Below are 46,660 nucleotides of genomic sequence, written 5' to 3'. Positions count from 1 at the left end.
GGGGTCCCGGCATCCGGGGTCAGACGTCAGCAGGAGGACTTGTAGACCGCGTCCTTGCCGTCGCCGTTGATGTTGTCCTTGGTGAGGATGGTGAAGCCGGTCTGGATCTTGGCTTCGGTGGATTCGCCCTTCAGCGCGGCGATGGCCTGCTTGACGCCGTCGGAGCCGATGGTTCCGGGCTCCTGGGCGACGAGGGCCTGGACGGTGCCGGCTTCGAGGGCCTTGACCTGGGCGGGACCGGCGTCGAAACCGACGATGGTGACGGCGCCCTGCTTGCCGGCCTGCTGGACCCCGGTGGCGGAGCCTTCGGCGGCGAAGAGGTTGGCGGCGAAGATGCCGACGATGTCGGGGTCCTTCTGCAGCGCGGCGGTCACGATCTCGGCAGCCGTGGAGGGCTCGTTGTGGGAGTACTGCACGCCCACGGAGCTGAACTTGCTGTCCTTCTTGACGGCGTCTTCGAAGCCCTGGGCGCGGGCGTCGGTGGTGGACACACCGGGGTCGGTGGAGACGACGAGGACCTTGCCGCCGCCCGGGTTGGCCTTCTGGATGGCCTCGAACGCGGCCGCTCCACCACCCTGGTTGTCGCTCGATACCTGTGCGACGGCGCCGGAGGGGTCCTCGAGCGTCGTGTCGACGAGGACGACCTTGATCCCGGCGGCTTCGGCTGCGGCGATCGGCGCCTGCATGGCGGAGACGTCGGTGGGGGCGATGAGCAGCGCGTCGGGCTTGGAGGCGACGACGGCGTCGACGATGGGCTTCTGCAGGGTGGGGTCGAACTTCTCCGGGCCCTGGGTGGTGACGGTGGCGCCTTCGGTTTTGGCTTCGGCTTCGATGCCGCACTGCATGGAGATGTAGAACTCGTCTCCTGCGACGCCCTGCACGAACGCGATCTTGTACCCGCCGTCGGAGCCGCCGGACGCGCCGCCCGAGGCGGCCCCGCCGGAACAGCCCGCGAGGGTCAGAGTCGCCGCCATGCCGAAGACCGTGAGCACGGTCGCCTTCTTGTTCCACTTCATTGTGATCACCGTTTCTTGGTTCGGGTTGTGTGTTTCGGGTGTGGGTGGGGAAAGGACGCCGCCGCGGCTCAGCCGCGCCGACCTCCGCTGAGGAACTTGCGCCAGAGGCCCTGCGAGTTGCCGCGCGTGGCGGCGGTGCGGCGCACCTGGTCGACGTACACCGCCGTGATCAGCACCGCGCCCACGGCGACCTGCTGCCAGAACGGCTGCACGCCCGTGATGACGAAGCCGTTCTGCAGCACCGCCGGGATGAACAGACCGACGACGGTGCCCATGATCGTGCCGACCCCGCCGAAGAGCGACGTGCCACCGATGACCACCGCGGCGATGACGTTGAGGTTGGTCTGCGACTGGCCGGCGATCGCCGTCGTCGAGAACTGCGAGAGAGACAGGATGCCGCCGAGTCCGGCCAGAGCACCGGAGATCGTGTAGATCTTGATCAGCTGCGCGTCGACCTTGACGCCGACGCGGCGGGCGGCGATCTCGCTCGATCCGACCGCCAGCGTGTAGAGACCGAAGCGCGTGTAGTGCAGCACGATCGCGCCGATCGCGACGACCACGAGGGCGATGACGCTGATGATCGGGACGCTGCCGAAGACGTTGCCGTAGCCGATCGAGACAGTCAGCACGGTGGGGACGTCGCGGATGTCGACGCCGCCGGTGAGGATCTGCGCGAGCCCGAGAGCCATGCCGAGCGATCCCAGGGTGACGATGAGCGGCGGGATCTTCGCCTTGGCGATGAGGAAGCCGTTCAGCAGTCCCCAGCACACGCCGCTGAGGATCGCGACCAGGATGCCGACGACGGCGACGCCCCAGCCCTCTCCGCCGAGCGCCCGCATGACGATGGCTGCGACCACTCCCGAGAACACCAGGACCGACCCGACCGACAGGTCGATACCGGCGGTGATGATGACGTAGGTCATGCCCACCGCGAGGACCGCGAGGATCGAGGCGTTCTGGATGATGAGGCGGAAGTTGGTCCACTGCGCGAACGAGTCGGGCGCGATGATGCTGAAGACGATGATGATCGCCAGCAGGACGAGGAGGATCTGGAAGGCCTGCGTGCGGAGGATGCGGCGGACCGGGTTGACCTTCTGGTTGTCGTCGAACGTGCCGATCGCGACGGTCTCGGTGGGAGGGGTGCTGGTGCTCACTTCTGGTCGTCCTTCGTGACGGCGCCGGTCATGAGCCCGACGAGTTCTTCCATGGAGGTGTCCGCGGCCTGGATGTTGGCCACGCGGGTGCCCAGGCGCAGCACCTGGATGCGGTCGGAGACGTCGATGACGTGGGGCATCGAGTGCGAGATGAAGACCACGGCGATGCCCTTGTCGCGCACCCGGCGGATCGTCTCGAGCACGTTCTTCGTCTGACGCACGCCGAGGGCGGCGGTGGGCTCGTCGAGGAAGACGACGCGCGAGGCCCAGTGCACTGCCCGGGCGATCGCGATCGCCTGGCGCTGACCGCCCGACATCTCGCCGACGGGAGAGGTGAGGCTGCGCACCGTCGCACCGAGCTCGTCGAACGCGGCCCGCGACGCCTTCGCCATGTCCTTCGTCTTCATGAAGCCGAGGGCCCCGGCGAGGCCCGGGCGGCGGATCTCGCGGCCGAGGTACATGTTCTGCACCGGGTCGAGGTGCGGGGCCAGTGCCAGATCCTGGTAGACCGTCTCGATGCCGAGCGCGGAGGCGACCTGCGGGTTCGACATGTCGATCGGCTGCCCGTCGAAGCGGATCTCGCCCTCGTCGACCGCGAGGTTTCCCGACAGCGCCTTCACGAGCGTGGACTTGCCGGCGCCGTTGTCGCCGATCAGTGCGGTGACCTCGCCGGGGTAGACCTCGAAGTCGACGTTGTTGAGGGCGCGGACGGATCCGAACTGGCGCGAGAGACCCCGCGCCTGCAGCACAGGCGTGGCTGTGGTGGTGCTCATGAGGAGGCTCCTTCGTGGTGTCCGGCGTTCCGAGGGGGAGCGTCGGTGACGGTGATGACGAGATCGGCGCGGTCGCGGCCCCGCTCGACGATGACGGCGTTGGCTTCGTCGACATCGCGGACCCAGGCGACGGCCTCGTCGTGAGGGTGACCGTGCGAGAGGCGGCGCGCGACGAGACGGTCGTGGCGTTCTTGGGCGTCGACGTCGAGGAACCAGATCTCGTCGAGACGGGATGCCACGGCATCCCACCCGAAATCGTCGTGCAGCAGGTAGTTGCCTTCGGTGATGACCAGGGGGACGTCGGCGGGGACGAGAACCGCGGAGCCGATCGATTCCTCGAGGTCGCGGTCGAAGCGCGGAGCGTAGACGGCGTGCCCGCCGCGGATGCGGTCGAGTAGAGCCACATAGCCGTCCACGTCGAAGGTGTCGGGTGCGCCTTTGCGCTCGCGACGCCCCAGGCGCATGAGCTCTTCGTTCGCGAGGTGGAAGCCGTCCATGCCGACGAGGATCGCGTCGGCGCCGAGGGCCGCGAGGAGGGCGTCGCTGACGGTGGACTTTCCCGCCCCGGGCGTGCCCGCGATACCCAGCACGCGGCGATCGCCGGCCGCGACGAGGGTGCGTGCGCGGTCGACGAGAGCGTCGAGGTGCACGACCACGGCGGGGGTGGTCTCGTCGGGTTCCGAGGTGTGGGTCACAGCGGTGTGGTCCTTCCGGGCGGCGCCGCACATCGGAGTGCTGCGTCGGTGAAGCGGTGTCGGTGGGGGCCCACCGGGTCGAGCTTTCGGTTACGGTAAGCCCATCATGACACCGGTGTCAACGTCCGTGATCAATTCGTCATGACACCGAAGTCATCCGCGTGATTCTGTGGTTATCATGGGCCGCGACGACATCGAGGTCGTCCCCGCCCCGTGAAACCCGAAAGAGTCCCGCCCATGAGTGAATTCACCGACCGCATCGTCCTCGTCACCGGAGCCGGCGGCGGGATCGGTGGTGCGACGGTCCGCCACCTCGTCGCCGCCGGAGCGACCGTGCTCGCGGCGGGACGCACGGCTGACAGCGTCGCCGCGATCGTCGAGGAGACCGGCGCCGAGCCCGTCGTCTTCGACCTCGAGTCGGAGGACGAGATCCGCACCGCGATCGAGGGTCGCGACCTCTACGGCGTCGTGAACTGCGGCGGCTGGGGAGGCGAGATCGCCACCCCGATGGAGACCGACATCGATGTCTTCGACAAGGTCATGAGCATCAACGCGCGCGGCTCGCTGCTGGTCACGAAGTACGCCTCGCGCGAGATGATCCGCGTCGGCAAGGGCGGCGCGATCGTCAACGTCTCGAGCCAGGCCAGTCTCGTCGCCCTCACCGGGCACATCTCGTACGGCTCGTCCAAGGCCGCGCTCGACAACATCACGCGCGTGTCGGCCCTCGAGCTCGGCGGGTACGGCATCCGGGTCAACAGCGTCAACCCGACCGTCGTGATGACGCCGATGTCGGCGTGGTACTGGGGACGCCCCGACATCGAGGGCCCCTTCCTCGAGGCGATGCCCCTGCACAAGTGGGCGACCGAAGACGACATCGCGGCCCCGATCGTGTTCCTCCTGAGCGACGGTGCGGGCATGATCTCCGGCGTCTCGCTCCCGATCGACGGAGGCTACTCCAGCCGCTGATCCGGGTGCCGCGGGGCGGGTCGGCGTACCGGACTACCTCCCGAGCGCCCGCTCCACGAAGGCGTTCCGGAAGACGCCCCGCGGGTCCGCCTCGCGGGCCGCGGCGACGAAGTCCGCGGCCCGGGGGAGGGCCGCGCGGACGGCCGCACCCGGCATGGTGAATGCCTTGCCCCAGTGCGGTCGCACGTCGAACGGCGCCAGTGCGGCCTCGATGTGCGGCAGCACCGCGAGCACGCCCTCGGTGTCGTTGCGCCAGGTGAAGTGGATCGCGAGGACGTCGTGCTGGTACGCGGGGCTCAGCCACAGGTCGTCGCCGGCGACGGTGCGCAATTCGGTCACCAACAGCTGCGCGTCGAACGCGGGGGCGATTGCCCGCACCGCGGCGAGGGCGTCGCGCGCGGCGGCGAACGGCACGAAGTACTCCGACTGGATCTCGTCGCCGTCGCTCGGGAGCGCATCGGCGCGGAAGTGCGGGAGTCGCGTGTGCCAGGGACCGACGGATCCGCGCGGGGTCGTGTTGTCGACCGTGCGGATACGCCCGAGGTGGATGTCGTCGCCGACCGGCCGACCGCCGAGATCCTCCACCCATTCCGGCGCGCCGGCATCGCTCTTGGCCCACACCAGGTCGTGCGCCGGGTCGCCCCAGGTCGTGAAGACGCTGACGCTGCGGGAACCGCCGAACACCCGCTCCGGGTCGCCCGCGATGTCGTCCCACGCGACACCGGTGTACGCCTGCTGGGTCACCTCGTAGGTCGGCTCGGTCTGCAATTCGACCGCGGTGACGACGCCCAAGGCGCCGATGCTCAGGGCGGCCGCCGGGAACCACTCGTGGCCCTGATCGATGCGGTGGGGGCGGCCGGTGGCATCCAGGATCTCCACCGCCCGCACCGCGCTCGACAGGTTGCCGTTGCGGATCCCCGAGCCGTGAGTGCCCGTGGCGGTGGCGCCCGCGACGGAGATGTGCGGGAGGGATCCGAGGTTGTGCAGCGCCCGGCCCTGCGCCTCGATCACCGGGGCGAGCTGCGCGAAGGTCACGAGCCCCTCGACCCGCACGCGATCGCCGACGAGGTCGATGCGCGTCGGCATGCGCTCGAGCGACACGAGAGCCGCATCGGCGTCGGCGATGTCGTTGAACGTGTGCCGGGTCGCCTGGACGCGGAGCGAATCGGCGGATGCCACGACCTCGGCGAGCTCGTCGAGGTCGGCGGGCAGCAGCACCTCGGTGGCACGGTAGTGGTGGTTTCCCGACCAGGTGGTGCCGGCCGGTCGTGTCTCGGTCATGGTTCTCCTCGCGTCGACGTGTCCATCCTGCCCCGGACCGCCGACATCGGGGCGCGACGGGATGTTCTCCCGCCCCCGCGCATGGGTGAATGCCGGACGCTCAGCGCCCCGGGAACAGGGCGGCTTCGAACACCGCTTCCGCGGCCCCCACGAGCAGGCGGTCCCCGCCCAGCTCGGCGACGGCGAGCCGCAGCCCCTCGGCGCACGCCGGGACGGTCTGCGCGCGCACCGCGGCGTCGAGACCGGCGAGGTCGCGCCCGGCCAGGACGGCCAGGAACCCGCCGAGCACGACGACGGCGGGGTTCAGCACGTTCGCGGCGTTCGCCAGCGCGGTCGCGAGGATCCGTCGCTGGCGGTCGACCTCGGCGCGCGCCACGGGATCGGACGCGGATGCCAAGGCGGCGGCCAGGGCCGCATCGTCGCCGCCGTCGAGCTCCACCGCCGCGAGAAGGTGCGCGCGACTGACTTCGTCTTCGAGGACGCCCTCCGCCGCGCGCCGGTCGGTCGCGTCGACGATGCCCGGCCGATTCTGCCCGAACTCTCCGGCGTAGCCGCCCGCGCCGCCCAGGGGCGTCCCGCCGACGATCACCGCCCCGCCGATCCCGCTTGCGCCGCCGTTGAGGTAGACGACATCGTGCGCGCCGCGCGCGGCGCCGAAGAGGTACTCGGCGAGGGCGCCGAGGGCTGCGTCGTTGGCGACGTGGGCGGTCAGGCCCGTGGCATCCGTCACCAGATCCGCGAGGGGAGCGTCGGTCCAGCCGAGGTGCGGGGCCTCGCGGACGAGACCGTCCGAAGCGCGTACCGGGCCGGGCACGGCGAGGCCGACGCCGACGATCTGCGCCGCGGCGAGGGGGCCGCGCCTCCACGTCTCGACGGTCTCGGCGATCAGCGCGGCGGTGCGCTCGGGGGTCAGCAGGGTCCGCTGGTCCACGCGCTCCCGGGCCAGGATCGTCCCGTCGAGAGCGATGGCGCCGATGTCGAGGGCGTCGACCTCGGGGTTCGCGGCGATGGCCACGACGCGCGGGTCGGGGACGACGATCGGGGAGGGGCGGCCGACGCGGCCCTGGGCATCGGATGCCCGCTCGACCACGAGCCCCGCGCGCTGCAGCTCGGCGACGAGATCGGCGATGGTGGAGCGGTTCAGCCCCGTCGCCTCGGTGAGGGCGGCGCGCGAGCGCGGGCCCTCGCGATGCACCGTGCGCAGCACGAGCGACAGGTTGGCACGGCGCATGCCGTCGCCGCGGGTGCCCGCTGTGGCCATTCGTCCACTGTGCCACGAGCCGCACCATCTCTCGCGCGGTGCAGACGGACCGGAATTCCCACCCGAGGCAAATCGAGCGGTGCCAGGATGGATCCATGGACCTCTCCGGCATCCCGATCACGACCATCCGCGGTGAAGAGACGACCTTCGGCGACCTGACCGCCGGCAAGGCGGCGCTCGTCGTGAACGTCGCTTCGCGGTGCGGCCTCGCGCCGCAGTACGAAGCGCTCGAGGCGCTGCACAAGAAGTACGCCGACCGCGGGTTCACGGTCATCGGCTTCCCCAGCAACCAGTTCCTGCAAGAGCTCAGCGACGAGGACAAGATCGCCGAGTACTGCTCCGCCACGTGGGGTGTGACCTTCCCGATGTCGGAGAAGGTCAAGATCAACGGCCGAGGCGCCCACCCGCTCTACAAGGAGCTCACGACGACCCCGGACGCCGAGGGCAAGACCGGCCGCATCTCGTGGAACTTCGAGAAGTTCGTCGTCTCGCCCGACGGTCGCGTGACGCGTTTCAGCCCGCGGACGCTCCCCGACGCTCCCGAGGTCGTCGCCGCGATCGAGCACGCGCTGCCGCGCTGATCGAGCCGGTCCGCGTCGGTATCCTGACGCCATGATCGATGCCGTCGTCCTCGTCTCCGGCGGAGCCGCCGTCACGCCCTACACCGACACCGCGCACGCCGCCGCGTCGGGGCTGGCGGCGGGCAACACGATGACCGCGCTGCGTGCGCACGTCCTCGATCGCGGCATCCGCGTCTTCACCGCTCCCGCCCGTATCGGTGTCGGAGAGGTGCGGCAGGATGCCGGGTGGCAGGGGTTCGGAGACGTCCCCGTCGTGCTGCCGGCCGAGGTGACGATCAACGCGGTCGGCCGCGTCGACGACGCGGGCGTCGCGCTCGCCGGGTTCCTTCGGCACCTCGCCGCGAACGACGGCGTCGGTCGCGTCGCCCTCGTCGGTCACTCGATGGGCGGGCTGTTCTCGCGCGCGGCGATCCGCGAGCTCGGCGACGACGGCCCCCGCGTCGCGCACCTCGTGACGCTCGGGACCCCGTGGGACGGTTCGGTGCTGGGAGATCTCCTCGACGACGAGATCACCGAGGACGACGCGCACGGCGACCCGGCGACGCTGCAGATCTTCGCCGAGGCGCGTCCCTATGCCGACGCGAACTCGCAGGGTGCCGCAGACGAGGTGTCGCGCCGGTTCCTGCGGGGCTGGAACGAACGGCAGGCCGGCGTGCTCGACGGCATTCCGGTGACAGCGATCGGGGCGGGCTACTTCGCGGCCGCCGACGAACCGCGGCAGCTGTGGCCGCACGACGGACTCGTCTCGCTCACGAGCGGTCGGGCCGACGAGGTGCCCGCCGCGGTGCTCCCCGAGGTGGTGCGGCACTCGTTCCCCGACCACGTGCACAGCATCTTCTTCGCCGAGGCTTTCGGCTTGCCGTGGGAGCGCGCACTGACGTGGGACCCCGCGGTGTTCGCGCGCATCGACGACGCGCTGGGAATCTGAGCAGAGCGCTGGACGCCGCGGCATCCGGGGTATATGTTGTGAAAACCAACAAACCCGCCGTGCGTCACCGCGCACTCGTGCGTCTCCATGCGAAGGAGCAGGAATGCCCACCCCCACCCGCGATGACAAGTTCTCGTTCGGACTCTGGACCGTCGGATACAACGGCACCGACCCCTTCGGCGGTCCCACCCGCAAGCCGCTCGACGTCGTGCACGTCGTCGAGAAGCTCGCCGAGCTCGGCGCCTACGGCCTGACGTTCCACGACGACGACCTCTTCGCGTTCGGCTCGACCGACGCCGAGCGTCAGACCCAGATCGACCGCCTCAAGGGCGCGATGGAGGCCACCGGCATCGTGACGCCGATGGTCACGACCAACCTCTTCTCGGCCCCCGTCTTCAAGGACGGGGGCTTCACCTCGAACGACCGCCAGGTGCGCCGCTTCGCCCTGCGCAAGGTGCTGCGCAACCTCGACCTCGCCGCCGAGCTCGGCGCGAAGACGTTCGTCATGTGGGGCGGCCGCGAGGGCGCCGAGTACGACTCCGCGAAAGACATCCGTCAGGCGCTCGAGCGCTACCGCGAGGCCGTCAACCTGCTCGGGGACTACGTCACCGACAAGGGCTACGACATCCGCTTCGCGATCGAGCCCAAGCCCAACGAGCCCCGCGGCGACATCCTGCTGCCGACGCTCGGCCACGCGATCGCGTTCATCGACTCGCTCGAGCGCCCCGAGCTCGTGGGCCTGAACCCCGAGGTCGGCCACGAGCAGATGGCGGGCCTGAACTTCGCCGCCGGCATCGCCCAGGCGCTGTACCACGGCAAGCTCTTCCACATCGACCTCAACGGTCAGCGCGGCATCAAGTACGACCAGGACCTCGTCTTCGGCCACGGCGACCTGCACAACGCGTTCGCGCTGGTCGACCTGCTCGAGAACGGCGGCCCCGGCGGGGTGCCCGCGTACGACGGCCCCCGCCACTTCGACTACAAGCCCTCGCGCACCGAGGACGAGACCGGCGTCTGGGACTCCGTCTCGGCCAACATGAACACCTACCTGCTGCTCAAGGAGCGCGCCGCGGCCTTCCGCGCCGACCCCGAGGTGCAGGAGGCGCTCGAGGCCGCCAAGGTCGCCGAGCTCGCGCAGCCGACCCTGAACGAGGGCGAGTCGTACGACGACCTCCTCGCCGACCGCTCGGCGTACGAGGACTTCGACGTCGACGCCTACCTCGGTGGCAAGGGCTTCGGCTTCGTCCGTCTGCAGCAGCTCGCCACCGAGCACCTGCTCGGCGCACGCTGAGCTTCGCAGGGGCCCGGATGCCGCGGCATCCGGGCCCCTCCGCTCGGCGCCTCGTCGGTCGCGGCGCGGTTCCGGGTCGGGCCCGCATCCCCTTGAGTGTCCAAGAAACGCCGCGAGGGCGTGCGCCGCCACGGCGTTTCTTGGACACTCGACGGAGGGCGCCCGGGGGGGGTCAGTCGACGGGCTCCAGCACGAACAGCTCGATGCGCCGCTCGGTCTTCTTCTGGTACTCGTCGTAGTCGGGCCAGACGGCCGCGGCGCGCGCCCACCACGCCTCGCGCTCGGCGCCTTCGGCCTGGTGCGCGTCGTACTCCTTCTTCACGTCGCCGTCCTGCAGGGCGACGCGGGGGTTCTTGACGAGGTTGTAGAACCACGCGGGATGCTCGGGAGCGCCACCCTTGGATGCCACGACCGCGTACTTCCCGTCGTGCTCGACGCGCATGAGGGCGGTCTTGCGGAGCCCACCGGTTTTGGCGCCGACGGTGGTGAGGACGATGATGGGTACGCCCCGCAGCTCGGCGGATTCCTGGCCTCCCGAGGCCTCGAACGTCTCGGCCTGCTGGCGGGCCCATTCGCTGGTGCTGGGCAGATACTCTCCTGAGAGCGACATGTCGTCCACGATACGTCGGCGTCTTCCCCTCCGGTCCTCCCCCTCCCCTGTTTCTTGGAGCCTTCATGAGCGCTTCTGCTCCCGAGACCACGGCCGCCCCCGCACCGAAGAACGGCCTCGACCGCTTCTTCGAGATCACCGCCCGCGGCTCGACCGTCGGTGCCGAGATCCGCGGCGGTGTGGTCACGTTCGTGACGATGGCGTACATCGTCATCCTGAACCCGATCATCCTGTCGGGAACCCCCGACGTCGCGGGAAACGCCCTCGGCTTCCCGCAGGTCGCCGCCGTGACCGCGCTGACGGCCGGCGTCATGACGATGCTGTTCGGCCTTGTCACCCGCCTCCCCTTCGCGTTCGCCGCGGGCCTCGGCATCAACTCGTTCCTCGCCGTCGGCATCGTCGGCGAGGTGACATGGCCCGAAGCCATGGGGCTCGTCGTCATCAACGGACTCATCATCGTGCTGCTCGCCGTGACCGGCCTCCGGCGCATGATCTTCGAGGCCGTGCCGCTCGCCCTCAAGACAGCGATCACCGTCGGCATCGGCCTCTTCATCGCCTTCATCGGCTTCGTCGACAGCGGCCTCGTCACCTCGACCGGGCTGAACTCTCCCCCGGTCGGCCTCGGAGTCGGCGGCTCGATCGCCACGATCCCGACCGCCCTGTTCGTGCTCACGCTCGTCATCACCGCGGTGCTTCTGGTGCGCAAGGTCAAGGCCGCGCTGCTGATCGGCCTGCTCTCGGGCACGGTCATCGCCGTGATCGTCGAGGCGGTTGCGGGCCTGGGCGCCAAGGCCGACGGCAACGCCGGCGGCTGGGGCCTCAGCGTGCCGAAGCTGCCCGCCCAGTGGGTGAGCCTCCCCGACCTGTCGCTCGTCGGCCAGGTCGACCTCGTCGGCTCGTTCGGCCGGATCGGCGTGCTCGCCGCCCTCATGCTCGTCTTCACGCTCGTGTTCACGAACTTCTTCGACGCGATGGGCACGATGACCGGTCTCTCGCGCGAAGCGGGCCTCGCCGCCCCCGACGGCACGTTCCCGCGCCTGCGCTCGGCGCTGGTCATCGAGGGCATCGGCGCCGTGGCGGGTGGGGCGACCTCCTCGTCGTCGAACACCGTGTTCATCGAGTCGGGCTCCGGCATCGGCGAGGGCGCCCGCACGGGCCTTGCGAACGTCGTCACGGGCGGTCTGTTCCTGCTCGCGATGTTCTTCACGCCGCTGACCAGCATCGTTCCGACCGAGATCGCCGCCGCGGCGCTGGTGATCGTCGGCGCGCTGATGATGGGCCAGATCCGCCACGTCGACCTGAGCGACCTGTCGGTGCTCATCCCGGTCTTCCTGACCGTGACCGTGATGCCCCTGACCTACTCGATCGCCAACGGCATCGGCGCGGGCTTCGTCAGCTGGGTCCTCATCCAGGCGCTCTCCGGCCGCGCCCGCCGGGTGAGCCCCCTGCTGTGGATCGTCGCCGCCGGCTTCGTCATCTTCTTCGCCCGCGGCCCGGTGGAGGCGCTGCTGGGCTGAGCCTGGCGCGTGACAGGGGCCCGGATGCCACGGCATCCGGGCCCCGTGTTCGTCACCGCCGCCGGGACGGGCCGGGGCCGCCGCGGCGCGGGCCGCCCGCGGCGGCGCGGGCCGCGCGCGGCGGCCGGGCGACGGGCGCGCCGGGGCGGCCTCGCCACCGAAACCGCATTCCCTCACCGAGACCGCACCCGTTGGACGCCTATCCCCTACGGCCTCGGCAAACGCATGCGGTCTGGCCGTGAGCGGCACGGCACGGGGCGCGGCGCGGGCCCGGGCGCGGGGGCCGGGCCGGGCGCGGCACCGGGCCGCGCGCGGCGGCCGGGCGCGCGGGGCCAGGCACCGCGCGGCGCGGCCCCGACGCCGAAACCGCACCCGTTCGCCCAGACCGCACCCGTTGGACGCCGATCCCCTACGGCCTCGGCAAACGCATGCGTTCTCGTGGCGCGGGGCCAGGCCGGGCGCGGCGCGGGACCGGGCGCGGCGCGGGGCCAGGCCGGGCGCGGCGCCGGGCAGGCCGGGCGCGGGACCGGGCGCGGCGCGGGGCCGGGCGCGGCACGGGGCCCGCGCCGGCCCCCGGCGGCCGACGGACGCCCGGCACGCCCCCGCACACGCGAAAGGGCCCGGATGCCATGGCATCCGGGCCCTTCAGAAGCGAAACGTCAGAGCGCTTCGATGATCTCGCGCATCAGCGACGCGGTCTCGGACGGCGTCTTGCCGACCTTGACGCCGGCGGCCTCGAGGGCCTCCTTCTTCGCCTGGGCGGTACCGGCCGAGCCGGAGACGATGGCGCCGGCGTGGCCCATGGTCTTGCCCTCGGGGGCGGTGAAGCCGGCGACGTAGCCGACGACGGGCTTGGTGACATTCTCGGCGATGTAGGCGGCGGCGCGCTCTTCGGCGTCTCCACCGATCTCACCGATCATGACGATGGCCTTGGTCTCGGGGTCGGCCTCGAACGCCGCGAGGGCGTCGATGTGCGTGGTGCCGATGACCGGGTCGCCGCCGATGCCGATGGCGGTCGAGAAGCCGAGGTCGCGCAGCTCGAACATCATCTGGTACGTCAGGGTGCCCGACTTCGACACGAGGCCGATCGGACCCTTGCCGGTGATGTTCGCGGGGGTGATGCCCACGAGCGCCTCGCCGGGCGTGATGATGCCGGGGCAGTTCGGGCCGATGATGCGGGTCTTCTCGCCCTTCGACTTCGCGTACGCCCACGCCTCGGCGGTGTCACCGACGGGCACGCCCTCGGTGATCACGACGAGGAGGGGGATCTCGGCGTCGATGGCCTCGACCATCGCGTCCTTCGTGAAGGCCGGGGGCACGAACGCGATCGACACGTCGGCGCCGGTCTCGCGCATGGCCTCTTCGACCGAGGCGAAGACGGGGAGCTCCACGTCGTTGCCCGACGCGTCCTTGTGCGAGACGGTGGTGCCGGCCTTGCGGGCGTTCACGCCGCCGACGACCTGGGTACCGGCCTTGAGCATGAGGGCGGTGTGCTTGGTGCCCTCGCCGCCGGTGATGCCCTGGACGATGACCTTGGAGTCCTTGTTGAGGTAGATCGACATTTCTCTGTCCCTATCCCTTACGCGTTGGCCAGTTCGGCGGCCTTGTCGGCGCCCTCGTCCATACCGGCGGCGAGGGTGACGAGCGGGTGGTTGGCGGCGGCGAGGATCTCACGACCCTCTTCGACCTGGTTGCCGTCGAGGCGCACGACGAGCGGCTTGGTCGCGGTGTCGCCGAGGATCTCGAGGGCCTTCACGATGCCCTCGGCCACGGCGACGCACGAGGTGATGCCACCGAAGACGTTGACGAAGACGCTCTTGACCTGCTCGTCGCCGAGGATGACGTCGAGGCCGGCGGCCATGACGGTCGCCGAGGCGCCGCCACCGATGTCGAGGAAGTTCGCGGGCTTGACGCCACCGTGCTTCTCGCCGGCGTACGCGACGACGTCGAGGGTCGACATGACCAGACCCGCGCCGTTACCGATGATGCCGACCTGGCCGTCGAGCTTGACGTAGTTGAGGTCGTGCTGCTTGGCCTTGGCCTCGAGCGGGTCGGCCGCGTCCTTGTCTTCCAGCGCCTCGTGGTCGGGGTGGCGGAAGCCGGCGTTCTCGTCGAGCGAGACCTTGCCGTCGAGGGCGATGATGTCGCCGTCCTCGCTCTGGATGAGGGGGTTCACCTCGACGAGGGTGGCGTCCTCGCCCTTGTAGACGTTGTAGAGCTTGACGAAGACGTCGGCGACCTTGGGCGCGAGCTCCTCGTCGAACTTGGCGGCGCGAGCGATCTCGAGCGCCTTCTCGGGGGTGATGCCCTCGATCGGGTCGACCTCGATGCGGGCGAGCGCGTCGGGACGCTCGACGGCGAGCTCCTCGATCTCCATGCCGCCCTCGACACTCGAGAGCGACAGGTAGGAGCGGTTCGAGCGGTCGAGCAGCACCGAGAAGTAGAACTCCTTGGCGATGCGGGCGCCGGCGGCGACCATGACGCGCTTGACGACGTGGCCCTTGATGTCGAGGCCGAGGATGGCCTGCGCCGCCTCGAATGCCTCGTCGGGGTTCTTCGCGACCTTCACACCGCCGGCCTTGCCGCGGCCTCCGGTCTTGACCTGAGCCTTGACGACGACGACGCCACCGAGCTTCTCCGCGGCCGCCTTCGCCTCCTCAGGGGTGTCGGCGATGATGCCGGCGAGCACCGGCACCTCGTACTTTTCGAACAGATCACGTGCCTGGTACTCGTAGAGATCCACGGACAATCCTTCGCTGGGCGATCGGTGGTGGGAGGAGGCGAAACTCTCTCGATATCAAGAGATCTGCGCCAATCGTCCACCCTACCGGACGGGGGTGAGAACGCCCGACGGTTGCCCCTTCAATGGGAGGGGTTCCGGATGCCGAGCCCTCGCGGTTTCATCCCCGTCCGCCCGCCGCAGGCGTGTTGGTCGGCTGACAGCCCCGCCCAGTGATCTGAGATCCTCCGCGCGGAGAGGGAACGCGGACCAGACCACACGAACGCGGGAGGGGCGGAGCTCGAGGGTCGGATACGTCGGCACACATCGACGAACGAGTCGTCGGGCAACGCCAGAAAGGCGAGGCAACGTGAAGGTGCGCGACCTCGCCGCGACGCTCGGGGTGAGCGATCGGATGATTGACATCAACGAGACGTTCGAGGCTTCGCTCCGGCGGACGGTCTCGTCGACCTGATCGCACACCGCGGGGAGGTTTCCGCTCCCGTGTGAGCGCGCAGCGCCGCACTTCGCGAAGCCGCGCTCGACAGCTTTGCGCGGGCGCGGAGCTGGGCGACCGGCCGCTGAGCGTCTCCCCGTGCACGTTGCGGGGGCCTCTCCCTTCCTGTCCGGATCGGCATCCGGCCGGAGGTTATGCTGCTCGGCGTTCCGCAGCGATCCACGGCGATTCAGGCGGAGTACCGATCCGGCCGGTGTGACCGGCGTTCGATCGAGGAGGCTGCGCACATGCTCCGACCGGAACGTCTCCCGGGGGTCGACGAATGAGGACGCCGGCACCGCCGGCTCGGGGCGCTCTGCTCCAGCCCACGCGAAACGGTCACCACGTGATCTGGCCCGCCGTCGTCACGGGGTTGGCGCTCATCGCGCTGGGACTCGTCCTCCGCGTCGCCCCGATCGACGCGCCCGTGGTCGAAGCCCTCAACGCTTCTCACACGGGCGCGTGGGGGCGAACGGCGAATGTCATCTACCTCTCTCTGGAACCCGTCCCGTCCGCTCTCCTGACGCTCGTGATCCTCGCCTCGATCGCGGTGGTCCGTCGGTCTCTGCGCACAGGGGTCGTCTTCGGAGGGGTCGTCGCGCTCACCTGGCTCCCCACCGAAGTCATCAAGCTCGTGGTGGACAGACCACGACCGGACGCCCTGGCCCTCGCCCACCCGTTCTCGCCGGCTCCGGTGGACGCGTCTTTCCCCAGCGGGCACACCACATTCGTGGCCACCCTCGCGATCGCCTTCTGGTTCCTCCTGCGCGGCACCCGATGGGCAGCTCTCCCCCTCATCGCGGGTACCGCAGCCACCGTCACCATCGGACTCGCCGTCGTCAGCGACGGAGTGCACTACCCCACCGACGTCGCCGCGTCCATCCTGTGGGCGCTTGCCATGGCCCCCGTCGCCCGGTGGGTCATGGTCGACCTCGTCCCCGCAGGGTTGTTTCGAATCGCGCGATCGCACGATCGGCCCCGCAGGCGCTGACGCCGGCCAACTGGTCGAGATCGGTGCCGCCGCCGCTGGACGTGCGGGTTCGCTGCGTCCCGATCGGCAACGGCCCGCGGTGCGGGGCGAGGCTCCCGCGCGGCAACGAACGCGAGATCACCGCCCCGGCTCACGAGCATCGGGCTGAGGCCGCCCATCCGGGGGCATCCACGTCGACGGGGGAAGGGCGTGTTCTTCGCTGCCGACCGGGCCTCCGTTCAGGGGAACCGGGGTACCCGGCATACAGAGCGAGGGGACGGCCGCCTCTGTGAAAGGCGACCGCGGTCGTGACCGCCTTCGTCGACGCCGGAGGAACGTGCACCAACCCCGTCGACTCCCGCCTGTCGCTTGCCACCTCGTCGATCGACTGCCTCGGCCCGAACGGGGCGATGCAGACGATCGCTGTCTTCGCCACGCCTGCCGAGGCGGAGTCCTGGTTCGCGGCGCAGAAGGCCGTGAAGGTCACCGGGTCGACGAGCTACCTCCTCGGCGAGAACTGGGCCATGGTCGGCGAAGGAACGAGCATGAACAGCGCTCAGAAGCTCGGCGTGCGCGACCAGTCCCTGGTCTCGCCCTGACATCCGCGGTGTCGGCGCGTGATCGTCGCGCGCCGACACCGCCGTCTCAGATCCACCCCCGCTCCCGCGCATGGATCGTCGCCTGCTGCCGACTCGCGAGCCCGAGCTTCCCCAGCACCGACGACACGTGGTTGCGCACCGTCCCCGCCGACAGGTGCAGCACCGAGGCGATCTCCGCCACCGTCTCCCCCCGCGCCCCGGCCCGCAGCACGTCGAGCTCCCGATCGGTGAGGGGGCTGCGTTCGTCGCTCAGCGCGTCGGCGGCGATCTCGGGGTCGACGTAGCGTCGCCCGGCGGCGACCTCGCGGATGACCGCGGCCACGTCATCCGCGGGCCGCGATTTCGGCAGGAAGCCGTCGACACCCGCCCCGAGCGCACGCCGCAGGACGCCGGGGCGCGCGTGACGCGTGACGATCACGCAGCGCGAGGGGACGCGGCGGAGGATCCGCCCGGCCGTGTCGACGCCGTCGAGCCCGGGCATCTCGAGGTCGAGCAGGCAGACGTCGGGGCGCAGCCGCTCGGCTTCGGCGATGGCGCTCTCTCCGTCGCGGCACTCCCCGACGACCTCGAGATCGGGTTCGAGGCGCAGGAGCGCGGCGAGCGCCGTGCGGATCATGTCTTCGTCGTCGGCGATGAGCACACGGATCATGCAGGCACCTCCTCGGGCACGCGAACGGTGACGCGGAACAGATCGCCCGCGTGGGCGGCATCCACCGTTCCGCCGACGGTGCGGACGCGCTCGGCGATCCCCGAGAGACCCGCCCCGTCCCCGACCGGAGACGCCGCGGCGCGCGCGTCGTTCTCGACGACCAGCACCCACGATCCCTGGTGCCGACCGAGGGAGAGGGATGCCGACACCCCACCGCCGTGCTTGAGCACATTCGTCGTCGACTCGCGGATCACCGGCCCCAGCACGTCCGCCGGAGCGCGACCGGCCTCGGTGTCGACCAGGAGCTCGACGGTGACGCCTGCGGCGCGCAGCAGATCGGCGGCGTTGGCGAGTTCGTCGGGGAGGGGCACCCCACGGAACCGCGCCGCGAGGTCCCGGGTGCCGCGCCGTGCGTCGTCGACGCTGGCCCGCGCCGCACGCACCTGCTCCACGGCGGCCTCCGGGTCGCGTCCCATCATCTTCTCGGCGAGCTCCAGCTGCAGCGCGATGACCTGGAGGTGGTGTCCCTGCAGGTCGTGGAGATCGCTCGCCAGGCGCAGGCGCTCTTGAGCGGCGGCGAGGCGGCCCTCGGCGCGACGGGCGCGGTCGAGCTCGCGGACGATGTCCCACCACCACAGCGACGTCGCCGTCAGCGGCGGCAGCATCGCGATGAAGATCCCCATGCCGAGCACCTGGGCGACGTATCCCTCGGGATTCAGTCGCGTGGCCTCGATCACCCATCCCGCGGCGACCACGAGGGTCAGCATCACCACGAGACGGAGCCGGACCCCGGCCCGCCACCGCACGAGACACAGCGCCTGCGCCGCAAGCACCACTCCGAGAAGCAGCGACCCCGCGGCAGCACCGGCGAGCGCGGCCGACGCCACGCCGGCGAGTACGAGGGGCCACACGGGCCGCACCGGTGTGTCGATCTCATCGAGCGGCTCGCGCCGGTAGCGCACGAGCAGGAGGATCGCGGATGCCACCGACCCGGCCGCTCCGACCAGGTACAGCACCGTGGTCGCCGCGGGCTCGTTCAGAACCAGCACGAGCGTCCAGATGACCAGGCCGAAGACCTGCAGCATCATGATCGAGACGACGGTGTACCACCACGTCACGCGTACGTCGCGGGCGTACGCCGCGGCGGGGGATGTGCTCACCCCGGCCACTGTACGGCCGTGACATTCGTCATGGGTCCGGCCCGACATCCTCCGGGTTCGCCATGACACGGCGACACTGCCGCCGACGGGCCGCTCTCGCTGGGATGGAATCACCGCGGAAGAGCCGCGGTCCTCATCCCCCCGGAGCAGCCATGTCGAACCCCGTCTCTGACCTCGTCCTCGGTTTCCAGAACCTCGTCGCCGGGGTCCCCGATCTCGTCCAGCCCCTCGTCGTCGCCCTGGCGGGCGCGGTGCCCTTCATCGAGGGAGAGGGCGCGGCCGCGATCGGCATCATCGGCGGCATTCCCCCCGTCTTTGCGGCTCTGGCTGGAGCGGTCGGGAACCTCATCTGCGTGGCGATCGTCGTGCTGGCGACCTCGCGCGTCCGCACCGCCGTGACCACACATCGCGGAGGCGCCGAGAAGCCGGTCACGGCCCGGCGCGAGAAGTTCGAGCGCGCCTACCACCGGTACGGGACGCCGGGCGTGAGCCTGCTCGGACCGCTGCTGCTGCCCACGCAGTTCACGGCCGCGGCCCTCACGTCCACCGGTGTTCCCCCGATGCGCGTGCTCGCGTGGCAGGCGGCGGCGATCGTCCTGTGGACGACGGTGATCACGCTCCTCATCACGGGTGTCATCGGCGCGGTGGCGTGACCGGCCGCGGGCTCTCAGCCGACGCAGGGCGAGGTCTGAGCGTCCTCGCGGCGACACGCGTTGTCGCCGCGGGGCCCGCGCTTCTTGAATGGAAAGCCCCGCCTATCGAAACAGAATGGTGCCCCATGCCCCCGCAGACATCGACCGTCACCGTGACCCTCGGAGAGCCGATCTACGCGCAGGCGTTGTTCTACACCGCGATGTTCTCCGGCAAACCGTTCGCCGAAGCGTTGCTGGTCTATCGGCGGGGCGGGACGTACACGATCCTCTCCCCGGGCGAAGATCACCACGGATGCTGGGTCTCGGCCACCGCACCGCTGGATCCGCCGCGCCGCGTGAGCTTCATGTCCCTGCCGTCGGCGGACTGGGACGACGACATCGCCGCCCACACCCTGACGTTCGCCCCCGACACCGGGGCGTTCACCCAGGAGCTGCGCCTGCCCGGCGAGTCGGTTCCCCGCGCGCAGCACGGCTTCGCCGTCGCCGTCCCCTCCCCCGAGACGATCGACCCGACGAGGGGGTGGGCGGCGCTGCGCGAGCAGCACCGTGACACGTTCGAGCAGTTGCGGGCGCTGGCCTTCCCCGAGGGAGCCTGAGCGCCGGTCACCGCGCGGGGAGCCCGAGCCGCGCCTCACCGATGCTCGGCCAGGCCGGGCCTCAGCGCCAGAAACCGCGATGCGCCTCCGCCGCCTCCTCCTCGAGGTGCGGCCCCGAGACCTCGATCGCGCGGGTACCGTGCGCGAAGACCTCGCGAGAGGGAAGGTCGAGCGCAGTGCCGTCGTCCTCCGGCCCGGCGAGGGCGATGAGTCCGGTCCCGGACAGCGCGTAGACCACACGGCCGATCCCCGCCCAGAAGATCGCGCCACAGCACATCGCACAGGGTTCGCACGAGGTGTAGAGAGTGGATGCCGGCAACTCGGCGGCATCCAGGTCCCTCCACACGCGACGCACGAGGTTCGTCTCGGCGTGGCCGGTGACGTCGCGCTCGGCGAGCACGGTGTTCTCGGCCTCGATGACCCGCCCCTCGGCGGTCACGAGGAGCGCGCCGAACGGGTGGTTGCCGTGCTCGCGGGCGAGCTGCGACAGCTCGATCGCACGGTGGAGGTGGGCGAAGTCGGTCGCGGGGAGGGCGTCGGTCATGGAGTCGATGATGGCGGGTCACGGCTCACGGCGGGAAGACCGGCTTCCGCGTGCGCCGACGCGAGGAATCGCCACGAGAGGACGGAATTGCGCCGCGAGGACGTTAGTCTCGACGCATGACGTGCACGCGCCCCACCTTCGCCGAAATCACGGAATGGGTCGCGGATTACGAGAAGACCGACCATGTCGCCCACGCGACCGTGCACGTCCTCCCCCAGGAAGACCCCGAGCACCTCGAGTCGGGAATCGTCGCCGTCCACCTGAATCACGGCCCCGCGTCGATCTATCTGAACGTCGACTGCGATCGGAAATGGACCGCCGCCCTCACGGAACGGTCGGGCGAATTCCCCCTCTCGGGCGGGCATCTCATCGCTCTCGGTGAAGAACTGCTGACGACCGGCCGCCTCTGCGAGTACCTGCAGTCGCGGACGGACTGACGCCGCCGCGGATATCACCGAGCCCCGCACGCATCTCGCTCTCAGCCCGCGGCAAGCACGGCCGCCATCCCCTCCCGCAGGTCGCGCACGAAGGCATCCGGCATCTCCAGCGCCGGGAAGTGGCCCCCGGACTCGGGCGCTCGCCATCGCACGATACGGCGGAAGCGCTCCTCGGCCCACGGCCGGGGATGCTTCTCGATGTCATGCGGGTAGGTGGTGAGAGCCGCGGGCACCGTCACGCAGAGATCGGGGTCGAGGGACTGGTGGCTCTCGAAGTAGATGCGCGACGCCGTCGAGGTGATCAACGGGTTCGCCGCGCGGGGCGGTGCCGTGGCCGCTCTGACGCGCGACGGCGACCGGCGGTGGGTCCTGGGCGATCCGGCATCAGTCTCCGCAGCCCTCGGGGTCGTGGCCGCCGACGCGATCGAGATCCTTGCCGGCGTGCGCTCCGGAGCGCTCGCCCTCTGCGCCTCGCCGACCTGCCGCGCGGCCTTCTTCGACACGAGTCGCGGTCGCACGCGCCGCTGGTGCGACATGAACACCTGCGGGAACCACGAGAAGAAGGCGCGACGGAAGGCGCGGCGCGGCTGACGGTGGCCTCCGCGGCGGGGAGCGATGCGTCGGTCGCCGCGGCTGACCGCTCCGACTTCAGTCGCCGACGACGCGGATCTCCAGCCCCGGACGAGTCGAGAGCGCCCCCAGGAAATCGGATGCCGAACGCGAGACGACGAGCGTCTGCAGGTTCGTGAGCGCCTCGAGTGGGCGGTAGTCCGCGACCGCGACGTCGGCCAACCCCAGAGTCACCAACCCCGTCAGCGACCGGAGCGGCTCGACGTCGGTGATTCTCGTGCCGCTCAGCCAGAGCTTCTCGAGGCGCGTCAGCGATCGAAGCGGCGACAGATCGGCGACAGGGGTGTCGCCGAGCTCGAGCGACGTCAGCGAGCCCAGGCCGGAAAGCGGGCGGAGGTCACTGACGTGGGTGCCGTTCAGCCACAGGCGAGCAAGGTTCTTGAGCCCGGCAAGAGGGCGGATATCGGCGACGTCCGTGTCTTCGAGTCCGAGATCACGCAGACCCGAGAATCTCTCGATCCCGTCCAGTGCTCTCGCCTCGTCGACGATGAGTTCCTCGAGACTCTCGACACGCGCCTCGGGCGGCAGACCCTCGAACGCCTCCCGCACCGCGACGCACAGACCCGGATCCCCCCGCTCGACCGCCTCACCTGCCACTCCTCTACTCTGCGGCATTGCACATGCCCGAGCCCACCTTCCTGGCACGATTGAGGTGGCATCCGCACGAAAGAGAGCGCTCCGCATGACAGTCGAACCGGGCATCTACGAGCACTTCAAAGGCCAGCGCTACGAGGTGTTCGGGGTGGCGAGGCACTCCGAGACCGAGGAGGTCTTCGTCTCCTACCGCAAGCTCTACGACGACTACTCGTACTGGGTGCGCCCCGTCGACATGTTCACCGGTGACGTCGAGCGCGACGGGTACTCCGGCCCCCGTTTCCGGCGGATCGCCTAGCGACTGCCCCGGCCTCGCGACCGAGAGCCGTGGCAGCCGCGCTCCGTCACACGCTCGTGGGTTGCGGGCCGGTCATCGTCGACTTCCCCGACGAGCCCTGCTCCGTGCCCGGAAGCGCCTCGGACACGAACCGTCGTCGGAACGGCGCCGCCAGGGTCGGCAGCACACTGCGTCGGTGCACGATGAGGGCGACGATCGCGATCGCGATCTGCACTCCCGAGAGGACGTAGCGTCCCCCGGTATCGGTGACGAAGAACTGCACCGCGAAGATGGCCGCGAGCGACGCCGCCGACCACCAGTGGAACCGCAGCGCCATGATGATCGCCACACCCATGACCGTCTGCGAGCCGGTGAGCACGAACTCCTCGACCTGTCGGGCATCGAGGGGAAGGTCTCCCCCACCGCCGCCGAAGAAGTGCGCGAGCGGCAGCGACCCGACGAGCAGACTCCACTGGTTGATCTTCGACGCGATGAGTGTGCCGATCGCGGCCGCTCCCATGCCGCGCAGCGCGAACATCACGGCGATGATGAACTCGGGAGCTTCGGATGCCAGAGGCGCCAGCCACTGCACGAGGAAATAGCTGTCGATTCCCAGCGCCGAGCCGGAGTCGACGAGTGCCTCGGCGAAGGGCTCGGCGCAGGCGAGGATGATGGCCGCCGCCACGACGAACAGGGCGATCACGGTGACGCGGCGGGGTCGCCGCGGCATGTCGGCGATGAGCGCCGCAGGCCCCACGAAGTGCTCTTCTTCTCCGTTCTCGGCCTGGCTGGCGCGCCAGAGGTAGAACGCGAACGCGGCGATCAGCACGAGGCCGAACCAGATGGGGATGTGGCCGAAGAACGGGATCGCGAACGCGACGACGGCGAGCACCGCGAGGAAGCCCACGTCGAGCCGGGACTCCTCGGGCAGCTGCAGGTACGACACCCGCGCGGCCTTCTTGCGCTTGGCCGCGCGATTCGCGACCGCCAGCGCCACGATCACGACGAGCGGCCAGCCGAAGCCGAGCAGGAGGCGGTTCGAGCCGGTCATGTTCGCCGCGGCGAACTGCTCGTACGCCGGGTCGTATCCGGAGCGGAAGGCGTAGTAGAGGTCGACCGCGTACTCGGGGAGCACCGCGATCAGCGCGAGGATCGCGATCGCGAGCGGCCCCGAGATGTCTTTCTGCGCCGCCTCGGCCGCCCAGGCGAGGAGGAAGCTCGCCGCGACGACGGCCGCTCCGAACACGACGAGGTCGAGCAGGGCGTTCGGGTGGAACCCGAATAGACGGAAGACGACGGCGGGTGCCGCGATGAGCAGGCACAGGCCGACGCGATGGATGAGCGCGCGAGGCATGGATGGTCTCCGGTCGGACGCGACCGAAGACGGGTACAGCGACGCTTCGGCCTGGGCGGGCCGAAGGTCTCGCTCGCCTCACCGCCGTGCGGTGGAGGTGGGATGCCGGGCGATCGTCGTGAACGCCAGTATGTCGACATCGCCGCGGACCGCGCGCGGTCCGGAGCTACTCCCCTTCGTTGCTCTTAGCCTTCGACATCGCCATTCCTGAGCGCAAGCTGAGAACGAGATTGACAGGTTTTAGGGTGCCCTAACTCCCGGATTTCCGCGGTGAACGGAACGCATTCTCAGCGTTTCGGGAATCCGAAGAGAATGCCTTCGCCTCGACCGCGGAGTTATTCACCTACGAGACGCGAGATGGCATCCGAGAGCCGGTCCACCGGCATCCGCGCATCCATCTCGACCGTGGCTCCGCGCCGAAGCAGCGGCTCGACCTCATCGACGTAGCGCCGAATCTCCGCCTGCTGCTCCGGGGAATGGCCGTAGGGGTTGTTCGTCCGCGAACGCACCCGCGCGATCAGCACGTCGACGGGCGCGCTCAACAACACCACGTGCTGGAATCGATCGTAGAAGCGGCCCTGGTTCTCGACCGTTCCCGAGACGACGACGGTGCTTTCTGTCGTCAGCAATTCCGCCATGCGCGCCTCGTCCCACGGGCCGCCGTTCCCGTCGGTCCACCCGTCGTCATCGGTGTCGACGGTCCGATACCCGCGACGCGCCAGCTCGGCGAGCACCGTCGACTTCCCGGTGCCCGACATTCCGGTGATGAGGACTCTTGCCACGGGGTCACGCTAGCGCGGTGGCGAGTCGACCGTTGAGTCTTGCGGCATCAGCGCCGACGATGGAGAGATGGATCAGCCGGCGCACGTCACCGCCATCACGGGCGCTTCGCGCGGCATCGGAGCGGCCGTGGCCCGTCGGCTCGCAGCAGAGGGACATGGTGTCGTCATCGGGTACCGAAGAGACCGCGATGCAGCGGTCGCCGTCGCCACCGATGTCGCAGAGCTCGGCGGAGCGGCATCCGTTGCATACGTCGATGTCACCGACGCCGCGTCACTGACAGCCTTCTTCGACAGCGCTGCGGAGCTGGGGCCGCTGACGGGTGTCGTCGCCTCTGCGGGAGCAGTGCGAGCGGTCGGTGACCTTCGTGAACTGACGCCTGATGATCTGCGGCGCGACATCGACGTGAACCTCCTCGGCGCGGTACTGACCGCCCAGGCGTCGATCGTCCATCTCGAGAAGACCCGCGGCTCCCTCGTGTTCATCGGCTCCGCCGCAGCGACCCTCGGAAGCCCGAACACGTACGTGCACTACACCGCGGCGAAAGCCGGCGTCAGCGCACTGAGTCTCGGCCTCTCGAAGGAGCTCGCGCCCCTGGGGATCCGTGTGAACTGCGTCGAGCCGGGCATCATCCGAACCGAGTTCCACCGCGACCCCGATCGGCCCGAGAAGCTCGCGTCGACGATCCCTCTCGGGCGCCCCGGCGATGCGGCCGAGGTGACGGGGGCCGTCGCGTGGCTACTTTCAGAGGATGCCGGGTATGTCACAGAAGCGACGATCCGGGTCGCCGGCGGGCGGTAGACCCGGCAGCGGGCGGTCGCGGCGACTCCTACCGCGTCTCCAGGGCGAGGCGCCCCGCGAGCAGAACATAGGTGGCCGCGAACGTGCGGCGCAGCCACGCCATGACTTTCGGCCGAGTGATCACCTGATTGCGCATCGTCGCCGCGAACACGCCGTACAAGGCGAACACGACGAACGTCAGAGCCATGAAGACGAGGCTCAGCCCCACCATGTGCCACGTGCCATCCGCTTCGCCTGCGGGAACGAACTGCGGCAGGAAGGCGAAGAAGAAGATCGTGAGTTTCGGGTTGAGCAGGTTGATCAAGACGGCGGTGCGGATCACGCGCCAGAACGAGACGGGCTCCGCGCTCGCGTCGACCTCGATCAGAGACTTGTCGCGGAAGGTCTGCCAGGCGAGGTACAGCAGGTAGGCGACCCCCAGCCACTTGATCGTCTGGAACGCGATCGCCGACGCGTTCAGAATCGCGGCGAGTCCCGTGATCGCGGCGATCATGTGCGGGATCACGCCGAGAGTGCAACCGAAAGCGGCGACGATGCCGGCCTTCGTGCCGCGAGAAAGCCCGGCAGCGATGGAGTAGACGGCCCCGGTACCGGGGGTGGCGACCACGACGAGGGTGGTCAGCAGGAAGGCAATGCTCATCGTGGTTCCTCCGAGAGTCGTTGCTTCCGCACAGTACCGCGTTCGCGGGGTCACCGACGCCGAGTGCGAGTTCGGTCGACGTGTCACCCCGCAGCCCCGTCGCGACCGTCCCAGGATCCGTATCGCAGAGCCCGTCACCGGGCATCCGGTGGGGGTCGGCCTCAGCGACCGGGTAACGTCGGCTTACCTCGCACCCGCGGGGAGCCTCTACCTCGCCCCGACGGGGAACGGTTTCACCCGTTCGAGCTCCGATCACGGTCCCCGCGGCGCAACAGCGTCAGCACCGTCACCGCGGTCAGGAACATCAGAGCCATGACCAGGAGGTCCATTGACGTACACCATCGAGGTCGTTCCCCACGCTGCCCTGACCGCGCACGACATCAAAACGTTAGGGCGGCTGTTCGACGACGAGTACGCCGACCAGTTCGGCCCGTGGAACCCTGAACTGCCCTACGGATATGCACCGCACGACGTGCACGTGATCGCCAGGTCAGCCGGTGACCTGATCGGCCACGTCGGGTGGCAGCGCCGAGTCATCGCCGTCGGCGACAGCGAGGTGACCATCGCGGGCGTCGGCGGCGTCCTGATCTCTGTCCGCGCTCGCGGGCACGGGATGGGTCGACGGTTGATGCGGGAGTTGGCGGCATCCCTTCCGACGACGGACGGCATCGAGTTCGGCTACCTCGGATGCCGGGAAGAGGTCGTCGAGTTCTATCGCTCGTGCGGATGGTTGCGTATCAACGCGGTCGAGCGCTCCGTCGGCCGCGACGGACGTACGCGTACCTACGACGCGGACCAGCCGATGCTCATCCTCCCCGTTGGCCGAGACGCGTCGTCGTGGCCGGACGGAACCGTCGACCTCCGAGGTCGCGCCTGGTGAGTTGGGGCCACCGCACCGCCGCCGGTGATGAACCTCCTCAGAGCCGTGTCGCAGATCATCGCCCCGGGCGTAGCATCGCCGGTACGCCGGAGTCCCTCCGCGGCATCCGGTCCCTCCGTCACAACGAGCACTCGGGAGAAGCAATGGACACGATGGCCATGATGAAGTCGATGGACATGGGCGAGATGACCATGGACATGGATGCCATGCAGGAATGCATGCAGTCCCTGAACGCGTGCGCGATGGCCGCGGCGATGTGCGCCGGCAGCGACATGATGCACGGCCCCGACATGGCGACGTGCTGCGCCATGTGCTCGAACATGGTCGAGATGGCTCAGGCGACGATGCACATGATGATGCGTCCGGCGGGCATGAACATGGACGTGATGAGCGCCATGATGACCGCCTGCATGACCATGGGCAAGGCCTGCGCCGCCGAATGCCGCGCGCACGGCGACATGGACGAGATGTGCCGCTACTGCGCCATGGCCTGCGACGACATGGTCATGAAGTGCGAGGCCATGATGGCCTCGATGAGCGCCTGAGCTCAGTTTCTTCGCGCGGCCGCTGACGTTTCGTCGGCGGCCGTTCGGCTACGCGGCGCGCGCGGTCGTGGTGATCGCGGCTGCGCTGAGCAGCTCCGCGACCGGGTGGTACGCGACCGGCTCCCCCACCGCAATGTCGACGGCGGGTCCCACGACCCGCAGCTCTACCGTCGTGCCGTTCAGCAACGCGACGGTCACCTTCGCGCCGTCGGCGTCGATCACGAGGCCGTCCCACCACGCGGCAGGGTTCGAGGCTGCCATGCAGCGCTGGATCGGGTGGACTGTCGACGAGATCGTGCGGGACATGGCTTCACCTGCCTTCGGAGGGGTTGGTGAGATGAAGCTACGGGATGCCGCGGGGGCGGGCGATCTGGGGCGTAGCGGGGCGTAACACCGCACGCGATGACGTAGGTCGACGACAGCGTCCGGGCGTCACTCGGCGACGATCCCCCCGTCTTCGTCGAAACGAACGCCCTCGGCTTCGAGCCGCTCACGTGCCGCGTGATGCACGACGCCTCGCCGCCGCGGATCGGTCTCCAGGAGGCGTAACAGCGTCTCACGCGTGGTCGACGGATGCTCGGCCACGGCGATCCTGACGCTCCAGAAACGGTCGTCGGCGAAACGATCCAGCACCGCGGCACTGGCGTCTGGATTCAGCGCGGCGACGTTGCGGATCGCCTGGTTCGGATCGGTGAAGAACGGCTCGAACTCGTCATCGGAACTCGCCGTCGACGCCCCCGCGTACCGGCGCTCCTCGTCGGCTCTTTCCTCCGGAGTCTTGCGCTTTCCCATGTCGATCCTCTCCGTCTGCGTCGTGTTCCCGCGAGAAAGCCCGCGGCTTGCGACCGGGGTCGGCGGGCCCACCGTCGCCCTCGCAGCACACCGTTCAGCGAGCACGTCACCCGCGCGATGACGACGATAGCTCCCGCCACCGACACCCGCGAGGCTGGGCCCGCACACCGAAGCGCACGCTGGTGGCGAAAGTCGAAGGCGCATGGACACGCCGAGCGGCGCAACGCCCGTCACGTGTGGTGCGCGTCGGCTCCCTCGAGCAGAAGGTCGTCGTAGATCCGCAGGGCGAGCGCCACCTGCAGGGGATCGACTCCCCGCGCTCCCACCGAGGCCTCGAACCGGTCTACGCGCTGGCGCACCGTATTGCGGTGAACGCCGAGCTGCTCCGCCGTGCGCACCGCGTTCTTGTCGGCGGCGTAGTAGGCCGCGACGGTGTCGCGCATCACGCGCGCCTGCTCGCCGGCACCGGCGTAGTCGCCCAGAACCTCGCGCACCCATGTCGCCGTCGCCGTGGCATCCTTCGTCAGCAACTGGACCAGCGCGACCTGGGGGTCGGCGTACGACACCACCGCCCGGTCCCGGTAGCGCGGCGACGACAGCGCCACGAGCCGCGCGATCGCGGCCTGCTCGTGCGTTCGGCGAAAACCCTCGACGTCGTGGCCCGGCTCGCCGAGAGCGATTCGCACGCCGGGCACCGTCGCCGCGAGTTCTTCCACCCGTGCCAGCGCTCCGGCGTCGAGCCGAGCCCCGCCGAACCATGCCCAGGCCGTGGATCGATCGACCACGGTGATTAGCGGCGCGGCGGACGAGTGCACCGCCGTGGCCAGTCGGCGCAGCAGCAGGTCGATCTCGTGCTGGCGCGCCGCGTCTTCGGCATCCACGTCGGACCAGGCCATCACCCCGAGGTGCGTCTGTGCGAGCGTGTACCCGGTCTCCGAGACGAACCCGCGGATCGGCAGGGAGTCTCCGCGCAGCACCTTGAGGATGATGCTCGCGTTGAGGGTCGCGCGGGTGCTCCACCACCGCCGACGCTCCTGCTCGTGCACGCCGGTCACGAGCTGCAGGATCCAGTCGATGTAACGGTGCACGACGTCGGCGATGTCGCGGACGACGCCGATCTTGACGCGGTCGGTCACGCCCAGGCGCTCGGCTTCGTCCATTGCGAGCCGCAGGAACATACTCTGACCCAGGTAGTAGGCGCGCGTCAGGGCCGCCAGGGGCACATCGCGCTGCGCGAGACGCGCCGCGTACTCGACGGCGGCCGTGGTCGGCTGCAGGCTCTCGAGATCGATGCCGTTCGCGAGGATGTGGCAGATCGTCGTGACGTTGCCCTCGATGCTCGCTTGCAGCATCTCGACCAGCTGGGGGTCTCCGCCCAGGTCGTCGATGCGGGATGCCAACAGGTCTCGCATCTCGCGGACGATCTCGGGCATGCGCAGGTCGAGCTGCCGCGCGACGAGCGCGAGGAGCTCGGAAACGTTGCCCGTGTGCTCTTCGGCGGAACCGGATGCCGTCGTCACGCGGGCTGCGCCTCCCTGGTCCGTTTCGCGGGCGCAAGGCCCCGCAGCGCGCGCCGGGCGGCGTTCACGCCGCACAAACCGTGGATTCCCGGCCCCGGCGGCGTCGCCGCGGAACAGAGGTAGAAGCCCGGCACCCCCGTATCGTACGGCTGCGCCGAGATTCGCGGGCCGAGCATGAACTGCAGCGGTGTCTTGGCGCCGGTGAGGATGTCTCCCCCGACGAAGTTCGGGTTCCGCCGGCTCCACTCGGTCGCGGTGATCACCCGGGTCGCCAGGATGCGATCTCGGAATCCCGGGGCGAACCGCTCGATCTGCGAGACCACGGCTTCGGTGGCGTCCCCGGAGTATCCGGCGGGCACGTGGGCGTACGCGTACAGCGGGTGAATGTCGCCCGCCGAGCGCTGCGGGTCGGCGACGTGCTGCTGGCCGACGAGCACGAACGGGCGTTCCGGCATCCGCCCCTCGGCGACGGCGCGCTCGGCCGCCGCGATCTCGCGCGCCGACCCCGCCAGATGCACGGTGCCGGCGCGGCCGGTCTCCTCCGCCCGCCACGGCACGCCTCCGGCGACCGCGAACTCCACCTTGAAGGCGGCGGGGCCGGGGCGGAAGCGGCGGAACGCCTCGGCGGTGCGACGGGGCAGGCTGCCCCCGAGAATCTCGGCCACGGCATGCGGGTGCACATCGAGCATGACGACGTCGTGCCGGGGCAGATCGCGCCGGGAACGAATGCGGCGGCCGGTCTCGAACGTCACGCCACGCTCGCGGAGCCGCGAGATGACGGCCGCGGTGAGCGTTCCCGTTCCGCCGGCGACGACGGGCCACCCCACGGCGTGTCCAGCGGTGATGATGCCCGCGCCGATCCCGCCGACGAGTGGTTGGTCGAGGCGTTGGAACGCGTGAGCCGCGACGCCCAAGAACAGTGCACGGGTTCGCTCCTCGGCGAAGGCACGCGCGGTCCACACCGGGGGCAGCGCGGCAGCGGCGCCGAACCGCGCAAGAAGCAGGGGGTGACGAGGGATGCCGACGAGGGGGCGGAGGATGTCCTCCGACAGCGCCGCGAACGAGCGCGACGAGGGGCCGAACAGCGTCTGCCACCGCCATCCGTCGGCGCCGAGGCCGGCCGCGGTCTCGACGATCGAGCGACGGAGCAACACCACGTCGCCGTCGTCGAGCGGGTGGGCGCAGTCGATCTCGGGCAGCACCCAGGGCGATTCGGGCAGGTCGAGGTCGGCGAAGTACGGCGAGCCGGCCGCCATCGGGTGGACCGCGGCGCAGTGGTCCTGGATGAGCCCGGCGAGGAGGGGCTCGCTGTTGCGCGCCCCTCCCCCGAGTTCGTCCGCGGCCTCGACGACGTGTACGTCCAGGCCCGCGGCCGACAGGGTCGCGGCAGCGGCCAGCCCGTTGGGACCGCTGCCGACGACCACCGCGCGTGTCATTTCGAGACCCGCTCTCCTCGCCTGCGCGAGACCGTGCGGACGCTGTTCGTCACATCGGTCGTCGGAGCCTTCGCGTCAGCCCGCCAGGAGCGCTCGAGCGGGATGGGGCCGTCCGCGAGCCACGGCTGGGCGGCCACGGCATCCGCGACGCGCCATCTTCCCCGCTCGATGACACCACGGGCCGCATCGATCACCTTGTACTCCTGGAAGTCCGCGTGGATGGCCTGGGACTCCACCCATACCACCACGAACTCCCCGGGCGCGAAATGGCAGCGGCTCTGCAGGGCGCGGATGAGCGACTCGTCGTGCAGGTGGCCGTCTCCGAAGTTGAAGCCGATCACCGAGTTGCAGGCGAATTCGCCCTCGCGGATCGTGCGCGTCTCGATGTCGGGCAGCACGCGGTAGAGCACCGAGAAGAGTCCGCGGCCCTGGCTGTGCATCGAGCGCCACGCGAGCGTCTGCTGCATCGTGATCTCGGCGATCTCGGGGGCGTAACCCAGCTGAACGAGCTGATCGACCTGGTTCCACGTGGGCCGGATGACGGCATCCAGCTTCTTCTCCGCACCCGGCGTGAAGGTCCACAGCGCCGACGCCCAGTTGCCCGCGTACTGACGCATCGACGGCAGGAACGAGACCTTGTCGGGGCGGAGGTTGCCGAGCGCGGGGAAGAACAACAGGGCCGCGACGATCCCGGCGAGCAGCCACCCGTTCGAGAAGTCGGTGACCGCGTACCCCGACCGCGCGGGGAAGCCGAGGAAGAGGAACACCGCGGCGTAGCAGAACAGGGTGTTCCACTCCAGCGGGACGGCGAGCGGGAAGGTCGAGAAGATGAAGAGGTGGAAGCCCACGATGAGGACGACCGCCGCGAGCGTCACCCAGAAGTTCTGCGAGAACAGAAGCACGAGCGGAACGGCGATCTCGACCGTGGTCCCCATCGCGTGCGCCATGAAGTGCGCGAGCTTCGACGGGCGCACGTCCCGAGGGAAGTCGCGGTACAGGGCGCGCTTGAGCCATCTCGGCGGCCAGAACGGGGTGTTGCTGAGCATCGGCGGGATGACGTTGACGAAGTGCCTGCCGAACTTCGAGATGCCCGCGCACACCCACACGGCCACGATGAGCAGCTTCAGCGCGATGATCATGTCGACGAACGACAGCACCGAGAAGAACACCAGCGCCGGCAGGTACTGCTCGATGCGCGAAGCGACCGCGATCGTCTTGTCGCGCACGCCCACGATCACCAGCAGCGCGATCGCGACGATCACGGGGGTGGTCTGCACCAACCCGCTCGTGTTCTCGGGAAGCGCCGCGGCGAGCGCAGGGGTCACCGTGCCGGGGAGCACGAGCGCCGTGGCGAGCGCCGCGAGGAACCCGAGGTAGACGACGACGTCGAACACGGTCCGCGTGTCACCGGCCGTTCCCGGCACCCAGGCCCACGGTCGTAGCCGGATCGTGCCCGGTCGCGCCCAGAACTGGATGCCACCGGTCATGGGCTTGAACTTGCCCGCCGTCGGCCCCCACGATCCGGCGAGGCCGATCGCTTCGAGCAGCATGGTCCAGATGATCGCCTTCTGGTAGACGATCGGCTGATTCCACCACTGGTCGACCTGCCAGAACCACCCCACACCGCTGGTGGCGGTGATGACGATGCTCCCGATGAGGAGCCACAGCACGGCGATCTTCACGAGGTAGGTCGCGGCGATCATGCGGGGCGATCCGAAGCCGTACTCCACCCAGTGCAGGGTCAGGGCTTTGATCCGCTCGCGCAGTGGCTGGTGCAGGAATGTGCTCGTGTCGACGGGCGGAAACTCCGCGGTTTTGAATCCCATGATCAACTCCTTCGGTGACGGGATGGGGGAAGCGAAGCGGTCAGGCGGAGGCCGCGGCGAGTGCGCGGCGCATCGCGGGCTTGTCGACCTTGCCGACCGGGTTGCGAACGAGATCGGCGACGATGCGGATCTCGGCGGGCACCTTGATCTTGGTCAGGCCCTCGGCGCAGTGGGCGCGGAGCTGATCCTCGGTGACGACCTCGCCGGGATGCAGCACGACATCGGCGATGGGGACCTCGCCGTACACGGGGTCGGGACGACCGATGACCGCGGCCTCGAGCACCGCGGGGTGCGTGGCGAGGAAGCCCTCGATCTCTTTGGGGTAGAGGTTCTCGCCGCCGCGGATGATCATGTCCTTGGCCCGATCGACGAGCGTCAGATATGCGTCTTCGTCCAGGATGCCGATGTCGCCCGTGCGCAGCCATCCTCCGCGCATCACCTCTGCCGTGGCATCCGGTCGTCCGAGGTACCCGCGCATGACCGTGGGGCTGAGGATCGCGACCTCCCCCCGCACGCCCGGGGGCATGAGACGGCCCTCGTCATCGAGGATGGCGATCTGCTGGCCGGGGAGGGCGCGACCGACGGTGCCCGGCTTGCGCTCGCCCCACAGGGGGTTGCACGCCGAAGCGCACGTGGCTTCGGTGAGGCCGTAGCCCTCGAGGATCGGGATGCCGAATCGCTTCTCGCTGAGGGCGAGGAGCTCGGGGCTGGCCGGTGCGGCGCCGCAGATCGCCAGGCGCAGCGAGGGCAGGCGCGGAATCTGTTCCCGCGGGACCTCGGCCAGTCTCGCGAAGATCGCCGGCACCGCCGAGAAGTAGGTGGGTTGATAGCGCTGGACCGCGTCGAGGAACGTGCCCGGAGCGAAACGTTCCAGGATCGACACGCTGCCGCCCGCGCTGATGGGGGCGAGGAAGCTCACGCAGAGCGAGTTGACGTGGAAGAGCGGCAGGACGAGCAGTGCCTGATCGTCGGGTCCGAGCTCGATGTGGCGGCGGAGGGAGGCGGCCATCGCGCTGAGGTTGGCGTGATCGAGCATGACGCCCTTGGGCTGGCCGGTCGAGCCGCTCGTGTACACGAGCAGGGCCAGCGTGTCGGGGGTGATGGGCGGATCGTCGAGGGATCCGTCGGGGATGCGCGCGAGATCGGCCGGCGCCAGCGTCTCGACCTCGACCGCGGGGGCACCGGACGTCACGAGCAGGCGCGCACCCGAGTCGTCAAGTTGGTAGCGCAGCTCCCGTTCCGTGAACGTGGGGTTCACCGGCGTGACCGCTGCACCCACGCGCCAGGCGCCCAGCATCGCGGCGAGGAACGCGACCGAGTTCGGCAGCATGATCGCCACCACGTCGCCGCGCCCGATCCCGCGCGCGGCGAACTGCTCCGCGCACGCGGCAGCCCGCCGTTCGAGGCCGCGATAGCTGAGTTCTTCGGTCACGTCGCGCACAGCGGGCCGACCGGTCCCGGCTGAGGGGCTCCGCCACGGCAGGTGCGCGAGGCCGGACACCGAGAGCGGTGTCGTGGTGCGCGTGTCGAGTTCGTCGAGAGACATCGTCGTTCACCTCCCCGCGTCGACGGCTGCGTCGGACGCGATTCGAGCGTTCTGGTGCGCGTCTTCGCGCTCCCCTCACGCTAGGAAGGTCGGCCGGGCAGCACAGTGGCGCGGGTGGCGAAGTTCACACCGGGGAGTGTGCACGGTGCACGGATGCCGCGGTTCGTTGGCGGGGAGAAATCCCGGCCCGTCGACGTGCCGCTCTCGGGAGCATGGCCGTCGTCGTCGGGTGGACGAGCACAACCCCGTCAGGACGGTCGCAAAGCGTGTCCCGGGTCCCTTCTCCCCGCGCTAGCCTCGGGGCATGACCACGCGCGATGCGTCGGGGCGCTCCGTCGACGCGGCCCAAGACGCCCTCCACGAAGCCATGCGACGCGGCGACACGGATGCCTTGCGGAACGTGCTCTTCGAGGGTCTGACATTCGAGCTTCCTGATGGCTCGGTGACCGACCGCGAAGCCGACCTCAACGCCCATTCGACCGGGGCGGTTCGCTTCGAGAAGTTGGTCGAGCTGCATCGATCGACGCGAGAGCACGCGGGGAGAGCTCGGATCGACTCGTTGGTCGACGCACGGCTGATCGACGACGGTCACCGCGTCGAAGGAAAGATGAACTATCTCCGCTATTGGTCGATCATCGATGGGCGGTGGCAGGTCATCGCCGGCAGCGTCCAATCGGTGCCGTGAGTCGGGTGTTGTTCACACACTCATGAGTGGCCTTCCGGGTTCCCGACGAACTCCCCTCGGTGCAGACGCCTCCCCAGTTGCGTGCGACGAAGGCGGAGGCGTTCACCATCGACGTGCCGTCCGGCGCACGCATCGAGCACGGCACAGGCGGCGACGATCCCCTGCTGACGGCGCGATGGGGCGAGGCGACCGTCCGTGTCATCGTGCATCGTGAGATCGGCATGATGACGGTGCGCGACTACGGCGCGGACATGATGGGGGTCGTTCACGCGAGCGAACCGCACGTGCACATCGACCATGTCGAGTACGGAACGCTGGCGGGGATCGACTGCGCCGTCGTCCGGGGCACGGCCGACGCGTTCGCGGTCGTCGCGATGTGCGCTGCTTTGGGGGCGAATCGGGTGGTTGTTCTCGGCTCCGTTCCCATCGACGACGACCACCTCGCGGACCAGGTCGATGTCGTGCTGGGCTCGCTCAGAATGGCGTGAGAGAAGCAAGCGCGACGCCTTCGCGCAACGGGTGAGGAATCGTTCTGCTCTCGCCACGTGTTCAGGGCGAGACGCGCACGATCGATACGTTGTATGCAGCGCCTTGCCCGAGGACGCTGTCGTTCACGCTCAACGTTGGGTCCTCATGCGTGTGATTCTTTCCCTCGTCGCCTTCGCCGCGTGCGCTATCGCGCTGATCGCCGGAATCTCCCTCTTCGCGGGCACGGTTCCGGGTGAGGCGTGCGAAGGAGTGGTGTACGACGCGGCGACATGCGAGAGTCTGCGCCTTCGACAGTCGCTCCTCGCGGCGATCTTGATCGGGTCGGCGGTGATTGCCGCGTCTGTCGTCAGCGGCGCTCTGATCGTCTCGGCGGCAACGGTGCGCGGGCGCCCCACCGCCACCGAAGAGCTGCCGGCAGACTGAAGCCTGCTCATCACCTGAGACAGCCGCGTCCGCTCGGAGCGTGTGATTCTTCGATGGCGGCAGCATTCCCTGCGCGGCCCGGTCTACGGTGAAGAGCGTGCACTCGTTACGCCCTCGGACGAACGCGGACCTGCCTGTCGTCGCGAGCTGGGTTCCCAACGCTGAGGCTCTCTACGCCTTCGCCGGCCCGTGGATGACCTGGCCCTTCCTGCCCGAGGAGCTCGACGATCTTCACAGACGGCCGGGCGCAACCGCGTGGATGCTGGACACGAGTGACGGCGAGCCCGTCGGCCACGTGCAGCTCACCCCGGTCGACGATGCTCTTCGCATCGGCCGACTGATCGTCGCTCCGAGCGTTCGCGGCGAGGGGCGGGGACGCCGTCTCCTTCGCCTCGCCCTGGATCACGCAGGCGCCCGGGGAGTTTCTCGCGTGCAGCTGGGGGTGTTGGCATCCAACACTCCAGCCCGCCGACTCTACGAGTCACTCGGATTCGTCGCCGACCCCGAGACCCTCGACGCCCCGATGATGCTTATGGCCCGCGACATCTGAGCCCACCCTCGAAAGGTCAGGACATGCCCACCGCCGTCACGCTCATCCGTTCGACCGCCCTGTCCGACAGCGCGGAGTACGCGTACGCCGCCACCGCTCCCGCCGAGGCGCGACTGATCTTCCTCGCCGGTTCCTGCCCGCTGAACCTCGACGGCACGACCGCGGGCGTCGGCGATTACGCCGTCCAGGCGGCGAAGTGCGTCGAGAACGTGAGGATCGCACTTCGCGAGGCGGGTGCCGATCTCACGGATGTCATCAGTACGCGCGTTCTGGTGGCCTCCACTCGCCAAGCCGACCTGGTGGCGGCGTGGGAGGTCGTCCGGGAGGCGTTCGGCGAGCACGACGTGCCGAGCACGCTCCTCGGTGTCACCGTGCTGGGGTACGACGACCAGCTTGTGGAGATCGAGACGGTGGCTGCGGTGGTCGACTCCGGTCCGCGTGACTGACCCCACCGCACCCATCGACGCCTCGGCATCTGGAGAACACTCGGTCGCCTTCCACGGGAAATGCCACACTGACAACGTGGGGAATGGGAGAAAGGGGCGATGGCCGCGCTCAGGCTTCGGCTGGGGCTGGCTCATCCTCAGCCTCGGCGCGATCGTGGCGAGTGGCACAACCATCGTCTTCTCCATCGCCTTTCTCGGCGCGCAGTGCCATCATGCTGGCACCAGCTGGGGCGATAACAGGGCATTCTTCTGCCGCGACGTGATGGGCGGCTTCGTGGCTTCCGCGATGCCGTGGGTGGTCCTGGTGGCGGTGAGCGTTGCCATCATCGCGGGCCTCGTGGGCGGAACCACGACGATGGTGCGTCGTGGCCGCCGGGTGCGAGGCGCCTGGCTCACGTCAACGGCCCTCGCGTACGCCCTTCTCACCGCGGCAGCGACCTGGGCCCCGAACTCCGGCTCGGTAGGAATGGACGTCGCCTTCTCCGTCTTCCCGCTCACGGCGCTGATAGCCACCGGGCTCCTCGTCGTCTGGGTGGGCATCACCGGCGGTCTGGGGGTACTCGTGCTCGGGGCGCGGGCGCGACGTCCTCGTCCGGTTTCGGACGTCGTCGCGACGGACGTCTCCTCCTAACGGCGGGCCGAATGCCGTCCGGGGGGCAACGTCACGGCCGAGCTCGTGGCACCTCACCGCGACGCCGCAAGCACCGCCGCTAACCCTCCCGCAGGTCGCGCACGAACTCCCCCGGCATCTCCAACGCGGGAAAGTGGCCGCCCGCCACCGCATGATGTGGCGGAACCGTTCCTGCGCCAGGGCCGCAGATGCTTCTCGACGTCGTGCGGGTAAATGGCGAGCGCCGCGGGTACCGTCACCCGCAGGTCGGGGTCGAGCGACGGATGACTCTCGAGGAAGATTCGTGCCTCTGACGCGCGGCTCGCGGCGAGCCATTACAGGGTCACGTTCTCATGGAATCGGCTGGCGACCTGACCCGATCGACCGTCGCGTCACAGGTCTTTCGCCATGGATTGCGGAGGAGGTGTCGCGGCGGAAGACCCGACCCAGCATTTAACGATCTGGGCCGCATACAGGACGTCGCGGTGACTTGAGTGCGAGGCGTACAGCGTCTTCGCCCGCTCGCCTCTCCGCTGAACTTTCAACGCGAAGTAGTCGCCCTGGTTGTTCATGAGCACCCCGAGGAGCCACCCGCCCAGCCCCGAGACCCGGCCGGGCCACACCGCTTCGATGTCATCACGCAGAAACCGGCGACTGCGGAGGAAACCGCGCGCGACCAGCATGTCCTCCCTCAGCTCGACGCCCCACCAACCGATTCGGGCGACAAACACAGCGACGACGAGAGCCGCCGCAGTGAAGGGAACCACGAGAAAGGCAGACGGCGTACCTGGTGTGAGCCCCTGCAAGTTCACCGCCTCGCCGAGTGGCGCAAGCAACACCACGAGAAGCAGCCCCGCGACGGGCGCCGAGAGAAGGTTCCAGATCCGGAACCTGCGGCCCAACGACCACACCTGGCCCCGCGGCGGGCGTTCCGTGGCCTGGCGAGCGAGAACAGATCGTGGAGGATTCATCAGCACAATCACGCTCGCGCCCCAGACGACCAGAACAGCTGCTTCGATCGGCATGTCGATACCGAACCGGTATTCACGGCTCGACGAGATGAGAAGGATTCGAACGAGCAGGATTCCCCCTGCCCCCGCACCGAGGAGCGAGAACACCGGCCACCAGGTGAAAACGGCTCTCCACAACCGCGGCGGCACCCAGCCCCCTGTGCGAGTTCCGCCGCTGCGACGTTGTGACATGTCGCGAGCGTAGACCCACGGTGGCGACCTGCTGATCGCGGCCTAAAGTATCCGGCCGGACGCCGCAAGCACGGCCACCAACCCCTCCCGCAGATCGCGCACGAACTCCCCCGGCATCTCCAACGCGGGAAAGTGGCCACCCGCCTCAGGCGCCCGCCACCGCACGATGTGGCGGAACCGTTCCTCCGCCCAGGGCCGCGGATGCTTCTCGATGTCGTGCGGGTACGTCGTAAGGGCCGCGGGCACCGTCACCCGCAGGTCGGGGTCAAGCGACTGGTGACTCTCGAAGTAGATCCGCGCCGCTGACGCCCCGGTCGCGGTGAGCCAGTACAGGGTCACCTTGTCGAGGAAACGGTCGCGCGAGATGGTCCCGAACGGCGAGTCGACCGTGTCGCTCCATTCGAAGAACTTCTCGAGGATCCACGCGAGAAGCCCGACGGGCGAATCGACCAGCGAGTACCCGATCGTCTGCGGCGCGGTCGCCATGACCCTCGCGTACGCGAGGCGATTCCTCTCAAAGGCGCGGGTGTGCTCGACCCACTGCCGTTCGGTGGCGTCGAGCACGTCGAGGCTCAACCCGGGCGGCGCGATCGGGGTCGTCGTGTGGATGCCGATGACGTGCGCCGGAAACCGGCCACCGAGCGCGATGGTGACCGGCCCACCCCAATCGCCCCCCGTGAGCGAGGAAGCGGCCGTACCCGAGTCGACGCATGAGCTCGACCCACGCAGCCGCGATGCGCTCGGTGCCCCACTCCTCTTCGGCGGGCCTTCAGAGGGGCATGCGCTGACGTAACACCCTCGTGACCCAAGCCTCGAATCGTCCTTCGATCCCGACATCAGCGTTCCCTGGGCAGGATGATCCCAATCCGATCATCGACGTGCAATGATCACTCGTCTACAGCATGGGCGGGCGCACTACATCTTCAGGATTCCTGGCCTACGCTCCGACGACGCCTGGGAAACCAGGCACCCGGACACCGAAACTTCTCATCCGAAAGAGCAAAGTGCACGTTAAGTCCCTTCACTTCCTGGGTTTCAAAAGATTCACTGACACGCGAATCGAGAACATCCCCCCATCCGCCAGGCTGGTAGTTCTGGCTGGTCCGAACGGATCAGGAAAGTCTTCCATATTTGACGGAATGAAGAACTGGCACTATTGGAATGGCGGGGTGCTGACAGGCATCGAGGAGGCATACATCCAGAAAGTAGGCACTCCCACGCGTTCGATTGACGATCACGTGTTCGTCAATTTTCATGAGCCGATTCCCGACGACGCCACCGCGAAGAAAAAGCTTGTCTACGCGCGAACCGCTTTCCGAAACGAAGCCGACTTCAACATCTCGTCATTCTCACGCCTCGATAGTCCTCTGAACGAGAACCGGGCCTCGCGCATGATCGACACGGACGCGACCGTGTCCCAGAACTACCAGCGCTTGATCATGCAGACCGTGGACGGGGTGTTCGACTCTTCTCTCTCCGAAGACATGCCCCGGAGCGAACTCCGTGACAGAATCATCGGCCGCGCCCGTACAGCAGTGTCGTCAATATTTCCCGACCTCGTGCTGGACGGAGTCGGAGGACTCGCGTCGGCAGGCAGTCTGCAAGGGTCCTTTTATTTCACGAAAGGCGAATCTGCTGGGTTCTTGTATAAGAACCTCTCTGCAGGGGAGAAGTCGGCTTTCGACTTGCTTCTCGACTGCGTGATCAAGAGTTCATACTTCGACGACAGTGTCTGGTGTATCGATGAGCCAGAAACGCACCTCAACTCCCGGGTACAGTCGCTGCTTCTGCACGCCATGCTGCAACTACTCCCTGAAAACTGCCAGTTGTGGCTTGCCAGCCACAGCATTGGCTTCATGAAACAAGCTTGGGAACTCTCACGCGCGCAACCCGATGATGTTTGCTTTATCGACCTGGAGGGTCATGACTTCGATCAAGCGGTTGTCATCGAGCCCGTGAAACCAAGTAGGGAATTCTGGAGTCGCACACTTCGCGTCGCTCTTGGGGACCTCGCAGCCCTTGTCGCGCCTAGCCGCGTGATTCTTTGCGAAGGAAGGCCGCAAACAGGGGCGAATGACGTGAAAGCGGCGTTCGACGCGGCCTGCTATCGAACGATTTTCTCCGAGAAGTATCCGGACGTCGACTTCGTCTCGGTCGGGAGCGCTTCCGAAGCGGTAAACGATCGACTCGGAGTCGCCCACGCACTTCAGACGATCACACCGGGTACGGTCATCAACAGACTTATCGACCGGGACTCGAGAAGTCAGCAAGAAATCGAGATCCTCGAGCAGGAAGGCACACGGGTACTCGGACGGCGCCATCTCGAGGCCTACCTCCTCGACGACGAGGTGATTGAAGCCCTCTGCCGAGAGGCTGGCATGGGCGCAAAGGTCGCTGACGCCCTCGAGGTGAAACAGAGGGCGATAGCTGACAGCGTCGCTCGAGGAAACGATGCCGACGATGTCAAGCGAGCTGCCGGTTCAATTCGAGACGGGCTCAGGAAGCTGTTGTCGCTCGCCACTCCTGGCAGCACGCCCGATGCCTTTCTTCGAGACACCATGGCTCCGCTCGTGCGTGAAGGAATGGCCGTCTACTCGGAGTTGGAGGCCATCGTGCTTCCCGAGGAGAGCGGGAGCTGAGAACGTCCCGGGCGAGCCGCAGCTCGACCAAATGAACATTTCGAACATGTGTCAGAACAGAGTCACCGGGGTCAATCCCAACTCTCCCGCCGCCGCTATGCGGGTGAGACAACCGTTACCTCCCCGCCCCTCCCGACGCCCTCCCGGGTAACGCCCCCTTCCTACGCTGGCGGCACGCCCAGCCCATGCGGGGCGCTGCACCTCCCCACATCGCCCACCGGAGGACCCCGTGACCGTCACCGACCCGCGCCCCGAAGCCACGCCGGCGCAGCCCACCACCCGAGCCGAAGCCGCGAGCACAGAAGCCGCGAGCACGGAAGCCTCGGCACAGCTCGTCCACCGCCCCGGCCGCTGGATCGACAACTGGAACCCCGAGAACGCCACCCAGTGGGCCAAGGAGGGCAAGGCCATCGCCTCCCGCAACCTGCGGTGGTCGATCTTCGCCGAGTTCCTGGGATTCGTCGTCTGGCAGCTTTGGTCGGTCGTCGTCGTGTCTCTGCCGGCGGCGGGCTTCCAGCTCTCGACGGGTGAGATCTTCTGGCTTATCTCCATGCCGAGCCTCGTCGGCGCGACGCTGCGCATCCCCTACACCTTCATGGTTCCGCGCTTCGGCGGCCGCAACTGGACGATCGTCTCCGCCGGCCTCCTGCTCATCCCGAGCATCGGCCTCGCCGTTGCGGTGTCGAACCCCCAGACCCCCTTCGGCCTCCTGCTCCTGATCGCCGCGTTCGCCGGCTTCGGCGGCGGCAACTTCGCCAGCTCGATGTCGAACATCACGTTCTTCTACCCGGCCGCGCAGAAGGGATACGCCCTCGGACTCAACGCCGCCGGCGGCAACCTCGGCGCCTCGGTCGCGCAGTTCGTCGTCCCCATCGTCATCACTGTCGGCGCCGCGGCGACCCTCAACCTGCCGCTCGCGGGCCTCATCTGGGTGCCGCTTATCCTCGTCGCGATGGTCGGCGCCTACCTGCGCATGGACAACCTCTCCGCCGCGAAGGCCGACATCACGGCATCCCTCGCCGCTCTCAAAGAGCCGCACATGTGGGTGCTCTCGCTCCTCTACATCGGCACCTTCGGTTCGTTCATCGGCTTCGCGGGCGTCTTCCCCAAGCTGCTGGCCGACACGTTCCCCGACTTCAAGGGCATCGCGATCGGCACCGCCACGGTCACCCTCGCCTTCCTCGGCGCTCTCGTCGGCTCGCTCGCCCGCCCCTACGGCGGCAAGCTCGCCGACCGCTTCGGCGGCACCGTCATCACGATCGGCGCCTTCACGGTGATGGGGCTCGGCATCCTGAGCGTGATCCTCACCCTGCCGATGCAGAACTTCGCGATCTTCCTGCTCTGCTTCCTCGTGCTGTTCGCGGCGGCGGGCATCGGCAACGGCTCGACCTACCGCATGATCCCGACGATCTTCGCCCTCAAGGCCAACGGCGGAATCGGCGCGCAGCGCAAGGCCGCCGCGGCCCTCGGCCTCATCTCGGCGATCGGCGCATACGGCGGATTCTTCATCCCGCAGCTGCTCGGCTTCTCGAAGACGACGTTCGGCTCGTACACCCCCGCCCTCGGCTGGTTCGCCCTCGCGTACGTCGCGTTCCTCGCCCTCACCGCCGGCGTGTACCTCCGCCTCTCGAAGAAGACCGGAACGCGGATCTGACCCCATGAGCTCCGCCGACACCCACTGCCCCTACTGCGCCCTGCAGTGCGCCATGACCGTCAGCCACGCGGGCCACACGACGGTCACGGGCCGCGACTTCCCCACCAACCGGGGAGGACTCTGCGCCAAGGGCTGGACGTCGGCGGAGCTCTTGGCATCCCCACACAGACTCCGGATGCCGTTGATGCGGCGCCCCGACGGCACCCTCGCCGAGACCACCTGGGACGAAGCACTGGATGCCGTGGCCGCGGCGTTCCGTGACACCAAGGCGACCCACGGCGCCGACGCCAACGCCATCTTCGGCGGCGGCGGACTCACGAACGAGAAGGCGTACCAGCTCGGCAAGTTCGCCCGCGTCGCGCTCGGCACCTCGCGCATCGACTACAACGGCCGGTTCTGCATGTCGTCGGCGGCAGCGGCATCCAATCGGGCCTTCGGGATGGACCGCGGCCTGCCGTTCCCCGTCACCGACCTCGACGACGCGCGGACGATTCTGCTGCTCGGCTCCAACGTCGCCGCGACCATGCCGCCGTTCCTCGCGCACCTCGCCGGAGCGCGCGCCGCGGGCGGCCTGATCGTCGTCGACCCGCGCCGCTCCGCCACCGCGCGCCTCACCGAAGACGGCGCCGGCACCCACCTGCAGCCCGCGCCCGGCACCGACCTGCCGCTGCTGCTCGGTCTCACGCATATCGCTTTCGCCGAAGGACTCGCGGACCGCGCGTATATAGAAGAGCGCACGACGGGCTTCGACGCCCTGCGCCGATCGGTCGCCGCGTGGTGGCCCGAGCGCACCTCGTCGACCACCGGCATCCCGGTCGCTCAGCTCCGCGAGACAGCGCGACGCCTCGCCGCGGGCGGCGCGTACATCCTCACCGGGCGCGGTGTCGAACAGCACGTCGACGGCACCGCCACCGCGACCGCCGCGATCAACCTCGCCCTCGTACTCGGACTCGTCGGCCGCGAAGGCTCGGGCTACGGCACCCTCACCGGGCAGGGCAACGGCCAGGGCGGACGCGAGCACGGCCAGAAGGCCGACCAGCTGCCCGGGTACCGCTCCATCCGCGACCCCAAAGCCCGCCGGCACGTCGCCGGGGTGTGGGGCGTCGACCCCGACGAGCTTCCGGATGCCGGCATCCCAGCGACCGCGCTGCTTGGCGAACTCGGTGGGCCGGTCAAGACGCTGCTCGTCGCCGGCTCGAACGTCGTCGTCTCGGCGCCCGACGTCGAGGCCGTTCGAGCGCGGCTCGGAGCCCTCGACACCCTCATCGTGTGCGACTTCTTCCTGTCCGAGACCGCGGAGCTCGCCGACATCGTGCTGCCCGTGCTGCAGTGGGCCGAGGAGGAGGGCACGATGACCTCCCTCGAGGGCCGCGTGATCCGCCGGCGGCAGGCGCTGTCCGGGCCGGACGGTGCCCGCAGCGAGCTGTGGATCATGTCGGAGCTCGCGCGGCGCCTGGGCGCGGCATCCACCTGGTCGACCGACCCGGCCGAGGTGTTCGACGAGCTCGCCCGCGCGTCGGAGGGCGGCGTCGCCGACTACTCCGGCCTGTCGCACGAACTGCTCGACACCGGCGTCGAGGCGTACTGGCCGTACCGTGCCGCGAGCACGCCGCGTCCCTTCGCGGAGCGCTTCGCCCACGCCGATGGCCGCGCGCGCCTCGTCCCGGTGGATGCCACTCCCCCCGCTCCCACGGACCGCGGCGGCGAGCTGACCCTCGTCACCGGCCGCTACCTGCAGCAGTACCAGTCGGGCACGCAGACCCGCCGCGTCGCCGAGCTGAACGGCGCCCGCCCCGAGGCGCGGCTCGAGATCCATCCGGCCACGGCGTCGGGGCTCGGCATCCGGGAAGGCGATCTCGTCGCCGTCTCGAACGAGCGCGGCACGGTGCGCGCGCGGGCGACGGTGACGACCGACATCCGGCACGACACCGTCTTCCTCCCCTTCCACTACGCGGGAGACGAGTGCGCGAATCGCCTGACCGAGGCGCTCGTCGACCCGACGTCGGCGATGCCGGAGTTCAAGCGCACGCGGGTGCGGGTGGCTCCGGATGCCGCGGTGGTCGCGGCTGCGACCGGGGTCCGCGGGCCTGTTGTGGTGACGGAGCATTCGGGCATCGGGCGTGCGGTCGCCGGGGGCATGGCGTCCAGGGTTTCCGTCGCGGACGGGGCCACCCAAACCGGCGTCTCCGTCGCGGACGGGGCGGTGCCGGCCGGCGTCTCCGTCGCGGGCGGGCCCATCGAGCGTGGGGCGTCCACCCCGACAGAGGAGGCCACCCATGTCTGAGCGTGTGGTGCTGGTGGGCTACGGCCCCGTCGGAGCACGGCTCATCGACGGGCTGCTGCCCGCGGTGCGCGAGGGATGCATCGACCTCACCGTCGTCGGCGCCGAGCCCCACGACGTCTACAACCGCGTCCTGCTCGCCGAGTACGCTGTCGGTCGCACCGATCGCGCGGGCCTCGACATGGACGACCGCCGCGTCGCCGAAGAGGCCGGCGTGCGGTTCCATCTCGGCGCAACGGTGGTGGGCGTCGACCGGCACCGCCGTGTGGTGCGCCTGCACGATGGCATCCGTCTCGACTACGACCGGCTCGTGCTCGCGACGGGGGCCCGAGCGAACGTCCCGACACTCGCCGGGATGGAGCGCGCGCGGCGCGACCGGGCGTCGGTTGCGGCCACTCCCGCGGACCTTGACCTCGGCGGGGCCCCGCTCCCCCGTGGCGTCGTCGCGCTCCGCGACCTCGCCGACGCCGAGCTCGTGCGCACGGCCGTCTCGGCGGGCCGGCGGATCGTCGTGCTCGGCGCGGGCGTGCTCGGCATGGAGCTCGCCCTCGCCGCCGCCGAGGCGGGAGCCGAGGTGGTCGTGGCGTACCACTCCGCCGCCCCGATGAACCGGACGCTCGACGAGAACGGCGGACGCGTGCTCGCCGCCGCGGCCACCGCCGTCGGCGTCGAGATGGCGCATCACGCGCGCGCCGAGAGCATCCTCCTCCGCCACGACGACCACGGTCAGGCGTGGTTCGACGGCCTCGTCTGCGCCGACGGCAAGGTGCTCGCCGGCGACCTGCTCGTGCTGTCGTGCGGAGTCGCAGCGCGGACCGAGGTGGCATCCCTCGCCGGACTCGCGACCTCGACGGGCATCCTCGTCGACGGCTCCTCGCGCTCGTGGACCGACCCGAACGTCTTCGCGATCGGCGACTGCGCGCACGTCGCCGACCCCGCGGATGCCGACGCCTCAGGCCGCGTCCCGGGTGGGCCGAGCGGCCTCGTCGGGCCCGGGTGGCGACAGGCTGATCGGCTCGCGGCGCTGCTGTCGTCGGGGGTCGCCGCGGCGGCGCCGGTCGAGCGCCCCGGGGTCGTCATGCTCAAAGCCGAGGGAATCGACGTCGTCGCTGGCGGCGCGGTCGACGCCGACCCCTTCTCCCACGCTCCCGGATGCCACGGCCC

General features: G+C 69.3%; 50 protein-coding genes. 25 read left to right on the top strand and 25 right to left on the bottom strand.

The genetic code is table 11. The features are described 5' to 3' along the window. Positions 1 to 26 precede the first annotated feature (26 nt). The 4 genes from NS220_RS09755 to NS220_RS09740 form a co-directional block, all read right to left on the bottom strand. Positions 27 to 1,016, bottom strand: a complete 990-nt coding sequence (locus tag NS220_RS09755; protein WP_058623881.1) for an ABC transporter substrate-binding protein — start codon at positions 1,014 to 1,016, stop codon at positions 27 to 29. Between the two features lie 68 nt (positions 1,017 to 1,084). After that, entirely contained in the window at positions 1,085 to 2,170 is a 1,086-nt protein-coding gene (locus NS220_RS09750) for an ABC transporter permease (protein WP_058623880.1), read from the bottom strand. Continuing rightward, positions 2,167 to 2,943 carry an ATP-binding cassette domain-containing protein gene (locus NS220_RS09745; RefSeq protein WP_058623879.1) on the bottom strand — a complete coding sequence of 259 codons (777 nt, stop codon included), beginning with the start codon at positions 2,941 to 2,943 and terminating at the stop codon, positions 2,167 to 2,169. The genes NS220_RS09750 and NS220_RS09745 overlap by 4 nt, the downstream gene beginning before the upstream one ends. Then, positions 2,940 to 3,638, bottom strand: a complete 699-nt coding sequence (locus NS220_RS09740; protein WP_242864586.1) for a nucleoside/nucleotide kinase family protein — start codon at positions 3,636 to 3,638, stop codon at positions 2,940 to 2,942. Before NS220_RS09740 ends, NS220_RS09745 begins: the two co-directional genes overlap by 4 nt. A gap of 237 nt (positions 3,639 to 3,875) precedes the next feature. Here NS220_RS09740 and NS220_RS09735 point away from each other — a divergent pair, with 237 nt between their 5' ends. After that, the gene (locus NS220_RS09735) at positions 3,876 to 4,604 is read left to right on the top strand and encodes an SDR family oxidoreductase (RefSeq protein WP_058623878.1); all 729 of its coding nucleotides are present in this window, start codon (positions 3,876 to 3,878) and stop codon (positions 4,602 to 4,604) included. Positions 4,605 to 4,637: 33 nt separating this feature from the next. Here NS220_RS09735 and NS220_RS09730 read toward each other — a convergent pair whose 3' ends face one another. Both NS220_RS09730 and NS220_RS09725 read right to left on the bottom strand, forming a co-directional pair. Then, complete coding sequence (locus NS220_RS09730) at positions 4,638 to 5,885, bottom strand: D-arabinono-1,4-lactone oxidase (RefSeq protein WP_058623877.1); 1,248 nt, start codon at positions 5,883 to 5,885, stop codon at positions 4,638 to 4,640. A gap of 100 nt (positions 5,886 to 5,985) precedes the next feature. Further along, the gene (locus tag NS220_RS09725) at positions 5,986 to 7,146 is read right to left on the bottom strand and encodes an ROK family transcriptional regulator (RefSeq protein ID WP_058623876.1); all 1,161 of its coding nucleotides are present in this window, start codon (positions 7,144 to 7,146) and stop codon (positions 5,986 to 5,988) included. A gap of 95 nt (positions 7,147 to 7,241) precedes the next feature. On the opposite strand from NS220_RS09725, the gene NS220_RS09720 reads away from it, so the two are divergent. The 3 genes from NS220_RS09720 (at position 7,242) to xylA (ending at position 9,946) form a co-directional block, all read left to right on the top strand. Then, positions 7,242 to 7,727, top strand: a complete 486-nt coding sequence (locus NS220_RS09720) for a glutathione peroxidase (protein WP_058623875.1) — start codon at positions 7,242 to 7,244, stop codon at positions 7,725 to 7,727. Positions 7,728 to 7,758: 31 nt separating this feature from the next. Further along, positions 7,759 to 8,655, top strand: a complete 897-nt coding sequence (locus NS220_RS09715; protein ID WP_058623874.1) for an esterase/lipase family protein — start codon at positions 7,759 to 7,761, stop codon at positions 8,653 to 8,655. A gap of 103 nt (positions 8,656 to 8,758) precedes the next feature. Next, positions 8,759 to 9,946, top strand: a complete 1,188-nt coding sequence (gene xylA / locus NS220_RS09710; RefSeq protein ID WP_058623873.1) for a xylose isomerase — start codon at positions 8,759 to 8,761, stop codon at positions 9,944 to 9,946. Positions 9,947 to 10,118: 172 nt separating this feature from the next. Here xylA and NS220_RS09705 read toward each other — a convergent pair whose 3' ends face one another. Further along, complete coding sequence (locus NS220_RS09705) at positions 10,119 to 10,556, bottom strand: nitroreductase family deazaflavin-dependent oxidoreductase (RefSeq protein WP_058623883.1); 438 nt, start codon at positions 10,554 to 10,556, stop codon at positions 10,119 to 10,121. Between the two features lie 65 nt (positions 10,557 to 10,621). Between NS220_RS09705 and NS220_RS09700 the strand changes: the two genes are divergently transcribed. Continuing rightward, positions 10,622 to 12,073: an NCS2 family permease gene (locus tag NS220_RS09700; RefSeq protein ID WP_058623872.1), complete on the top strand. Its 1,452-nt coding sequence runs from the start codon at positions 10,622 to 10,624 to the stop codon at positions 12,071 to 12,073. A 659-nt stretch (positions 12,074 to 12,732) separates the two neighbouring features. Here NS220_RS09700 and sucD read toward each other — a convergent pair. Continuing rightward, positions 12,733 to 13,635, bottom strand: coding sequence for a succinate--CoA ligase subunit alpha (sucD, locus tag NS220_RS09695; RefSeq protein WP_058623871.1), 903 nt, complete (start codon positions 13,633 to 13,635; stop codon positions 12,733 to 12,735). A gap of 17 nt (positions 13,636 to 13,652) precedes the next feature. Continuing rightward, complete coding sequence (gene sucC, locus NS220_RS09690; RefSeq protein ID WP_058623870.1) at positions 13,653 to 14,816, bottom strand: ADP-forming succinate--CoA ligase subunit beta; 1,164 nt, start codon at positions 14,814 to 14,816, stop codon at positions 13,653 to 13,655. Positions 14,817 to 15,634: 818 nt separating this feature from the next. On the opposite strand from sucC, the gene NS220_RS09685 reads away from it, so the two are divergent. Together NS220_RS09685 and NS220_RS09680 are read left to right on the top strand one after the other, a co-directional pair. Beyond that, on the top strand, positions 15,635 to 16,279 hold the full coding sequence (locus NS220_RS09685; RefSeq protein ID WP_058623869.1) for a phosphatase PAP2 family protein: 645 nt from the start codon (positions 15,635 to 15,637) through the stop codon (positions 16,277 to 16,279). Positions 16,280 to 16,566: 287 nt separating this feature from the next. Further along, the gene (locus NS220_RS09680; RefSeq protein ID WP_058623868.1) at positions 16,567 to 16,857 is read left to right on the top strand and encodes a hypothetical protein; all 291 of its coding nucleotides are present in this window, start codon (positions 16,567 to 16,569) and stop codon (positions 16,855 to 16,857) included. A gap of 46 nt (positions 16,858 to 16,903) precedes the next feature. Here the strand turns inward: NS220_RS09680 and NS220_RS09675 are convergent, their stop codons facing one another. Then, complete coding sequence (locus tag NS220_RS09675; RefSeq protein WP_058623867.1) at positions 16,904 to 17,506, bottom strand: response regulator transcription factor; 603 nt, start codon at positions 17,504 to 17,506, stop codon at positions 16,904 to 16,906. Beyond that, positions 17,503 to 18,666 (bottom strand): sensor histidine kinase, encoded by a 1,164-nt coding sequence (locus tag NS220_RS09670; RefSeq protein ID WP_242864585.1) that lies wholly within the window; start codon positions 18,664 to 18,666, stop codon positions 17,503 to 17,505. The genes NS220_RS09675 and NS220_RS09670 overlap by 4 nt, the downstream gene beginning before the upstream one ends. A gap of 152 nt (positions 18,667 to 18,818) precedes the next feature. Between NS220_RS09670 and NS220_RS09665 the strand changes: the two genes are divergently transcribed. Together NS220_RS09665 and NS220_RS09660 are read left to right on the top strand one after the other, a co-directional pair. Then, complete coding sequence (locus tag NS220_RS09665) at positions 18,819 to 19,319, top strand: hypothetical protein (RefSeq protein WP_058623865.1); 501 nt, start codon at positions 18,819 to 18,821, stop codon at positions 19,317 to 19,319. Positions 19,320 to 19,444: 125 nt separating this feature from the next. After that, a complete protein-coding gene (locus NS220_RS09660) occupies positions 19,445 to 19,915 on the top strand; it encodes a hypothetical protein (RefSeq protein ID WP_058623864.1) in 471 nt (156 codons plus the stop codon). 61 nt (positions 19,916 to 19,976) lie between these two features. Here NS220_RS09660 and NS220_RS09655 read toward each other — a convergent pair whose 3' ends face one another. Further along, positions 19,977 to 20,459 carry a nucleoside deaminase gene (locus tag NS220_RS09655; protein WP_058623863.1) on the bottom strand — a complete coding sequence of 161 codons (483 nt, stop codon included), beginning with the start codon at positions 20,457 to 20,459 and terminating at the stop codon, positions 19,977 to 19,979. A gap of 116 nt (positions 20,460 to 20,575) precedes the next feature. On the opposite strand from NS220_RS09655, the gene NS220_RS09650 reads away from it, so the two are divergent. Next, positions 20,576 to 20,896 (top strand): hypothetical protein, encoded by a 321-nt coding sequence (locus tag NS220_RS09650; RefSeq protein WP_058623862.1) that lies wholly within the window; start codon positions 20,576 to 20,578, stop codon positions 20,894 to 20,896. 41 nt (positions 20,897 to 20,937) lie between these two features. Here the strand turns inward: NS220_RS09650 and NS220_RS09645 are convergent, their stop codons facing one another. Further along, positions 20,938 to 21,201 carry a hypothetical protein gene (locus tag NS220_RS09645; RefSeq protein WP_058623861.1) on the bottom strand — a complete coding sequence of 88 codons (264 nt, stop codon included), beginning with the start codon at positions 21,199 to 21,201 and terminating at the stop codon, positions 20,938 to 20,940. Between NS220_RS09645 and NS220_RS09640 the strand changes: the two genes are divergently transcribed. Then, positions 21,176 to 21,487, top strand: a complete 312-nt coding sequence (locus tag NS220_RS09640; protein WP_081323093.1) for a CGNR zinc finger domain-containing protein — start codon at positions 21,176 to 21,178, stop codon at positions 21,485 to 21,487. The two genes, NS220_RS09645 and NS220_RS09640, sit on opposite strands and share 26 nt — an antisense overlap. Positions 21,488 to 21,544: 57 nt before the next feature. On the opposite strand, the gene NS220_RS09635 is transcribed toward NS220_RS09640, so the two are convergent. Beyond that, positions 21,545 to 22,123, bottom strand: coding sequence for a leucine-rich repeat domain-containing protein (locus NS220_RS09635; RefSeq protein WP_058623860.1), 579 nt, complete (start codon positions 22,121 to 22,123; stop codon positions 21,545 to 21,547). Between the two features lie 85 nt (positions 22,124 to 22,208). Here NS220_RS09635 and NS220_RS09630 point away from each other — a divergent pair, with 85 nt between their 5' ends. Beyond that, entirely contained in the window at positions 22,209 to 22,418 is a 210-nt protein-coding gene (locus NS220_RS09630) for a DUF1653 domain-containing protein (protein WP_058623859.1), read from the top strand. A 46-nt stretch (positions 22,419 to 22,464) separates the two neighbouring features. Here the strand turns inward: NS220_RS09630 and NS220_RS09625 are convergent, their stop codons facing one another. Together NS220_RS09625 and NS220_RS09620 are read right to left on the bottom strand one after the other, a co-directional pair. After that, the gene (locus NS220_RS09625; RefSeq protein ID WP_081323092.1) at positions 22,465 to 23,751 is read right to left on the bottom strand and encodes a sodium:proton exchanger; all 1,287 of its coding nucleotides are present in this window, start codon (positions 23,749 to 23,751) and stop codon (positions 22,465 to 22,467) included. A 335-nt stretch (positions 23,752 to 24,086) separates the two neighbouring features. Further along, positions 24,087 to 24,533 carry an AAA family ATPase gene (locus NS220_RS09620; RefSeq protein WP_058623858.1) on the bottom strand — a complete coding sequence of 149 codons (447 nt, stop codon included), beginning with the start codon at positions 24,531 to 24,533 and terminating at the stop codon, positions 24,087 to 24,089. Between the two features lie 67 nt (positions 24,534 to 24,600). On the opposite strand from NS220_RS09620, the gene NS220_RS09615 reads away from it, so the two are divergent. Next, entirely contained in the window at positions 24,601 to 25,332 is a 732-nt protein-coding gene (locus NS220_RS09615) for an SDR family NAD(P)-dependent oxidoreductase (RefSeq protein ID WP_058623857.1), read from the top strand. A 28-nt stretch (positions 25,333 to 25,360) separates the two neighbouring features. On the opposite strand, the gene NS220_RS09610 is transcribed toward NS220_RS09615, so the two are convergent. Next, positions 25,361 to 25,972 (bottom strand): LysE family translocator, encoded by a 612-nt coding sequence (locus NS220_RS09610; RefSeq protein WP_058623856.1) that lies wholly within the window; start codon positions 25,970 to 25,972, stop codon positions 25,361 to 25,363. A gap of 328 nt (positions 25,973 to 26,300) precedes the next feature. On the opposite strand from NS220_RS09610, the gene NS220_RS09605 reads away from it, so the two are divergent. Both NS220_RS09605 and NS220_RS09600 read left to right on the top strand, forming a co-directional pair. After that, positions 26,301 to 26,852 (top strand): GNAT family N-acetyltransferase, encoded by a 552-nt coding sequence (locus tag NS220_RS09605; RefSeq protein ID WP_058623855.1) that lies wholly within the window; start codon positions 26,301 to 26,303, stop codon positions 26,850 to 26,852. A gap of 143 nt (positions 26,853 to 26,995) precedes the next feature. Further along, positions 26,996 to 27,397, top strand: coding sequence for a hypothetical protein (locus tag NS220_RS09600; RefSeq protein WP_058623854.1), 402 nt, complete (start codon positions 26,996 to 26,998; stop codon positions 27,395 to 27,397). Positions 27,398 to 27,445: 48 nt separating this feature from the next. Here NS220_RS09600 and NS220_RS09595 read toward each other — a convergent pair whose 3' ends face one another. From NS220_RS09595 to NS220_RS09570, 6 genes are all read right to left on the bottom strand, one after another. Continuing rightward, positions 27,446 to 27,703, bottom strand: a complete 258-nt coding sequence (locus NS220_RS09595; protein ID WP_058623853.1) for a hypothetical protein — start codon at positions 27,701 to 27,703, stop codon at positions 27,446 to 27,448. Between the two features lie 126 nt (positions 27,704 to 27,829). Further along, a complete protein-coding gene (locus NS220_RS09590; RefSeq protein ID WP_058623852.1) occupies positions 27,830 to 28,189 on the bottom strand; it encodes a hypothetical protein in 360 nt (119 codons plus the stop codon). 230 nt (positions 28,190 to 28,419) lie between these two features. Next, positions 28,420 to 29,709, bottom strand: a complete 1,290-nt coding sequence (locus NS220_RS09585) for a PucR family transcriptional regulator (protein WP_058623851.1) — start codon at positions 29,707 to 29,709, stop codon at positions 28,420 to 28,422. Next, positions 29,706 to 31,145, bottom strand: coding sequence for a phytoene desaturase family protein (locus tag NS220_RS09580; protein WP_058623850.1), 1,440 nt, complete (start codon positions 31,143 to 31,145; stop codon positions 29,706 to 29,708). Before NS220_RS09580 ends, NS220_RS09585 begins: the two co-directional genes overlap by 4 nt. After that, positions 31,142 to 32,971 (bottom strand): DUF3556 domain-containing protein, encoded by a 1,830-nt coding sequence (locus NS220_RS09575; RefSeq protein WP_058623849.1) that lies wholly within the window; start codon positions 32,969 to 32,971, stop codon positions 31,142 to 31,144. Before NS220_RS09575 ends, NS220_RS09580 begins: the two co-directional genes overlap by 4 nt. A gap of 40 nt (positions 32,972 to 33,011) precedes the next feature. After that, positions 33,012 to 34,517 carry a class I adenylate-forming enzyme family protein gene (locus NS220_RS09570; RefSeq protein WP_081323091.1) on the bottom strand — a complete coding sequence of 502 codons (1,506 nt, stop codon included), beginning with the start codon at positions 34,515 to 34,517 and terminating at the stop codon, positions 33,012 to 33,014. A gap of 304 nt (positions 34,518 to 34,821) precedes the next feature. Between NS220_RS09570 and NS220_RS09565 the strand changes: the two genes are divergently transcribed. The 6 genes from NS220_RS09565 to NS220_RS19750 all read left to right on the top strand — a co-directional run bounded on the left by NS220_RS09565 (position 34,822) and on the right by NS220_RS19750 (position 37,741). After that, positions 34,822 to 35,202 (top strand): nuclear transport factor 2 family protein, encoded by a 381-nt coding sequence (locus tag NS220_RS09565; protein ID WP_058623848.1) that lies wholly within the window; start codon positions 34,822 to 34,824, stop codon positions 35,200 to 35,202. 26 nt (positions 35,203 to 35,228) lie between these two features. Then, a complete protein-coding gene (locus NS220_RS09560) occupies positions 35,229 to 35,690 on the top strand; it encodes a hypothetical protein (protein ID WP_058623847.1) in 462 nt (153 codons plus the stop codon). A gap of 145 nt (positions 35,691 to 35,835) precedes the next feature. Further along, positions 35,836 to 36,114: a hypothetical protein gene (locus NS220_RS09555; RefSeq protein WP_058623846.1), complete on the top strand. Its 279-nt coding sequence runs from the start codon at positions 35,836 to 35,838 to the stop codon at positions 36,112 to 36,114. A gap of 97 nt (positions 36,115 to 36,211) precedes the next feature. Further along, positions 36,212 to 36,664, top strand: coding sequence for a GNAT family N-acetyltransferase (locus tag NS220_RS09550; RefSeq protein WP_193755331.1), 453 nt, complete (start codon positions 36,212 to 36,214; stop codon positions 36,662 to 36,664). Between the two features lie 23 nt (positions 36,665 to 36,687). Then, positions 36,688 to 37,110 carry a RidA family protein gene (locus NS220_RS09545; RefSeq protein ID WP_058623844.1) on the top strand — a complete coding sequence of 141 codons (423 nt, stop codon included), beginning with the start codon at positions 36,688 to 36,690 and terminating at the stop codon, positions 37,108 to 37,110. Beyond that, positions 37,103 to 37,741, top strand: a complete 639-nt coding sequence (locus tag NS220_RS19750) for a hypothetical protein (protein WP_153004242.1) — start codon at positions 37,103 to 37,105, stop codon at positions 37,739 to 37,741. Before NS220_RS09545 ends, NS220_RS19750 begins: the two co-directional genes overlap by 8 nt. A 371-nt stretch (positions 37,742 to 38,112) precedes the next feature. Here the strand turns inward: NS220_RS19750 and NS220_RS09535 are convergent, their stop codons facing one another. Beyond that, entirely contained in the window at positions 38,113 to 38,838 is a 726-nt protein-coding gene (locus NS220_RS09535; protein WP_058623842.1) for a hypothetical protein, read from the bottom strand. Between the two features lie 126 nt (positions 38,839 to 38,964). Further along, complete coding sequence (locus NS220_RS20575; protein WP_242864584.1) at positions 38,965 to 39,408, bottom strand: hypothetical protein; 444 nt, start codon at positions 39,406 to 39,408, stop codon at positions 38,965 to 38,967. A 416-nt stretch (positions 39,409 to 39,824) separates the two neighbouring features. On the opposite strand from NS220_RS20575, the gene NS220_RS09525 reads away from it, so the two are divergent. The 4 genes from NS220_RS09525 to NS220_RS09510 all read left to right on the top strand — a co-directional run. Beyond that, positions 39,825 to 41,561 (top strand): AAA family ATPase, encoded by a 1,737-nt coding sequence (locus tag NS220_RS09525; RefSeq protein ID WP_081323089.1) that lies wholly within the window; start codon positions 39,825 to 39,827, stop codon positions 41,559 to 41,561. Positions 41,562 to 41,790: 229 nt separating this feature from the next. Further along, positions 41,791 to 43,215 (top strand): MFS transporter, encoded by a 1,425-nt coding sequence (locus NS220_RS09520; protein ID WP_058623840.1) that lies wholly within the window; start codon positions 41,791 to 41,793, stop codon positions 43,213 to 43,215. Positions 43,216 to 43,219: 4 nt separating this feature from the next. Then, positions 43,220 to 45,499 (top strand): molybdopterin oxidoreductase family protein, encoded by a 2,280-nt coding sequence (locus NS220_RS09515; protein WP_242864582.1) that lies wholly within the window; start codon positions 43,220 to 43,222, stop codon positions 45,497 to 45,499. Further along, positions 45,492 to 46,660 (top strand): NAD(P)/FAD-dependent oxidoreductase (locus NS220_RS09510; protein ID WP_153004241.1); only part of this gene is annotated, 1,169 nt, incomplete at its 3' end. The genes NS220_RS09515 and NS220_RS09510, both read left to right, overlap by 8 nt.

Source organism: Microbacterium testaceum (genome assembly GCF_001476655.1).
GTDB lineage: Bacteria > Actinomycetota > Actinomycetes > Actinomycetales > Microbacteriaceae > Microbacterium > Microbacterium testaceum_C.
This window is presented reverse-complemented; position numbering and strand designations above follow the sequence as displayed.

Bases quoted from the DNA above. Each gene is read 5' to 3' on its own strand.
- NS220_RS09755 (WP_058623881.1), bottom strand. From the start codon at position 1,016: ATGAAGTGGAACAAGAAGGCGACCGTGCTCACGGTCTTCGGCATGGCG.
- NS220_RS09745 (WP_058623879.1), bottom strand. From the start codon at position 2,943: ATGAGCACCACCACAGCCACGCCTGTGCTGCAGGCGCGGGGTCTCTCG.
- NS220_RS09735 (WP_058623878.1), top strand. From the start codon at position 3,876: ATGAGTGAATTCACCGACCGCATCGTCCTCGTCACCGGAGCCGGCGGC.
- NS220_RS09730 (WP_058623877.1), bottom strand. From the start codon at position 5,885: ATGACCGAGACACGACCGGCCGGCACCACCTGGTCGGGAAACCACCAC.
- NS220_RS09725 (WP_058623876.1), bottom strand. From the start codon at position 7,146: ATGGCCACAGCGGGCACCCGCGGCGACGGCATGCGCCGTGCCAACCTG.
- NS220_RS09720 (WP_058623875.1), top strand. From the start codon at position 7,242: ATGGACCTCTCCGGCATCCCGATCACGACCATCCGCGGTGAAGAGACG.
- NS220_RS09715 (WP_058623874.1), top strand. From the start codon at position 7,759: ATGATCGATGCCGTCGTCCTCGTCTCCGGCGGAGCCGCCGTCACGCCC.
- xylA (WP_058623873.1), top strand. From the start codon at position 8,759: ATGCCCACCCCCACCCGCGATGACAAGTTCTCGTTCGGACTCTGGACC.
- NS220_RS09705 (WP_058623883.1), bottom strand. From the start codon at position 10,556: ATGTCGCTCTCAGGAGAGTATCTGCCCAGCACCAGCGAATGGGCCCGC.
- NS220_RS09700 (WP_058623872.1), top strand. From the start codon at position 10,622: ATGAGCGCTTCTGCTCCCGAGACCACGGCCGCCCCCGCACCGAAGAAC.
- sucD (WP_058623871.1), bottom strand. From the start codon at position 13,635: ATGTCGATCTACCTCAACAAGGACTCCAAGGTCATCGTCCAGGGCATC.
- NS220_RS09675 (WP_058623867.1), bottom strand. From the start codon at position 17,506: ATGATCCGTGTGCTCATCGCCGACGACGAAGACATGATCCGCACGGCG.
- NS220_RS09665 (WP_058623865.1), top strand. From the start codon at position 18,819: ATGTCGAACCCCGTCTCTGACCTCGTCCTCGGTTTCCAGAACCTCGTC.
- NS220_RS09660 (WP_058623864.1), top strand. From the start codon at position 19,445: ATGCCCCCGCAGACATCGACCGTCACCGTGACCCTCGGAGAGCCGATC.
- NS220_RS09655 (WP_058623863.1), bottom strand. From the start codon at position 20,459: ATGACCGACGCCCTCCCCGCGACCGACTTCGCCCACCTCCACCGTGCG.
- NS220_RS09650 (WP_058623862.1), top strand. From the start codon at position 20,576: ATGACGTGCACGCGCCCCACCTTCGCCGAAATCACGGAATGGGTCGCG.
- NS220_RS09640 (WP_081323093.1), top strand. From the start codon at position 21,176: ATGCGCGACGCCGTCGAGGTGATCAACGGGTTCGCCGCGCGGGGCGGT.
- NS220_RS09630 (WP_058623859.1), top strand. From the start codon at position 22,209: ATGACAGTCGAACCGGGCATCTACGAGCACTTCAAAGGCCAGCGCTAC.
- NS220_RS09625 (WP_081323092.1), bottom strand. From the start codon at position 23,751: ATGCCTCGCGCGCTCATCCATCGCGTCGGCCTGTGCCTGCTCATCGCG.
- NS220_RS09615 (WP_058623857.1), top strand. From the start codon at position 24,601: ATGGATCAGCCGGCGCACGTCACCGCCATCACGGGCGCTTCGCGCGGC.
- NS220_RS09610 (WP_058623856.1), bottom strand. From the start codon at position 25,972: ATGAGCATTGCCTTCCTGCTGACCACCCTCGTCGTGGTCGCCACCCCC.
- NS220_RS09600 (WP_058623854.1), top strand. From the start codon at position 26,996: ATGGACACGATGGCCATGATGAAGTCGATGGACATGGGCGAGATGACC.
- NS220_RS09595 (WP_058623853.1), bottom strand. From the start codon at position 27,703: ATGTCCCGCACGATCTCGTCGACAGTCCACCCGATCCAGCGCTGCATG.
- NS220_RS09590 (WP_058623852.1), bottom strand. From the start codon at position 28,189: ATGGGAAAGCGCAAGACTCCGGAGGAAAGAGCCGACGAGGAGCGCCGG.
- NS220_RS09580 (WP_058623850.1), bottom strand. From the start codon at position 31,145: ATGACACGCGCGGTGGTCGTCGGCAGCGGTCCCAACGGGCTGGCCGCT.
- NS220_RS09575 (WP_058623849.1), bottom strand. From the start codon at position 32,971: ATGGGATTCAAAACCGCGGAGTTTCCGCCCGTCGACACGAGCACATTC.
- NS220_RS09570 (WP_081323091.1), bottom strand. From the start codon at position 34,517: ATGTCTCTCGACGAACTCGACACGCGCACCACGACACCGCTCTCGGTG.
- NS220_RS09565 (WP_058623848.1), top strand. From the start codon at position 34,822: ATGACCACGCGCGATGCGTCGGGGCGCTCCGTCGACGCGGCCCAAGAC.
- NS220_RS09555 (WP_058623846.1), top strand. From the start codon at position 35,836: ATGCGTGTGATTCTTTCCCTCGTCGCCTTCGCCGCGTGCGCTATCGCG.
- NS220_RS09545 (WP_058623844.1), top strand. From the start codon at position 36,688: ATGCCCACCGCCGTCACGCTCATCCGTTCGACCGCCCTGTCCGACAGC.
- NS220_RS20575 (WP_242864584.1), bottom strand. From the start codon at position 39,408: ATGGCGACCGCGCCGCAGACGATCGGGTACTCGCTGGTCGATTCGCCC.
- NS220_RS09525 (WP_081323089.1), top strand. From the start codon at position 39,825: ATGGGCGGGCGCACTACATCTTCAGGATTCCTGGCCTACGCTCCGACG.
- NS220_RS09515 (WP_242864582.1), top strand. From the start codon at position 43,220: ATGAGCTCCGCCGACACCCACTGCCCCTACTGCGCCCTGCAGTGCGCC.